Origin of the sequence: Rhizobium sp. 16-488-2b, assembly GCF_017741815.1 — a bacterium.
In the GTDB taxonomy this organism is placed as follows: domain Bacteria; phylum Pseudomonadota; class Alphaproteobacteria; order Rhizobiales; family Rhizobiaceae; genus Rhizobium.
Map to the genome: position 1 here is coordinate 114854 of NZ_JAGHMF010000036.1, position 56274 is coordinate 171127.

The 56274-nt window shown below is 62.3% G+C and carries 58 protein-coding genes, 1 pseudogene and 1 riboswitch (2 of these 60 only partly in view); of the genes and pseudogenes, 22 read left to right on the forward strand and 37 right to left on the reverse strand.

All coding sequences use genetic code 11. The features are described from left to right. The 8 genes in view from J5286_RS27070 to pxpB are tightly spaced (at most 34 nt apart) and all read right to left on the reverse strand, a layout consistent with a single transcriptional unit that may run on beyond the window. Positions 1–273: the 5' portion of a VOC family protein gene (locus tag J5286_RS27070; RefSeq protein ID WP_209193098.1), read on the reverse strand. 141 nt of this gene lie to the left of the window's left edge; only the first 273 of its 414 coding nucleotides appear in the window; the start codon lies at positions 271–273; the stop codon falls past the left edge of the window. 34 nt (positions 274–307) lie between these two features. Beyond that, a complete protein-coding gene (locus tag J5286_RS27075) occupies positions 308–1492 on the reverse strand; it encodes a M24 family metallopeptidase (protein WP_245206589.1) in 1185 nt (394 codons plus the stop codon). 10 nt (positions 1493–1502) lie between these two features. After that, a complete protein-coding gene (locus tag J5286_RS27080) occupies positions 1503–2141 on the reverse strand; it encodes a GntR family transcriptional regulator (protein WP_209193099.1) in 639 nt (212 codons plus the stop codon). Beyond that, positions 2138–3391, reverse strand: a complete 1254-nt coding sequence (locus J5286_RS27085) for a hydantoinase/carbamoylase family amidase (RefSeq protein WP_209193100.1) — start codon at positions 3389–3391, stop codon at positions 2138–2140. Before J5286_RS27085 ends, J5286_RS27080 begins: the two co-directional genes overlap by 4 nt. Beyond that, positions 3388–4335 (reverse strand): NAD(P)-dependent oxidoreductase, encoded by a 948-nt coding sequence (locus J5286_RS27090; protein ID WP_209193101.1) that lies wholly within the window; start codon positions 4333–4335, stop codon positions 3388–3390. The genes J5286_RS27085 and J5286_RS27090 overlap by 4 nt, the downstream gene beginning before the upstream one ends. Continuing rightward, positions 4332–4976 (reverse strand): GntR family transcriptional regulator, encoded by a 645-nt coding sequence (locus tag J5286_RS27095; protein ID WP_209215395.1) that lies wholly within the window; start codon positions 4974–4976, stop codon positions 4332–4334. The genes J5286_RS27090 and J5286_RS27095 overlap by 4 nt, the downstream gene beginning before the upstream one ends. Beyond that, positions 4973–5944 carry a 5-oxoprolinase subunit C family protein gene (locus J5286_RS27100; RefSeq protein ID WP_209193103.1) on the reverse strand — a complete coding sequence of 324 codons (972 nt, stop codon included), beginning with the start codon at positions 5942–5944 and terminating at the stop codon, positions 4973–4975. Before J5286_RS27100 ends, J5286_RS27095 begins: the two co-directional genes overlap by 4 nt. After that, positions 5941–6684 (reverse strand): 5-oxoprolinase subunit PxpB, encoded by a 744-nt coding sequence (pxpB, locus tag J5286_RS27105; protein ID WP_209193104.1) that lies wholly within the window; start codon positions 6682–6684, stop codon positions 5941–5943. The genes J5286_RS27100 and pxpB overlap by 4 nt, the downstream gene beginning before the upstream one ends. A gap of 248 nt (positions 6685–6932) precedes the next feature. Between pxpB and J5286_RS27110 the strand changes: the two genes are divergently transcribed. The 3 genes and pseudogenes from J5286_RS27110 to J5286_RS27120 all read left to right on the forward strand — a co-directional run. Then, positions 6933–7706 carry a LamB/YcsF family protein gene (locus J5286_RS27110; RefSeq protein ID WP_209193105.1) on the forward strand — a complete coding sequence of 258 codons (774 nt, stop codon included), beginning with the start codon at positions 6933–6935 and terminating at the stop codon, positions 7704–7706. A 7-nt stretch (positions 7707–7713) separates the two neighbouring features. Then, on the forward strand, positions 7714–8574 hold the full coding sequence (locus J5286_RS27115; RefSeq protein WP_209193106.1) for a D-amino-acid transaminase: 861 nt from the start codon (positions 7714–7716) through the stop codon (positions 8572–8574). A gap of 211 nt (positions 8575–8785) precedes the next feature. Next, positions 8786–9304: pseudogene (locus J5286_RS27120) on the forward strand (transposase); the annotation flags it as partial. A gap of 94 nt (positions 9305–9398) precedes the next feature. Here J5286_RS27120 and J5286_RS27125 read toward each other — a convergent pair. Then, positions 9399–9608: a hypothetical protein gene (locus tag J5286_RS27125; RefSeq protein ID WP_209193107.1), complete on the reverse strand. Its 210-nt coding sequence runs from the start codon at positions 9606–9608 to the stop codon at positions 9399–9401. Between the two features lie 131 nt (positions 9609–9739). Here J5286_RS27125 and J5286_RS27130 point away from each other — a divergent pair, with 131 nt between their 5' ends. Both J5286_RS27130 and J5286_RS27135 read left to right on the forward strand, forming a co-directional pair. Further along, positions 9740–10363, forward strand: a complete 624-nt coding sequence (locus J5286_RS27130) for a TetR/AcrR family transcriptional regulator (RefSeq protein WP_026282638.1) — start codon at positions 9740–9742, stop codon at positions 10361–10363. 78 nt (positions 10364–10441) lie between these two features. Continuing rightward, positions 10442–10630, forward strand: coding sequence for a hypothetical protein (locus tag J5286_RS27135; RefSeq protein WP_209193365.1), 189 nt, complete (start codon positions 10442–10444; stop codon positions 10628–10630). 6 nt (positions 10631–10636) lie between these two features. On the opposite strand, the gene J5286_RS27140 is transcribed toward J5286_RS27135, so the two are convergent. Both J5286_RS27140 and J5286_RS27145 read right to left on the reverse strand, forming a co-directional pair. Beyond that, positions 10637–11074 carry a DUF1810 domain-containing protein gene (locus J5286_RS27140; RefSeq protein ID WP_209193108.1) on the reverse strand — a complete coding sequence of 146 codons (438 nt, stop codon included), beginning with the start codon at positions 11072–11074 and terminating at the stop codon, positions 10637–10639. A gap of 62 nt (positions 11075–11136) precedes the next feature. Next, the gene (locus tag J5286_RS27145) at positions 11137–11448 is read right to left on the reverse strand and encodes a hypothetical protein (RefSeq protein WP_018896541.1); all 312 of its coding nucleotides are present in this window, start codon (positions 11446–11448) and stop codon (positions 11137–11139) included. A 223-nt stretch (positions 11449–11671) separates the two neighbouring features. Between J5286_RS27145 and J5286_RS27150 the strand changes: the two genes are divergently transcribed. Genes J5286_RS27150 through J5286_RS27160 form a run of 3 tightly spaced genes read left to right on the forward strand, consistent with a single transcriptional unit; the run spans position 11672 to position 14775 of the window. Then, positions 11672–13045, forward strand: coding sequence for an amidase (locus J5286_RS27150; protein ID WP_209193109.1), 1374 nt, complete (start codon positions 11672–11674; stop codon positions 13043–13045). Positions 13046–13097: 52 nt separating this feature from the next. After that, entirely contained in the window at positions 13098–13958 is an 861-nt protein-coding gene (locus J5286_RS27155) for a sugar phosphate isomerase/epimerase family protein (protein ID WP_245206590.1), read from the forward strand. Between the two features lie 19 nt (positions 13959–13977). Continuing rightward, positions 13978–14775, forward strand: a complete 798-nt coding sequence (locus J5286_RS27160; RefSeq protein ID WP_209193110.1) for an HpcH/HpaI aldolase family protein — start codon at positions 13978–13980, stop codon at positions 14773–14775. A gap of 1 nt (position 14776) precedes the next feature. Here J5286_RS27160 and J5286_RS27165 read toward each other — a convergent pair whose 3' ends face one another. The 5 genes from J5286_RS27165 to J5286_RS27185 all read right to left on the reverse strand — a co-directional run bounded on the left by J5286_RS27165 (position 14777) and on the right by J5286_RS27185 (position 18916). Then, positions 14777–15451, reverse strand: coding sequence for a spermidine synthase (locus tag J5286_RS27165; protein ID WP_209193111.1), 675 nt, complete (start codon positions 15449–15451; stop codon positions 14777–14779). A 92-nt stretch (positions 15452–15543) separates the two neighbouring features. Then, positions 15544–15831, reverse strand: a complete 288-nt coding sequence (locus J5286_RS27170; protein WP_209193112.1) for a hypothetical protein — start codon at positions 15829–15831, stop codon at positions 15544–15546. A 90-nt stretch (positions 15832–15921) separates the two neighbouring features. Continuing rightward, positions 15922–16563, reverse strand: coding sequence for a ThuA domain-containing protein (locus tag J5286_RS27175; protein ID WP_209193113.1), 642 nt, complete (start codon positions 16561–16563; stop codon positions 15922–15924). Positions 16564–16582: 19 nt separating this feature from the next. Then, the gene (locus J5286_RS27180) at positions 16583–17683 is read right to left on the reverse strand and encodes a Gfo/Idh/MocA family protein (RefSeq protein WP_209193114.1); all 1101 of its coding nucleotides are present in this window, start codon (positions 17681–17683) and stop codon (positions 16583–16585) included. Between the two features lie 33 nt (positions 17684–17716). Next, positions 17717–18916: an ROK family transcriptional regulator gene (locus tag J5286_RS27185; protein WP_047504979.1), complete on the reverse strand. Its 1200-nt coding sequence runs from the start codon at positions 18914–18916 to the stop codon at positions 17717–17719. A gap of 210 nt (positions 18917–19126) precedes the next feature. Between J5286_RS27185 and J5286_RS27190 the strand changes: the two genes are divergently transcribed. From J5286_RS27190 to J5286_RS27200, 3 genes are all read left to right on the forward strand, one after another. Beyond that, positions 19127–20437 (forward strand): extracellular solute-binding protein, encoded by a 1311-nt coding sequence (locus J5286_RS27190; RefSeq protein WP_209193115.1) that lies wholly within the window; start codon positions 19127–19129, stop codon positions 20435–20437. 66 nt (positions 20438–20503) lie between these two features. Beyond that, positions 20504–21445: a carbohydrate ABC transporter permease gene (locus J5286_RS27195; RefSeq protein WP_047504975.1), complete on the forward strand. Its 942-nt coding sequence runs from the start codon at positions 20504–20506 to the stop codon at positions 21443–21445. Beyond that, entirely contained in the window at positions 21438–22286 is an 849-nt protein-coding gene (locus tag J5286_RS27200; RefSeq protein WP_113177448.1) for a carbohydrate ABC transporter permease, read from the forward strand. Before J5286_RS27195 ends, J5286_RS27200 begins: the two co-directional genes overlap by 8 nt. A 17-nt stretch (positions 22287–22303) precedes the next feature. On the opposite strand, the gene J5286_RS27205 is transcribed toward J5286_RS27200, so the two are convergent. From J5286_RS27205 to J5286_RS27225, 5 genes are all read right to left on the reverse strand, one after another. Beyond that, complete coding sequence (locus J5286_RS27205; RefSeq protein ID WP_209193116.1) at positions 22304–23068, reverse strand: 3-oxoacyl-ACP reductase; 765 nt, start codon at positions 23066–23068, stop codon at positions 22304–22306. Continuing rightward, positions 23065–23886 carry a bifunctional hydroxymethylpyrimidine kinase/phosphomethylpyrimidine kinase gene (thiD, locus tag J5286_RS27210; RefSeq protein ID WP_209193117.1) on the reverse strand — a complete coding sequence of 274 codons (822 nt, stop codon included), beginning with the start codon at positions 23884–23886 and terminating at the stop codon, positions 23065–23067. Before thiD ends, J5286_RS27205 begins: the two co-directional genes overlap by 4 nt. After that, complete coding sequence (thiE, locus tag J5286_RS27215; RefSeq protein ID WP_209193118.1) at positions 23883–24518, reverse strand: thiamine phosphate synthase; 636 nt, start codon at positions 24516–24518, stop codon at positions 23883–23885. Before thiE ends, thiD begins: the two co-directional genes overlap by 4 nt. Beyond that, positions 24515–25318, reverse strand: a complete 804-nt coding sequence (gene thiM, locus J5286_RS27220) for a hydroxyethylthiazole kinase (protein WP_245206591.1) — start codon at positions 25316–25318, stop codon at positions 24515–24517. Before thiM ends, thiE begins: the two co-directional genes overlap by 4 nt. A gap of 48 nt (positions 25319–25366) precedes the next feature. Beyond that, a riboswitch (TPP riboswitch) is annotated at positions 25367–25462 on the reverse strand. Between the two features lie 77 nt (positions 25463–25539). Continuing rightward, positions 25540–26010, reverse strand: a complete 471-nt coding sequence (locus J5286_RS27225) for an Lrp/AsnC family transcriptional regulator (protein ID WP_209193119.1) — start codon at positions 26008–26010, stop codon at positions 25540–25542. A gap of 120 nt (positions 26011–26130) precedes the next feature. Between J5286_RS27225 and putA the strand changes: the two genes are divergently transcribed. Beyond that, positions 26131–29841: a trifunctional transcriptional regulator/proline dehydrogenase/L-glutamate gamma-semialdehyde dehydrogenase gene (gene putA, locus J5286_RS27230; protein ID WP_245206593.1), complete on the forward strand. Its 3711-nt coding sequence runs from the start codon at positions 26131–26133 to the stop codon at positions 29839–29841. A 27-nt stretch (positions 29842–29868) separates the two neighbouring features. On the opposite strand, the gene J5286_RS27235 is transcribed toward putA, so the two are convergent. The 4 genes from J5286_RS27235 to hutC all read right to left on the reverse strand — a co-directional run bounded on the left by J5286_RS27235 (position 29869) and on the right by hutC (position 33517). After that, a complete protein-coding gene (locus tag J5286_RS27235) occupies positions 29869–30387 on the reverse strand; it encodes a flavin reductase family protein (protein WP_209193120.1) in 519 nt (172 codons plus the stop codon). A gap of 16 nt (positions 30388–30403) precedes the next feature. After that, positions 30404–31744 carry an LLM class flavin-dependent oxidoreductase gene (locus tag J5286_RS27240; protein ID WP_209193121.1) on the reverse strand — a complete coding sequence of 447 codons (1341 nt, stop codon included), beginning with the start codon at positions 31742–31744 and terminating at the stop codon, positions 30404–30406. Between the two features lie 97 nt (positions 31745–31841). After that, a complete protein-coding gene (locus J5286_RS27245; protein ID WP_209193122.1) occupies positions 31842–32780 on the reverse strand; it encodes a LysR family transcriptional regulator in 939 nt (312 codons plus the stop codon). Positions 32781–32791: 11 nt separating this feature from the next. After that, positions 32792–33517: a histidine utilization transcriptional repressor HutC gene (hutC, locus tag J5286_RS27250; protein ID WP_209193123.1), complete on the reverse strand. Its 726-nt coding sequence runs from the start codon at positions 33515–33517 to the stop codon at positions 32792–32794. Positions 33518–33758: 241 nt separating this feature from the next. On the opposite strand from hutC, the gene J5286_RS27255 reads away from it, so the two are divergent. The 5 genes from J5286_RS27255 to J5286_RS27275 all read left to right on the forward strand — a co-directional run bounded on the left by J5286_RS27255 (position 33759) and on the right by J5286_RS27275 (position 38717). Further along, complete coding sequence (locus J5286_RS27255) at positions 33759–34586, forward strand: transporter substrate-binding domain-containing protein (protein WP_209193124.1); 828 nt, start codon at positions 33759–33761, stop codon at positions 34584–34586. A gap of 84 nt (positions 34587–34670) precedes the next feature. Beyond that, positions 34671–35312 carry an amino acid ABC transporter permease gene (locus tag J5286_RS27260; protein WP_209193125.1) on the forward strand — a complete coding sequence of 214 codons (642 nt, stop codon included), beginning with the start codon at positions 34671–34673 and terminating at the stop codon, positions 35310–35312. Beyond that, positions 35309–35977, forward strand: a complete 669-nt coding sequence (locus J5286_RS27265) for an amino acid ABC transporter permease (protein WP_113238675.1) — start codon at positions 35309–35311, stop codon at positions 35975–35977. The genes J5286_RS27260 and J5286_RS27265 overlap by 4 nt, the downstream gene beginning before the upstream one ends. After that, the gene (locus J5286_RS27270) at positions 35974–36765 is read left to right on the forward strand and encodes an amino acid ABC transporter ATP-binding protein (protein WP_209193126.1); all 792 of its coding nucleotides are present in this window, start codon (positions 35974–35976) and stop codon (positions 36763–36765) included. The genes J5286_RS27265 and J5286_RS27270 overlap by 4 nt, the downstream gene beginning before the upstream one ends. A gap of 224 nt (positions 36766–36989) precedes the next feature. After that, positions 36990–38717 (forward strand): peptidoglycan D,D-transpeptidase FtsI family protein, encoded by a 1728-nt coding sequence (locus tag J5286_RS27275; protein ID WP_209193127.1) that lies wholly within the window; start codon positions 36990–36992, stop codon positions 38715–38717. A gap of 59 nt (positions 38718–38776) precedes the next feature. Here the strand turns inward: J5286_RS27275 and yghX are convergent, their stop codons facing one another. From yghX to J5286_RS27310, 7 genes are all read right to left on the reverse strand, one after another. Next, complete coding sequence (gene yghX, locus J5286_RS27280) at positions 38777–39664, reverse strand: YghX family hydrolase (protein ID WP_209193128.1); 888 nt, start codon at positions 39662–39664, stop codon at positions 38777–38779. 85 nt (positions 39665–39749) lie between these two features. Beyond that, complete coding sequence (locus tag J5286_RS27285) at positions 39750–40949, reverse strand: MFS transporter (RefSeq protein WP_209193129.1); 1200 nt, start codon at positions 40947–40949, stop codon at positions 39750–39752. Between the two features lie 101 nt (positions 40950–41050). After that, positions 41051–42487 (reverse strand): M81 family metallopeptidase, encoded by a 1437-nt coding sequence (locus J5286_RS27290; protein ID WP_209193130.1) that lies wholly within the window; start codon positions 42485–42487, stop codon positions 41051–41053. Between the two features lie 10 nt (positions 42488–42497). Next, positions 42498–44417 (reverse strand): beta-N-acetylhexosaminidase, encoded by a 1920-nt coding sequence (locus J5286_RS27295; protein ID WP_209193131.1) that lies wholly within the window; start codon positions 44415–44417, stop codon positions 42498–42500. Positions 44418–44446: 29 nt separating this feature from the next. After that, complete coding sequence (locus J5286_RS27300) at positions 44447–45223, reverse strand: SDR family oxidoreductase (protein WP_209215396.1); 777 nt, start codon at positions 45221–45223, stop codon at positions 44447–44449. Positions 45224–45250: 27 nt separating this feature from the next. Then, positions 45251–46111, reverse strand: a complete 861-nt coding sequence (locus J5286_RS27305; protein WP_018896574.1) for a MurR/RpiR family transcriptional regulator — start codon at positions 46109–46111, stop codon at positions 45251–45253. A gap of 25 nt (positions 46112–46136) precedes the next feature. Next, the gene (locus J5286_RS27310) at positions 46137–46526 is read right to left on the reverse strand and encodes a RidA family protein (protein ID WP_112424839.1); all 390 of its coding nucleotides are present in this window, start codon (positions 46524–46526) and stop codon (positions 46137–46139) included. A 110-nt stretch (positions 46527–46636) separates the two neighbouring features. Between J5286_RS27310 and J5286_RS27315 the strand changes: the two genes are divergently transcribed. The 4 genes from J5286_RS27315 (at position 46637) to J5286_RS27330 (ending at position 50151) form a co-directional block, all read left to right on the forward strand. Further along, positions 46637–47122: a hypothetical protein gene (locus tag J5286_RS27315; protein WP_209193370.1), complete on the forward strand. Its 486-nt coding sequence runs from the start codon at positions 46637–46639 to the stop codon at positions 47120–47122. A gap of 20 nt (positions 47123–47142) precedes the next feature. After that, positions 47143–48618: a M81 family metallopeptidase gene (locus J5286_RS27320; RefSeq protein ID WP_209215398.1), complete on the forward strand. Its 1476-nt coding sequence runs from the start codon at positions 47143–47145 to the stop codon at positions 48616–48618. 2 nt (positions 48619–48620) lie between these two features. Then, the gene (locus tag J5286_RS27325) at positions 48621–49721 is read left to right on the forward strand and encodes a D-TA family PLP-dependent enzyme (protein WP_209193133.1); all 1101 of its coding nucleotides are present in this window, start codon (positions 48621–48623) and stop codon (positions 49719–49721) included. A gap of 127 nt (positions 49722–49848) precedes the next feature. Beyond that, on the forward strand, positions 49849–50151 hold the full coding sequence (locus J5286_RS27330) for a hypothetical protein (protein ID WP_209193134.1): 303 nt from the start codon (positions 49849–49851) through the stop codon (positions 50149–50151). A gap of 21 nt (positions 50152–50172) precedes the next feature. Here J5286_RS27330 and J5286_RS27335 read toward each other — a convergent pair whose 3' ends face one another. The 5 genes from J5286_RS27335 to J5286_RS27355 all read right to left on the reverse strand — a co-directional run bounded on the left by J5286_RS27335 (position 50173) and on the right by J5286_RS27355 (position 55574). Continuing rightward, positions 50173–51309: an ABC transporter ATP-binding protein gene (locus J5286_RS27335; protein ID WP_209215397.1), complete on the reverse strand. Its 1137-nt coding sequence runs from the start codon at positions 51307–51309 to the stop codon at positions 50173–50175. Between the two features lie 90 nt (positions 51310–51399). Beyond that, the gene (locus J5286_RS27340; RefSeq protein ID WP_209193371.1) at positions 51400–52605 is read right to left on the reverse strand and encodes an ABC transporter substrate-binding protein; all 1206 of its coding nucleotides are present in this window, start codon (positions 52603–52605) and stop codon (positions 51400–51402) included. A gap of 59 nt (positions 52606–52664) precedes the next feature. After that, positions 52665–53522, reverse strand: a complete 858-nt coding sequence (locus J5286_RS27345) for a carbohydrate ABC transporter permease (RefSeq protein WP_018896582.1) — start codon at positions 53520–53522, stop codon at positions 52665–52667. Continuing rightward, positions 53519–54403: a carbohydrate ABC transporter permease gene (locus J5286_RS27350; protein ID WP_018896583.1), complete on the reverse strand. Its 885-nt coding sequence runs from the start codon at positions 54401–54403 to the stop codon at positions 53519–53521. The genes J5286_RS27345 and J5286_RS27350 overlap by 4 nt, the downstream gene beginning before the upstream one ends. Before the next feature lie 13 nt (positions 54404–54416). Further along, positions 54417–55574, reverse strand: coding sequence for a Gfo/Idh/MocA family protein (locus J5286_RS27355; protein WP_209193136.1), 1158 nt, complete (start codon positions 55572–55574; stop codon positions 54417–54419). Between the two features lie 329 nt (positions 55575–55903). Here J5286_RS27355 and J5286_RS27360 point away from each other — a divergent pair, with 329 nt between their 5' ends. Then, on the forward strand, positions 55904–56274 hold the 5' portion of the coding sequence (locus J5286_RS27360; RefSeq protein WP_026282647.1) for an Lrp/AsnC family transcriptional regulator. It continues 112 nt past the right edge of the window; the window shows 371 of its 483 coding nt (coding positions 1–371); it begins with the start codon at positions 55904–55906; its stop codon lies off the right edge, out of view.

Here is a 56274-nt window from a genome sequence, read left to right on the forward strand (position 1 = left end):
GCCTTTCTGCAGACGCTCGGCGAGCGCAAACCAATCTTCAAGGGGCAACACGACGCCGAGATGCGGCATCATTACCATGTGGTCCCCGACCTTGCCGGTGCGCGTGACTTCGAACGGCTTGCCGAGGTGCAACGATATCTGGTGGCCGAAGAAGTCGAAATCGACCCAGGTATCGGTCGAGCGTCCTTCGGCGCAGCCGAGGACGTCGCCGTAGAAGCGTCTCGACGCGTCGAGATCGGTGACGTGGTAGGCGAGATGGAAGAGTGAGCGCACGGTGGCCTCCTTTGTGAGAGCGAAATGGTCTTGATCAGCGAATGGTGAGTGTTCTGGGCAGGCTCGATAGCGGCTCGGCGCCGTGTTCGGTAACGATCACCGTCTCCGACGCCCCGACCGTCCAGTGGCCATAACTGCGTAGCGTCGCCGGCAGGTGAAACACCATGCCCGGCTCGATTACGCACGAGACGCCTGTAAACAGGCTGAGGATACCCCCCTCGCCCCAATCGGGCGCGAAGGCGACGCCCATCGAGTAGCCGATGCGCTTGCGAAACGCGGCGGTGTAGCCGGCCTCGTCGATGATGCTCTGTGCGGCCTCATGCGGCGCCGAACACGGCGCGCCCGGCTGGATCGCCGCAAGCGCGGCGTCGAGGGCGCGCAGCGAGCAATCCATCATCCGCTGCGCCTCATCAGGCGGGCCGCCGATCCAGACGCTGCGCATGAGCGCGGAATGATAGCGGGCGTGGCTTCCCGCGAGTTCGAGGAACACGGGATCGCCCGCTTCCAACAGGCGCCGGCGCCAGGTCATGTGCGGCAGGCCGCTGCGCGGCCCGGATGACACAAGCGGCTCCATCGCCATGGCCTCGGAACCGGCTTGTGTTGCCGCCTGCAGCATCGCTGCCGCGATATCGTTTTCGCTGGCACCGTCCCGGCAGGCGTCGATGGCCGCGATCATGCCCGCTTCGGCATAGCCAGCGGCGGCGCGGATGGCGGAAAGTTCGTCGGCGGATTTGACCATGCGCAGCGGCGGCAAGATGTCAGAGCCGTCGGCAAGACGCCTCTGTCCCAGCTCGCTGGCGATCTCCTCGGCCACACGTGGCGGCAGGAACCAACCGCCGAGTTCGATCGCAGGCCGTGCGATCTTGCGGTCTCGCAGCAGTGCCACCAGCGCCGGGACAGGGCTCTCGCCATCCTGGTAGACGACGATGTCGGAAAGCCAGGTATTGGCCACCGTACCGTAGAGTTCCAGCTGTCGCACCAGCAGCGTGAGCTCACCCGATGCCGTCAGGATCAGCGCCTGAAACGCGAAGTATCCGGCGGTCTGGCGCCCTGTCAGCCAATAGATCGTCTCCGGCCCGGTGACGACGAGCGCCTCATGGCCGCTGGCCACCAACGCCGACACTGCCCGCCCCTGGCGCCGGGCGAACTCGTCGCGCGAAAACGATGCCTCGCTTCCGCGGAGCGTGTCCATGTTTTCGTTCAGTATCTTCGGCTGCATGTTCAATGTCTCAGCTCCGTGCCAGCCAGCCGAGGAAGCGGGCACGCACGCTGTCGAAATGGGTCTCCATCGCCACCCGCGCAGCGGCGCCGTCCCCGGCTTCGATGGCGTCGATGACGGCGATGTGCTCGAGCGCCTGCTGGTCGAAGCGATCGTGCGTGCGTGTGATTGTGCAGCGGCGAGCGATGCCGCGCATTTCGGTCAGCATGGTCGCGAGCAGAGGAAGCTCAGCGGCATAGGCGACAGCATTGTGAAACGCATCGTCGTCGAGCCAGAAGTGATCGAAAGCGATGTCGCCGCCATTGGCGTAGGCACGCATGCGTTCGCGCGACTGGATGAGATCGGCTGTCAGCGGTCGCGTGGCCGCCGTCTCGGCTGCTGCTCCTTCAAGCAAGCGTCTGAGCTGGACGATCTCCAGCAGCTGCTCCACGGTGACCTGGCGCACCATGAGCGCGCCGTTCGGCAGCCTCGATATCACGTCCTCTTTCTCAAGGCGCGAGATCGCCGCGCGCAGCGGCGTCCGGGAAATGCCCGAGTCCTGCGCGAGCGAACGTTCCGTCAGCATATCGCCGGAGGAAAATTGTCCTTCCAGGATACGCTGCTTCAGATCGCGATAGACCTGTTGTGTCAGGTTTTCCTTTTCACTCATCGTGAACCGCCCGTCTCGCCGGCAATCGCGGCGTACAAGGTTTCGACTGCCGCGGCCAAATCCGCATTGTCCATGGCTTCATCGGGATTGTGGCTGCCGTTCCAGTTGCGCAGGAACACCATGACGGAGTCCCAGCCCGCCTGCGCGAAGGCTGCCGCATCATGGCCGCCCCCCGACAGCATCCGGCGCGGCGAGTGGCCGAGCCGTTTCGCCGCATCGGCAATCATGTCGCCGAGATCAGCCGACAGCCGGGTCGGCTGGCTACGCGACTGCTCACCGAAATCGAAGCGCACGCCACGCGACGCGGCGATCGATGCCGCCTCGGCCTGCAGCAGCGCGTCGGCGCGTTCGAGAACCGCGACATCGTCACTACGCAGATCGACGCAGAAATCGACCCGGCCCGGCACTTTGGCGAAAGCGTGTTCCGAGCTTGCCGCATCGACCCGACCGAAGGTGACGGCGAGATCGTCGCCACCATCGAGAATGTCAGCCCAGTGCTTGTCCATGGCAACGATCAGATCGGCCAGCGCGAAGACCGCGTCCGAGCGCGCCGCGCGCGGCGCTCCGCCCGAATGCGCCCATGTTCCGTCGATGCGCGCCTCGCGATATCGCAAACCACCGCGTACGCCATCGACGATGCCGAACGCTTCCTTCGCATCGTCCAGCACAGGCCCCTGCTCGATATGCAGCTCGATGAAGCGCGCCGGCGAAAGGCCCGGACCGCCCAATATGGCATCGGGATCCCCACCTTCCGCGCGGATGTGGTCGCTGAGGGTGTGGCCATTATCGGCCCGCTTCGCCTGCAATTCAGGCGCAGTCAGGCGCCCGAGCGCAGCCCGCGAGCCGGCATAGGAGACGGGGAACCACACGCTCTCTTCAGCGCGCGTGACAATGACGACAAGATCGACCGGCGGCGTCTGCCCGCTGTCCACGAAGGCCGCCGCAAGGGCAACAGCGCCGGCGACACCGGCTGCGCCGTCATAGGCGCCGCCCATGGCAACCGTATCCACGTGCGAGCCGACATAGATAGGCGGCGCATCGCGATCACGTCCCGGCAGGCGCGCGAAGAGATTGAGCGCGGCGTCCCGCGTCACTGTCATTCCCAGGCGCTCTACTTCCTCTGCCACCACATCATGCGCGCGGCTTTCGAGCGGGCTGTAGGATGGGCGGGTGAAGCCCGGGCCGGGATCGGAAATGGCGTTGATGCGATCGAGCAGGCGATCGATCGTGTCCCTGATGATTGCGCTCACGCGGGTACCTCCGGCAGAAATTCAATGGTTGTGGCCGGCTTCTCGCCGGAGAGCGCCAGGAGCGCATTGCGGGCGGCGCCGACTGCGACCCGCTGCAACGCCTCCGGCGTCGTGCCGCCGAGATGCGGGGTGAAGATAACCCGCTCGGTGGCGCCTAGCGGACCGCTCGGCGCTTCCGGCGAATAGACGTCCAGTGCGGCCGCAGCGACAATCCCGCCTGCAAGTGCCTCGGCAAGCGCCGGTTCGTCGATCAGACCTGCGCGCGCGGTGTTGACGAGAATGGTGCCCGGCTTCATGGCCGCAAAAGCGCTGGCGCCGATCATGCCTCGCGTTTCATCGCGCATGGGGGTGTGGAGCGAGACGACATCGGCCTGTGCGAGGCCCTCAGCAAGCGTGGTCACCCTCTGAAAGGTGCCGACATCGGCACTTCTCGGCGAAAAAACGAGAACCCGCATGCCGAGCGCTGCGTGAAGCATCCGCCCCAATCCGGCGCCCGTCGCGCCCCAGCCGACGACGAGCGCGGTCTTGCCGGACAATTCATGAAACGTATGGGCCTCGCGAAAGCCGCGCTCGCCGGAGCGAACCGCACGATCGGCAGCGGGAACAAGCCGAGCCGCCGCGAGCGTGAGCCCCAAGGCGAGTTCCGAAACCGATTGCGCGTTCGCGCCGGGTGTGTTGCACACCAGCACGCCTTTTTGATGCGCCGCGCGCTTGTCGACGGCATCGTGGCCAGCGCCGTGAACGACAACAACCTTCAGGCGATCGCTTGCGAGGATGGGCGCAGCCGAGAGGCCCGCATCGCGGGTGATGGCGGCGTCGCAGCCGATGATCATCGTCGATACGGTCTCAGCGTCCGGCGATGGGCACAGCACGGGTTCCACGCCCGCCTGCCGCAGGAGATCAAGGCCATCCTTGTGAATGGGTTGAACGATCAGGCACTTCATCGCATTGCTTTCCGCTCGTTGCTTTCAAGCCGACCGACAATCGCGTCGCGGGCATTGAGGACATGTCGGCTCATCAGCTTTCCAGCCTGTTCTCCATCCTTGGCGCGCAGCGCCGCAATGATCTCAAGGTGCTCCTCGCAACCCTTCAGATAGCGTGCGGGAACGAGGCTGTGGTCGAACATGCAGGGCCGGCGCCTGAGATCGCTGATGGTGCGCACCACCATCTGGTTGGACGTGGAACGCGCCAGCGTCAGATGGAAATCATCATCGACCCGGCGCTGCTCGTCTTCCTCGCCCGGTCCTTCGGTCATCAGGGCGGTCACGCGCCTCTCGAAACCGTCGAGGATAGCGGGAGCGACCGCCGTCGCATGGCGGGCGCAATAGCCTTCGATGACACTTCGGAGAAAGAAGATCTCGTTCACCTCGCCTGAGGTCAGCGTGCGAACCTTGAGAAAGCGCCCCTCCTGGACGGCAAGTCCTTCGGCCTCGATGCGCTTGATCGCTTCGCGAACCGGCGTGCGCGACATGGCAAGTTCCTCGCCGAGCCTCGCTTCCTGCAAGACGTCGCCGGGCTTGAGTCCGCCGGCGAGGATCATCTCGATGATTTTCGCATAGGCCTGCTTGGCAAGCGGTTGGCTCATATTTGTCGGTCCTCCACCTTTGCCACGTCCTCTGGTTTTTCTTCGAGAGACGCCAGGATATCCGCGAGCGCGTCATTGCGCGCGATCAGCAGCTCCTCCGCCTCTTTCTGGGATATGGATTTGAAGCGAATGGTGCTGCCGGTCGCCGTCTGCGCCAATCTTGGCAGGTCGACCGAGGCAACGGTCGCGATCTTCGGGTAGCCGCCCGTGGTCTGGCGCTCCGCCATCAGCACGATCGGCCGGCCGGACGAAGGCACTTGGATCGAGCCTGCCACTGTGCCATCGGAAACAATATCGTGACCGTCAAAGGCATGGATCTCCGGCCCATCGAGGACCTGCGCCATGCGGTCCCGGCTCGGGGTTATACGAAATGGCTCCAGCAGAAAATTCTTCCAGGCCTCCGCGTCGAAATGATCCGCCTGCGGTCCCGGAACGACGCGCACCGGACCGTTCGAGCGGGAGAAGGGCTTGCGAAGCGCCAAGAGCGCTGCCGGTTTTGTCTCGCCGAGCGGCAGATGGTCGCCGATCGCAAGCCGCCGACCCTCGATGCCACCGAGACCGGAGCGAAGATGCGTCGAGCGCGCGCCCAGCACCTTCGGCGTCTCGATCCCGCCCGAGATGGCGAGATAACCCCAGACGGTCTGTCGCAATGCGCCGATCTTCAGGACCTCTCCCGGCATCAGCCAATGGCTTTCCCAACCGTGCCTGATCTCACCGTCGACGGTGATGTCGACGGCGCCACCGGTCACCGCGAAGCGGACCGGCTTTTCGGCCACGAACGCCCCGCCGACATGCGCGAACTCCAGCACCGCGTCACTGTCCGCGTTGCCGACCAGCCGGTTGCCGATCAGCATCGACATCCGGTCCATGGCACCGGCGCCGGAGACGCCGAGGTGCATAAGGCCGGTGCGTCCGAGATCCTGGACCGTCAGCATCGGGCCGGCCTGTTTGATATGGAGCATGGTCATGGCGTCTCCCATTCCTCCACCGGCTCGCCCTGCCTGACGGCAGCATCGAGGCTCTCGGCCTCGTCGGTATCGACAGGGCGAAAGCGCACGCGATCGCCGGCGCGCAACAGGAATGGCTGAGGTCGCGAGGGATCGAATAGCCTGAGCGGCGTGCGGCCGATGAAGCGCCAACCGCTTGGTCCGGGAACGGAATTGATGCTGGCCTGCTTGCCGCCAATGCCGATCGCACTGGCCTCGATCCGCTGGCGCGGAACGGCAAGGCGCGGTGTATGCAATTGCTGCGGCAGGCCGCCGAGATAGGAAAAGCCCGGCGCGAAGCCGATCATATAGACGCGATAATCGGCGGACGCATGCAACGCGATCAGCTCCTCGCGCGACATCTGCTTCATATCCGCGAGTTCATCGAGATCGATCCCGACCTCCTCGCCATAAAGAACGGGTACGGTAATCCGGCGCGCGGTTGCGCCGCCCACCGACAGCTGGCCGAGCAATGTTTCAAGCGAAGAGGAAAGGGTCTTCCCGCGTATGATGACGGGATCATAAGCGACGAGGAGCGAACGATAGGTCGGAACGGTTTCGATGACGCCTGTTATCGGCCGCGTCGCCAGCATGTCCGCCAAGGCGATGACACGCTCATTCGTCTCCTCATCGATGTGGTCGGAGAATTCGACCACGAGCGCACTGTCGCCGGACGCGATAATGCGCGGATAGTTGGGATGGACCGACTGCATCATGGCCATGGGCGCGACTTTACCTGTAAGAGGGCCGCGGGCGCAGTAGAATACCGCTCAAGAGGCCCAAGTGCCGAGCGCAAACGGAAAGCGAGAGATATTTCCACCATCACCATCAAACACGTCTCGACAAGCGAGATTCTCAATCGACAATGCCCTTGTCATTTCAGTACACCAACTGTATGTCAAGCATTATCCTACGCCCAGCGGCAATTGACGAATGGCCGGCGGCGCCCTCGCAAACAAGGAGTTCAGCCATGGTATCAGTAGATTTGAACTGCGACATGGGCGAGAGCTTCGGCGCCTACAAGATCGGCGACGATGCGGCCATGATGGAGATCATTACCACGGCCAACGTCGCCTGCGGTTTCCATGCCGGCGATCCCGTTGTCATGCGCGACACGATCCTGAGCGCCAAGAAGCATGGCGTCGCCGTGGGCGCCCACCCGTCCTTCATGGACCTCTATGGTTTCGGCCGACGCAGAATTTCGGGCGAGCGGCCTGAGGATATAGAGGCGCAGATCATCTATCAGATCGCCGCGATCCAGGGGATGGCGTCGGCGCTCGGCTGGCCGATCACCCACGTGAAGACGCACGGCTCGCTCGGAAACATGGCGGCCGAGGATGCGGAACTGGCGGCCGTCTGCGTGCGCGCCATCCGCACCGTCGATCAGAACCTCGTCTTCATCACCCTCCCCTATTCGCAGACCATGCGGGCCGCCGAGGCCGCCGGCCTCAGCGTCGCCTGCGAGGTCTATGCCGATCGCCGTTATCTCGACAATGGCATGCTGGCGCCACGGCAAATGGAGGGTGCCGTCATTCATGATGTCGACCAAAGCGTCGATCAGGTTCTCTCGATGGTCTGCAACAACAAGATCCCGACGGTCGGCGGCAAAAGCCTCGACGTTGATGCTGCCACGGTCTGCATTCACGGCGACACGCCGGGCGCTGCGGTGACGGCGCATGCGTTGCGTGACAAACTCATCGCCGCCGGAATCGACATAGCCCCCTTTTCCAAACCTGAAATCTGAACGAGGAATGATTTTGACCCGTACCGTATATCTGAACGGCAGCTGGCTCGCCGAAGCTGACGCAAAAGTCTCCGTCTTCGACCGTGGCTTCCTGTTCGCCGACGCGATCTACGAAGTCACCGGCGTTGTGGGCGGCAAACTGCTTGAATATGCCGGCCATTCGGCGCGCCTTCAGCGCTCCATGGCCGAACTCGGGATTACCTGCCCGCTGACGGAACAGGAACTGCTGGCCGTTCATCGCGAGATCGTCCGCAGGAACGATCTTCAGGAGGGACTGATCTATCTGCAGATTTCCCGCGGCGCGGCCGACCGCGACTTCGCCTTCCCGACGGACGCGACGCCGACCCTCGTCTTGTTCACCCAGGCAAAGTCTGTCCTCGACAATCCGAAGGTGAAGACCGGGATTTCCGTGGCACTCGTTCCCGATCAACGCTGGGCACGCCGCGACATCAAGACTGTTCAGCTGCTTTATCCCTCGATGGCAAAGATGCAGGCCGCATCCGTGGGTGCTGACGATGCCTGGCTGGTTGAGAACGGCTTCGTCACGGAGGCGAGCTCGGCGACTGCGCACATCATCAGCAAGGATGGGAAGTTGATCACGCGCGGCCTGTCCAACGCGATCCTGCATGGCATTACCCGCCTCAGCGTTCTCGACATCGCCCGCGATGCCGGCCTCGCCGTCGAGGAACGCGCCTTCACGCCTGATGAAGCTCAAAATGCCGCCGAGGCATTCATTACCTCGGCCACCAACTTCGTTCTACCGGTGACCTCGATCGACGGACAACCGGTCGGCGATGGCAAACCGGGGCTACAGACCCTAAAGCTCCGCCAGCTCTATATCGAAAACAAGCTGGCGAACGCCATCTAACCCCTCGTTGTCGCCCGTTGCGGGCGACAACAGCTATCTCGGTGCGGTGGGCTCACCAGCCAAATGCCCGGCGCGATACCGGGCTTCAGCCTAGCCCTTCGTCGTCACCAAATTACTGGTGCAGCCACGACATCAAACGCGGTTCAAATATCCCGAGTTCAGTGAGCAAATCGCGCACTTTCAGATAACCGTTAGTCTTCAGGTCTCATCAATGAAGACCAACATGTCGCCGATCAGGGGCTGGGGTCCCAAAGACAAGCGACTGCGGGCATTTGCACCGCATGGCCACTGGCGCACGCTGACATTCCTAGCCGCCTTGAGAAACGATCGACTTACAGCACCCTGTGTCTTCGACGGACCGATGAACGGCCAATGCTTCCGCGCCTATTTCAAGCAGCAGTTGGTGCCGGTGCTCAAGCCAGGCGGCATCGTCGTCATGGACAATCTCGGCAGCCACAAGTCGATAGCCATCCGTCAGTTGATCAACGCCGCCGGTGCGCGGTTTTGGCTCCTGCCACTCGTCGGGCCTCAATCCGATAGAACAAGCCTTCTCCAAGCGCGAGCATTGGATGAAAATGCACAAAAGCGCACCATCGATGACACATGGCGTCATATCGGCCGGAGGCTCAAGCCTCTCAAGGCCTCACATCCTATGAGTTTATTTTCAAGGCATGGGCTTCACAGCCCGAACGCTTCACCCTTAATCCGCTCCATCAAATGCCAGAACTAGACATCTGGGCACAACGCACCGCATTGATCACCAAAAACAAAAAAGCCGCCGCCAATGTGGCGACGGCTTTCGGGGGGCAGGGAAGCCCAAGGCGTTAGCAATAGCTGCAGACAGCAGCCGGATTGCCTTTGATCACATCGATGAATTTCTTGACCGGGTTGGTACGCTGTTCGCGCTTCACAGCCGCAGTCTCCAGGAGCCGCTTGAAATCTTCAAGCTTCACGCCGTCGGCGCGCATCACCATGGCGATCAGGGGGTCGCGAAGGGCTTCGGATATCGTCAGGTCGTCTCTGGTCTTTCTCATGGCTCAGTCCTCCTTTCGTGGGCGGTCGCCCGTGTTCCACTTCGGCCGCGCTGCCCTCTCGGCAATTGACTTCCGCGAAAAGTGGTGTTACCGGTAAGTAACAATGCATTTGTTACCGATCGGTCACATGGATGTCAAGGACATTGTCCGCAGAAAAATCAAAAACTTCGACAGCTCTTCTGCCTGCAGGAACCGATGAAAAGATCCCTCCCCGGGAACGTATCGTCTCGACCGCGGCAGAGCTTTTCCGTGAGCACGGAATCCGCGGCATCGGCGTCGATGCCATCGCCGAAGGCGCTCTCACCAACAAGATGACGCTCTACCGCCACTTCGGATCGAAGGATGAGTTGGTGTGCGAAACACTGCGCCGTGCCTCCGAAAAGGCCGAAGCGATCTGGCGAGAGCTGGAAGCCACGCATCCCGACGATGCCCGCGCCCAGCTGCTTGCCTGGATCGAGCTCAGGACGCAGAGCCTTTGCGGCGATCAGGTCGGCTGCGATCTGGCAAACGCCGCGATCGAGCTGAAGGGTGAGGGGCACCCCGCCTATAGCGTCATCGAACGCCATAAGGCGGAGCAACGCGACAGGCTTGAGGCGCTCTGTCTCGCCGCCGGCGCGCGCGAACCGCAGCTGCTGGCAGACACACTGACCCTGCTTCTGGAAGGCGCCCGCGTCACCCGTCAATCGATGGGCAAGGACAACTGTTGCGGCCACTTTTCCAAGGCGTGCAACGCCGCTGTCGCGGCGTTTGCCTGAGCGCTGGTCTCTACGCTTGGAACTTTCGTGAGGGCAACTCGTTTTCAACCAGATGTGGAAACACGGTTGAGCGAGAAGATGAACTACATTTATCTCCATCGCCTGTATGCCAAACGGGCGGAGCTTGAGGCCAGGCTAGAACTCTATGAAGCGCGCGATTGCTTCGGTGACGAGGATGTCAACGACGGCACTGATCGTGAGTTGCGTGCTCGGATCGAGGAAATCTCGGCGGAGATCGATACGCTCGAACATTCCCGCGTCGGATAACGCCCACTAGCGGGCGGCATCAAGCAGTTCGATCGTGCGATGGTCGAACGCTCCATCGTAGAAATGATCTATCACTTGATGGAAAGGTGATCCGTGGTCGCTGACCGCCGCGAACAGCGTCATCGACGATCGCAGCTTGTGGTCATCGGGAGATCCGAAGACCTCATGCGCGGATTTTCCATCGATCGATAATACGGCGTCGACACAGCGCAAAAGGCGGGCGCCGAGAATGGGATCGGCCAGATAGGTCGAGGCTTCGCCGGCCGAGCGGATGGCATATTTCTCGGCCATTGACGACGTGCCGAGACCTGCCATCTGCGGAAAGATGAACCACATCCAATGCGAGCGCTTGCGGCCATTCCTGAGCTCCGCAAGCGCGCGATCGTAGACACCGTTTTGAGCGTCGATGAAGCGATCGAGATCGTAGTCGATATTACCGGACATGATGCCCTCCCCCGACTAGAACTAAGTCACGATCACCGTTTCTCCAGTCTAGCTGGAAGTCCTCAGCAGGACTTGTCTGGATACGGGCTATGCTCTCGGCAATAATCCAGCGACGGGCCGGAATCCGAGATCGCTCCTACAGGGGCGAGATCGACAGCCGATGCCGTCGAGGTGTTCATATGCGCGACATACCCCGCCGCGCCAAGAACCAGCAGGGCTCCAACGATCATAAACCGCTCCGACACTGATGGCCGGCTGGTTGCCTTGATGTGTTCCACGTATTCGCGCTCGCCCATACCGTCCAACTCTTCGTCCGTTGCATGATGATGGACCGTGTCGCCGCGAGGGGCGCTCCAGCTGTCTACATCTCTCATTGTCTCGCTCCTGAAATCCGCGCGAGGTGCCTACAACATCCCTCGACCCGTGGCGTCTTTCGCGCATTCCCGATATGTGGTGGCAACCGCCACGGTTGAAGGCCGGATACACAAACTCAGTGTTCATAAAATCGAACCAATCGGTTTGATCTGGCTTCAAGGGCTTGGCACTTCGAGGAATTTCGGCTTAGGTCGCGTATTCATCCAGACCACGGACACTGACATGACGAAATCATTTGGTGCGATGTCGATCGCGCAACTTTCCGTTCTCATCCAGAATGGCGCCGCCGATCCGGTTGAGGTCACTGAGGCAGTTCTCGAAGGCATCAAGGCGCACCCCGATCAGTCGATCTTCACCGAACTGCTGGCCGAGCGCGCGCTTGAAGAGGCCAAGGCGTCCTCGGCACGGCTGAAGGCCGGCCGGTCGCGTGGGTTGCTCGAGGGCATCCCCGTTGCCTGGAAGGATCTGTTCGACATCAAGGGGCGCGCGACGACGGCCGGCTCCAAGGTCCTGCGGGACGCCCCCGTGGCAGAAGACGATGCTGCTGTCGTGACCGCGCTCGCCCAGGCCGGCATGGTCGCCGTTGGCTGCACCAACATGAGCGAGTTCGCCTTCTCGGGTCTCGGCATAAACCCGCATTACGGCACGCCGCACAATCCGCGCGGCAAGGATGAGCCACGTATTCCCGGCGGCTCCTCCTCGGGCGCCGGTGCCGCGGTGGCCGCAGGCCTCGTTCCGGTCGCGATCGGCACTGACACAGGCGGATCGGTTCGCATCCCCGCCGCCTTCAATGGCCTCGTCGGCTACAAAGCAACGCGCGGACGCTACCCGATGGGCGGTGTCTTTCCGCTGGCGCGAAGCCTGGATTCACTCGGCCCCCTTTGCCGCACCGTTCAGGACACGGTCTGGGTGGACGCAGCCATGCGCGGCCTCACCGCCGCGCCCACCATCACCCCGAGCTCGCTTCGGGAGTTGGATCTGGTCATTCCAGATAATGTCGTGTTCGATGGCGCGGAGGCCGGCGTCGTCGCTGCCTTCGAGCAAAGCGTGGAGTGGCTGATCGCGGAAGGTGCTTCGGTCACCCGCGTCACTATCCCGGCCTTCGACGAGATCCTCGCCCTCATGGGCAAATACGGCAGCTTGGTTACGGCAGAAGCGTTCGCGCTTCATCGCGAACGTCTCGCCGGGCCGGAAGCGGATCAAATGGACCACCGCGTCGTGCAGCGCACCCGCCTTGGCCAGACGATCACCATGCCTGACTACATCGCCATTATCGAAGCCCGCGAGCGGTTGATCGCGGAGGTCAACCGGATGGTCGGCGATAGCATTATTGCCTACCCGTCCGTCGCCCATGTCGCGCCACCGATCGCCGCGCTGGAGGCAAACGACGATCTTTTCTTCGCGACCAATGGCAAGACCTTGCGCAACACCATGCTCGGCAACTTCCTCGATTGGTGTGGTGTGTCGATCCCCTGCGGGACGGGCGACGCGGATATGCCGGTCGGCCTGCTGCTTTCGGCAACCGCCGGCCGCGACGAGGCGCTGCTTGCCGCCAGCCTTTCGGCGGAAGCTGTGATCACGGGAGATTCCGTTTGAAACTCCAAGGCGTAGCTGCCTAGATAGGGCGGGAACGAGGAGGAGGAATGGAATGATCGAGGATATCGAGAACGGACGGTTCGCCGTCTCCACGTGGTCGCTGCATCGGGCGCTGGGGGCCGTCTATCCCTATAGCCCCGATCCGGCCAAAAGCGCGGCGCCGCAGGAGCCTTACGGCCCCGGCAGCGTCGAGCTGATCGACGTTCCGCGCCAGCTTGCCGATCGCGGCATCCACAGGCTGGAGATCTGCTCCTTCCATCTGCCGAGCCTCGACGCGGACTATCTGCGGCGGCTGCGCGCAGCCCTCGATCAGTCCGGCGTCATGCTTCAGACCTTGCTGGTCGAGGACGGCGACCCGAGCAACCCCGCGACGGCCGGGCGCGACATCCGCTGGATCGCCGGCTGGATCGAGATCGCAACGGCGCTTGGCGCGAAGAACATGCGCGTCATCGCGGGAAAGCAGCAGCCGAGCGACGCGAACCTCGCCCGCTCATCGGGTCACCTCTCATGGCTCGTGGAGCAGGCCGAGGAGAGTGACATCCGTGTCGTTACCGAAAACTGGTTTGATCTCCTGCCGTCGCCGCGAGAAATGAACTGGCTGCTTGACGATCTCGCCGGCAAGGTCGGCCTCAACGGCGATCTCGGCAATTGGTCAGCGCCGGACAAATATACCGGCCTTTCGGACATCATGCGCCGCGCCGAGATCTGCCACGCGAAGGCCAACTATACCGCATCGGGCATGGACACCGTGGACTACGGCAAGTGCCTGGAGGCCTGCCGACAGGCCGGATATGCCGGTCCTTACACGCTGATCTACGATTCGCCGTTCTTCGCCGACGAATGGGACGGCATCCTTCTTCAGAAGGGCTTTATCGAACAATTCCATCAAGATGAGCAGCGCGCCACGGGCTGAGCTGCGGAAGGAGACTGGCATGCCTGGTTCAACTGCGATCAACGACTTTTCGAAACGCCTTCGGTCGGGTGAAAGCGGTGGTCTGATTTCGGCCTGGATCGGCATTCCCGATCCGCTCTTCGTCAATCACCTCTCGCAGGAAGCCTTCGATGCCGTCGTGCTCGATATGCAGCACGGCGTCTGGGACATGGTGTCGGCCGCAAACGGCATTGGCCAGGGCAGGCTGGCCGGAAAGCCGGTGATGGCACGTATTCCCGTCGGCGACTTCTCGACGGCCTCGCGGCTGCTCGATGGCGGCGCGTCTGGGATCATCGCGCCGATGATCAATTCGGTTGCGGATGCGCATGCCCTGGTCAAGGCGACGAAATACCCGCCGCTCGGCGAGCGCAGCTGGGGACCGACGCTGGCGATGAACCATACCGGCCTCGCCGCCGCGACCTATCTGGCAACGGCGAATACGGAGACCGTCGCGATCGCCATGATCGAGACCCGGGAAGCACTCGATGCCGCTGACGGCATTCTCGGCGTTGACGGCATCGACGGTATCTTCATCGGCCCATCGGACCTTTCCATCGCGCTCTCGAACGGCGCGCAGCTGGCGCCCGATACGGCGGAGATGGATGTTGTGCTGAAACAGCTGCTTGACCGCTGCCGCGCGCATGGCAAGTTCGCCTGTATCTTCGGCAGCAATGGCGAGCGCGCCGGGCAACTGCTGAAGATGGGCTTCGATCTCGTTATCGCGGGCGCGGACACGCAACAGCTTCGCGCTGGCGCCGCAAGTGCCATCGCCGCAGCGCGCAAAGGCCAGGCCGGCTGAGCTACTTCTTCTGCGCCAGCCAGATGACGTGGCGCGCGCCGCCACGTTTTCCATTGGCGCGCGAATTGACGGCCTCGACCGCAAAGCCACTGTCGCGCACCCGGCGCGTGAAGCTGGCGTCGGGGCCGGATGACCAGACGGCGAGCACGCCACCGGGACGCAGGGCCTCGCGTGCGGCCTTCAGCCCGGCGAAGTCGTAAAGCCCATCGTTCGATTGGCGGGTCAGCCCATCCGGCCCGTTATCGACATCAAGCAGAATGGCGTCGAATTTTGCCCGGCTCGAACGAATAAGTTCGGACACATCCCCCTGATGAATGCCGACGCGGGGATCATCGAGGCATCCCTTGAAGACTTCCGCCATTGGCCCCCTCGCCCAGCTGACGACAGCAGGCACCAGTTCGGCGACGACAACGATCGCGTCCTTGGGCACGACGGCCAAGGCCGCGCGCAATGTGAAGCCCATGCCGAGGCCGCCGATCAGGATGCTCGGGCGCGGCCGGCCCTTGAGCTTGTCGTAGGACAGCGTCGCGAGCGCCTCTTCGGAGCCGGAGAGGCGGCTGTTCATCAGCTCGTTCGATCCGAGCATGATGGAGAATTCGCTGCCGCGCTGCTTCAGGCGCAGCTCGCCGGCCTCGCCGGGAATTTGAGCGGAATCGAGCTGGATCCAGGGCAGCATGTCTTAGGCCTCGCGTTGAGCCGCCCCACTAGCACAAAAGATCGCGCCGATGAAACGCAAACACGAGGCTGCAGACCAAGCATCCGATCGGATCACTGTCCGTTGATGCAGGCCGGATTGGTGGACTTGCGGTTGGTCGCATTGCGCTGATTGGGCGGGCAGCGTGTCCACTGGACTGGGGCGGTGCCTGCCGTGCTTCCAGTCTCGAAGGAATCGAGAGGAATGGAAAGGCCGCTCGATTGTTCGTCCTGCGGGCCGGTTCCGAGTGGAGGCGAGCCATCAAACCGACCGCTGCTGTCCATGCCCATGTTCATCTGCGCCAATGCGCCGCCGGCAAAGCCCATGATGACGATCGAGGTAACTGCGAGAAGCTTGCGCATGCTGGAAACTCCTTCACGTTGAACACCATGAAGAAATAGCGCGCGGCCGGTAATGTTCCAACCGCGTGCTAATACCTATTTTGCGCGAGTTCAGCGCGCCGCCCAGTTGGCGCCCCGGCGGAAGATGGTGCGCATTTCCGGCACGGAAAACTCCTTGGCCTGATGGCCGAGCGAGGAGTAAAAGACGCGTCCCTTTCCGTATTTCCGCTTCCAGGCGACCGGCATCACCACGCCATCGATCCAATAGGCGTGGTCGCCGGTAAAGGTCGTCGTCGCCAGCACCTCGTTGGAGGGGTCGACATGCATGTAATATTGCTCCGACGTGTAGTCGAAATCGGCAATGCCTTCCATGACAGGGTCATCGGGCCGGGCAATATTGACCCTGTAGTCGATGATGTTGCCGGGATGCGCGACCCACTGGCCGCCGACAATGAACTGGTATTCCACGCATTCGCGGAAACTGTCACCGGCCCCGCCATGATAGCCGGCCAGACCGACACCGCCTTCGATCGCGGCAGCAAGGTTCTTGATCTCTTCCTTCTCGATCTTCGACATGGTCACGATCGGCACGACCAGCGAAAGGTCGTGAACGGAAGGGTCGGCGAAAGCCTCGGTGGTATGCTCGACATAGACCTTGAAGCCGTCTTCCTCGAGTATGTCCTTGACGATGGCGGCGCATTCCTGCGGCTCATGGCCGCTCCATCCGCCCCAAACGATCAGTGCTTCACGCATTAAATTTCCTCCTCAATAATTACTTGCCCAGACGTCCGTCGACGAGGGATTCCGAGATCGGCGCCGGTCTTTCCGTCTGCGTTGATATCGCCACGGTGCGGCCGGTGTCCGATGCGGTCTGGAACGCTTCCATGACCTCCAGCACGTGCAGCGCCAGGCTGCCATTTGCGCGATGCGGCCGGTTTTCACGGATCGCATAGGCGAGATCGGCGACACCGATCGATCGGTAATTTCCATCCGCGTAAGGTGCGGTCAGCGCCTGGCTCTCGAACGAGCCGCCCTTTCTGAGAAGCTCGACCTCACCGCCGAAGTGATTGGGATCGGGCACGATCAGCGTTCCCTCGGTCCCGTAGACCTCAAGCGGCACGTGCTTGTGGCCGGCGACATCGAAGCTCATGCCGATCTGCACCACGGCACCGTTGGCAAAGGCCATCAGGCCGGACACATGGGTCGGCACATGCACGGGGATATGCTCGCCGTTTCGTGGCTCGCTGGTGATCACGCGCTCCTTGCGCGGCGTAACCGCGAAGCCTGCCACCTGCGCCACCGGCCCGAACAGATTGACGAGATCGGTGATGTAATACGGCCCCATATCCAGCATCGGCCCGCCGCCGACTTCGTAGTAGAAGGCTGGATTGGGGTGCCAGCGCTCGTGGCCGGGGCACATGAAGGTGGCCGTGCCGCCCACGGGCTGGCCGATCACGCCCTGATCGATCAACGCCCGCGCCGTCTGGTGGCCGCCGCCGAGGAAGGTGTCGGGTGCGGCACCGATGCGCAGGCCCTTCGCCTTGGCGGCTTCGGCGAGCTGCTTGCCTTCGGCGAAATTGATGCCGAGCGGCTTTTCCGAATAAGTGTGCTTGCCGGCGGCGAGCGCCTGCAGGCCGACGGCCACGTGCGCCTTCGGAATGGTCAGATTGACGATGATCTCGATCGAGCGATCGGCGAAGAGTTCGTCGACGCTTCTGGCCGGCACGTTGAACTCGGCCGCCTTTGCCTGCGCGAGCTCACTATTCAAATCCGCCACGCCCCTGATGTCGAGAATGGGGAAAGACGCCATGGCCTTCAGGTACGCGCCCGATATGTTGCCGCATCCGATGATGCCTATGCCGACTTTATCCATGATTTCCTCCCATAGATTTTGGTTCTGAAAGCGTCAGAGCGCCGGGCCCGTGGTGTTCCACGGCGACTCGTAAAGTTCGTAGAGGGCGACGGCCGCAGCCCCCTGTGCCCAGAAGTCGTCGCTGGAATCGTCGAAGACGAGTTCCGCGACGCCCTTGAGCGAGGGTGGAATGGCCAGCGCGTAGGCATTGCGCAGGCTCTCCAGAAACGGTTCGCCAAGCGCTAGGCTGGAGCCCACGAGGATCACGCGCGGCGGCGCGAAGATGGTCACGATATTGGCAACCGCAACACCGACGGCCTCCCCCGCCCGGATCGCCGCGCTGATCAGCGCGTTGTCTTCAGCCTTAATCAGCGCCTGCGCATGCGCCATGCCGCGCCCGAGCCGTATCGCCTCGGCAAAGCGCCCGCCCGCCGGCTGCTCACCCAGAATTTCGCTTTCGCCAGCCTGGCTGGACAACCGCACGATGCCGCGCGGGCCCATGCCAAGCACGAGATCACCAAGATTGTGGCTGAGGCCGCCGGCGCCGCGAAACAGCTGGTTGCCGTGTAGCACGCCAAGCCCGAGCGTCTGCTCAAGCGATATCAGCACCATGTCTTCCAGATCACGCGCCTTGCCGAACCAGTGATGCGCCAGCGTGATGGCATGTGCATCACTTTCGACGATCGTCGAGGTGTTCAGCCGCGCGGTCATCTCGGCGGCGAAATCGACATTGACGTCCCGAAAGATCGGGCTGCTGCGGATGTGGCCTGTCCGATGCTCGATGACACCCGGCAGACTGAGGCAGACGGTATCGACATCTTCAAGCGACAGGCCAGCATCGACGACGCAGCGCCGCACGCCATCTTCGACGAGATCAGCGATGACCGCGATCGGCTGGCGATCGATCCGGATCGGCAGGGTGAGATTCGAGAGCACATCGCCGCGAAAATCGGTGACGACGAAGACCATGCGACTGGCCGCGATCTTGGCGCCCACGACACGCGCCGCATCCGGATTGAGCTCCAGCATGACGCGTGGGCGACCGCGCGCCGCTTCGTTGCGGATATCGCCTTCGTGGCGCGGCAGGATCAGCCCATCATCCAGCAGCGAGGCGGTGATGGCCGATACCGTGGTGGTCGACAGCTGCGTGCGCTCGCTGATCTCGACACGCGCGATCGGCCCATGGCGACGAACCGTGTCGAGCACGTTCAGGCGATTGATCGCGCGCATCAATTCCGGGTCTGCGGTCTTCATCTATTCTTGCACGGCTCTTCTGGCGACCGCCGAAGCAGGTCGCTATTTTTGTCGGAATACGAATTAAATAACGTGGAGATTCAGCCCTCTGTCAAGGCTAATCTGCCAAAATCAACCTAGGGAGTTGACATTCCGGCAAAGCTGCCGATCATTTAATCCGCATAAGGGACAAAATTGTAGAGGACGATTTTCCCTTGAGGAGGAGACCTTATGTTCAATCATCAAAGGGCGAAAGCCCTGTTCAATAGTCGTGCCTTTGTCCGCTCGACCGCGACCGCTCTGGCGCTTCTGATCGCCGCCGGCACTGCCGCTGCCGACACGACCATCAAGTGGATGCATCTCGAAATCGACCCGACCTATCTCGGCGTCTGGCAGCAGATCGTCAAGAATTACGAGGCCGAGCATCCGGGCACGAAGGTGGAGATGCAGTTCCTCGAAAACGAGGCCTTCAAGGCGAAGCTGCCGACGCTTCTGCAGTCCAGCGATGCGCCTGATCTTTTCTACAGCTGGGGCGGCGGCGTTTTGAAACAACAGCTGGCGACAGGCGCCCTGCTCGATCTCAGCGAAGCGATGAACGCCAAGGATGGCGCGTGGGTGAAGACCTACAACCCGGCCTCCGTCAAGGGCCTGAGCTATGACGGCAAGATCGGCGCTGTCCCCTATGCCGTCGGCACCGTATCCTTCTTCTACAACAAGGAATTGTTCGCCAAGGCCGGCGTCGATGCGACCACGATCAAGACCTGGGACGACTATCTGGCCGCGGTCAAGAAGATCAAGGACGCAGGCATCGTGCCGATCGCCGGCGGTGGCGGCGAGAAGTGGCCGATCCACTTCTACTGGAGCTATCTGGTTATGCGCAACGGCGGCCAGAAGGTTTTCGATGCCGCCAAGAATGGCCAAGGCGAAGGCTTCAACGACCCGGCGATGATCAAGGCTGGCGAACAACTCGCCGAACTCGGCAAGCTTGAGCCATTCCAGCCCGGCTACCTCGGGGCCACATGGCCGCAGACACTCGGCGTCTTTGGCGACGGCAAGGCGGCGATGATCCTCGGCTTCCAGAACACCGAGGCCAACCAGCGCACCAATGCCGGTGACAAGAAGGGTCTGAACCCCGACAATATCGGCCGCTTCGCCTTCCCGGCTGTTACAGGCGGCGCCGGTGCCGTTACCGACACGCTGGGCGGCCTGAACGGTTGGGCCGTCACCAAGAAGGCGCCGCCGGAAACGCTGGACTTCCTCGCCTATCTCACCAATGCCGAGAACGAGCGGACCATGGCCAAGGCCGGCATGATCATCCCGGTAGCGGTCGGCGCCGAGGATGGCGTGACCAACCCGCTGCTGCATGAATCGGCCGAACAGCTGGCGCATTCCACATGGCACCAGAACTTCTTCGACCAAGATCTCGGCCCCTCGGTCGGCCGCGTCGTCAACGACGTGTCGGTCGCCATCGTCTCCGGACAGATGACGCCTGCCGATGGCGCACAGCAGATCCAGGATGCCTTCGAGCAGGATCAGTTCTGATCAAGACCATTGCGGCGCGGGACATACTCTCGCGCCGCCATTTGATGTCTGGAATGTGAGGTCCCCATGGCCAATGTCAGCGCCGCCGCCGCAATCAGACCCGCGCGCATACCGGCCACCCAGTCCGCCCGGCGCAAACATCCGGCCGTTGCCGGCCGCCTGCCCGTGCTGCTGCTCTTCCTGCCGCCGGCGCTTCTGCTGTTCTCGATCTTCGTGATCCTGCCGATGGGCGAGGCCGCCTGGTACAGCCTTTACAAATGGGACGGCTATGGTCTGCCGACGCAATATGTCGGCATGCGCAACTTCGAGCTCCTGTTCAAGAACGGCGCCTTCCTCACCGCGCTGAAAAACAACGCGATGATCATGGTGATCTCGATCGCGATCCAGATTCCGCTTGCCATCTGGCTGGCGATGATGCTGGCGCACCGCATCGCCGGCGTGGTTGTCTTCCGGCTGATCTTTTTCCTGCCCTACGTGCTCGCCGATGTCGCGGCCGGCCTGATCTGGCGCTTCGTCTATGACGGTGACTACGGGCTCTTCGCTTCGATCGCCCACCTGCTTGGCGTCGAGACGCCCTATGTGCTGGCCGACAAGGATCTGGCGATGTACGCGGTGCTCGGCGTCATCGTCTGGAAATACTTCGGTTTCCACATGATGCTGTTCATCGCCGGGCTGCAATCGCTGGACAAGAGCGTTCTGGAAGCTGCCGAGATCGATGGCGCCAGCGGCTGGCAGCGGTTCCGCTATATCACCCTGCCGCTACTTGGATCGACCGTTCGTCTCTCCGTCTTCTTCGCTGTCGTCGGCTCGCTGCAGCTGTTCGACCTCATCATGCCTCTGACGGGCGGCGGTCCGTTCAATGCCACGCAGACGATGGTGACCTTCCTGTTCAATTTCGGCGTTGCCCGCATGCAGGTCGGGCTCGGAAGCGCCGTCGGCGTCGTGCTTTTCCTGATCTGCGTCACGCTCGCCTTCAGCTACAAACGGATATTCATGCGCCATGACTGACGTCGTTTCATCCGATCGGCTCAATGCCGGCACCAAAGCCTATCTCTACACGTCGCTGGTCATCATATCGGCCATCGTCCTGATCCCGCTGGTTACCACAGCGCTTGGCGGCTTCAAGGATCTGGGCGACCTGCGCACCAATCCGTTCGGCCTGCCGGTCGAATGGCATGCCGAAAATTACACCGATATCCTGTTCGGCGATCGCTACTGGCGGCAGATGGTCAACTCGCTGCTCATCGCGGCGCTCACCGTCTTCCTCACCGTATCGGTATCGGCCATGGCGGCCTTCACCTTCGCGCATGTCCGCTTCTTCGGCGCCGATTTCCTGCTGAACTATTTCCTGATCGGGCTGATGTTCCCCGCCGCGACTGCTATTCTGCCGCTGTTCATCCGCATCCGCGATCTAGGGCTGCTCAACACATACTGGGGCGTGGTGCTGCCGCAGGTGGCCTTCGGGCTTGGCATGAGCATACTCTTGTTCCGGAACTATTTTCGCAACCTTCCGGAAGAATTGTTCCAGGCGGCGGTGGTCGATGGCTGCGGCTACATGCGCTTCTTCTGGCATATCTGCCTGCCGCTCTCGCGACCAATCATCGCCACAGTCAGCATCATCTCCTTCGTCGGCAGCTGGAACAGCTACATCCTGCCGCTGATTATGCTGAACTCGGAGAAGATGTACCCCTGGCCGCTCGGCATCATGGTCTACCGCGGCGAATTCGGCACCGCCTGGCAGCTGGTGCTCGCCTTCATCACGCTGACAATCATGCCGACCGTCATCGTCTTCTTCCTGGCGCAGAAGCACATCATCGCCGGCTTGACCGCAGGCGCGGTCAAGTCGTGATGATATCACGATGACGTTCAGCCAAACACGAGGCCGCCATCGACGATCAGGTTCTGGCCGGTAACCGCCCGCGCCCATGGGCTGGCAAAAAACAGCACGGCGTCGGCCGCTTCCTCCGGCGTCGTCACGCGGCGCAAAGGCGTGCTACCGGCGATGAGATCGAACACCGCCTCCGGCGTCCCGGCGCTGGCATCGGTGGTCCGCAACAATCCGCCTGAAACCATGTTCACGGTGATCCCATCAGGCCCGAGTTCGGCGGCGGCCGTGCGAGTGAGCGACAATAGCGCACCCTTCGCCGCCGTATAGTCGTGATAGGGCACAACGGGATTCTGGAAGAGATTGGTCCCGATCGTCACGATCCGCCCGAAACCGGCCGCAGCCATGGCCGGGCGCGTTGCCTGGATGAGGTTCAAAGCACCCTTCACCGCCGTATCAAGTTGCGCCGTCATCTCCTCCCAGCTGAGCTCGCCGAGTTTCGGGCGGGCGTCGCCGTTGAAGCTGAAATCGGCGAGCGCATTGTGCACGACTGTCGTCGGCGATCCGAGCCTGCGGGTAACATCGGCTACCAATTCGGTCACCGCCACGCCGTCGCGGATATCGGCCTGAAACGCGTGTGCCCTTTCGCCGAGGCTCTTAGCCAGCGCCTCGGCCTGCTCGCGGCTGTTGCGATAGTTGATCGCCACCTTCGCGCCCTCGCGGGCGAAAGCGCTTGCGATCGCCGCCCCGAGCCCGCGCGCGGCGCCGGTTACGATCACCGTCTGCTCACTGATCGGCAATGTCATTTCGCGTCTCCTTCCTCTGTCGTCCAAAGTTCGTGAAAGTGCTGGACCGGGCCATGTCCCGAGCCGACGTCGAGCGTGTCGGCCGCAGCCACCGCGCCGGCGAGATAGATCTTTGCGGCGGCTACCGCCTGTGGCAGCGGCGCGCCCTTCGCGAGCTCGGCCGCCAACGCGCTCGATAGCGTGCAGCCAGTGCCGTGCGTGTTTGCGGTCGGGATCCTGACGGCCTCGAACCAGACGAGGCCGTCTTCCGTTGCCAGCACATCGGGGCTCTGGTCACCCTCGAGATGGCCGCCTTTGACGAGCACGGCAGCAGGCCCCAAAGCGCGCAGCGCCTCCGCCTGCTCGCCCATTTCCCGGCGGCTCTCGGCCACATCGGTGCGCAGCAACGCGGCTGCCTCAGGCAGGTTGGGCGTCAGCAGCGTCGCAAGCGGCAGCAGCCGGCGCAGAAGCACGTCGACGGCGTCGGGATCGAGAAGCTTCGCCCCACCCTTGGCCACCATGACGGGATCGAGCACGATCGGGATGCCGGGATGAAGCTTGAGAACGTCGGCGACCGCATCGGCGATTTCGGCATTGGCGATCATGCCGATCTTGACGGCATCGACGCGGACATCCGCGAACACGGCCTTGATCTGATCGGCGACGAAACCTGCTGGGACGAGGTGAACGCCGGATACGCCCTGCGTGTTCTGCGCGGTCAACGCGGTGAGCGCCGCCATGCCATAGACGCCACGCGCGGCAAACGCCTTGAGGTCCGCCTGGATGCCGGCGCCGCCCGATGGGTCGGATCCGGCGATGGAGAGAACGTTGCGGATCATCGGGATCTCCCTTGAATAGCCTCTGAAAGCTCGCGGGCGGCAGCGCGAGGATCGGCCGTGCCGCAAATTGCCGAGACGACAGCGATGCCATCGGCGCCGGCGGCAAAAACACCGCTGACATGCGCCAGCTTCAGCCCGCCGATGGCAACGGAGGGAACCGGGCAGGCGGCGACGAAACGTGCGAGGCCGTCGAGCCCGATCGGCTGCTTGTGGTCCGACTTGGTCGGCGTCGCGAAGACCGGCCCGATACCGGCATAGTCGACCAACGCTGGATCGACCGCAGCCGCCAGCGCCTCTGTCTCCACCGACAGGCCGAGGATCATGTCGCGTCCGATCCGCCCGCGCGCGGCACGCACGACCATATCGTCCTGGCCGACATGCAGCCCATCGGCGCCGATCGCGATTGCCGCCTCGACATCATCGTTGATGACAAGCAGCGCGCCCGTCCCGGCAAGCGCTTCCTTCAGGGCAAGGCCGGTGTCTATCATGCGCGCCGTGGAGGCATGCTTGTCGCGGAGTTGCACGACGGTGGCGCCACCGGCAACGGCGCGCCGTGCTGTTTCGACCATGCCGATGCCAGCACAGAGCTCGGGGTCGAGGACGAGATAGAGCGAGAGATCGATCTTCGTCATAGCATCCGCACCCGCGCCTTGTTGTTGATCGCGGCACCGTCCATCGCCGCGAGGGCGTCGAGGAACCGCCAGGAAAATGACCCCGGCCCCTCCGCCCCGCGCGCCGCGTCTTCGCCGGCGACGGCGAACATGGCGAGTGCCGATATCGTCGCTTCGAACGGCGCATCGGGCCTTGTGGCGGCGAAGGTGCCGACGAGGCATGTCAGCGAGCAGCCGAGCGCCGTCACCTGTGGCATCAGCGAGGAGCCGCCCTCGATGCGGCAGGCGCGCGCGCCGTCGGTGACGAAATCGACCTCGCCGGTCACCGCCACCACGGCTTGGTGCGTGTTTGCGATATGGCAGGCGGCAGCCTCCGCCTGCCCCACGGGGTCACGGCTGTCGACGCCCTGCCCCCGGCTTTCGCCGCCGGCGAGCGCGATGATCTCGGACGCGTTGCCGCGAATGATGGTCGGGCGAAGCGCCAGCAGCCCCGCGACGGCCTGTCTGCGAAAGGCGGTCGCATAATGGGCGACTGGGTCGAGGACCCATGGCCTGGCGTTTTCGCCCGCCGATCGTGCGGCGGCGCGCATGCCGTTCATCCAACTCGGCGAGAGCGTGCCGATGTTAACAGTCAGCGCACCGGAGATAGCCGCGAACTCGCCGGCCTCTTCCTCGGCATGCACCATGGCAGGCGAAGCGCCGGCCGCGAGCAGCACGTTTGCGGCGATGTTCATCGCAACGAAATTGGTGATGCACTGAACGAGCGGCTTTTGTGCGCGTATGGCATCAAGCATCGAACCGGGAGATCTGTCGTCTTTCATCATGCCCCTTTCGGGCGGGGCAAGACGCGGGGACCCAAATAGCAATGCCGGAGGGTCCGAGCGACTCCCTCCGCCAGCATTATCTGGTTCAGGTTCAAAGGGTACTTCTCAGTCTGCCGTCGGCAAACGCCCCTGTCTCTCAATGGGTCTGTTCTGTCAGAGAAGCCGACCGCTGTCACGCGCAAAATAACAGCGGCCCGGAGCTGGCAATCGGCCGCCGATCAGGCGCCGTTCTCCTTGATCGCTTCCATCGCAACGAAGGTCGACGTGTTGGCGACGAAGGGAAGGCTGGAAATCTTTTCGCCCAGCACGAGGCGATAATTGGCGATATCGGACGTGCGTATCTTTAAGAGATAGTCGAAGGCGCCCGCGATCATGTGGCACTCCTCGACTTCCTGCAGCTTGCGAACCGCGACGTTGAAAGCGTTCAGCGCGTTCTCCCTGGTGTCGGAGAGTTTCACCTCGGTAAACGCCACATGGTTGCGGCCGAGCTTGTTGACGTCGATGATGGCGCGAAAGCCGAGAATGTAGCCGTCCTCGATCAGTCGCTTGAGCCTGACCTGGCAGGGCGTGTTGGACAGGCCCACGCGTTTGGCGAGGTCCGTCACCGACATACGGCCATCGGCGACGAGCGCGTCGAGTATGCGTTGATCGAATTGGTCGATTTCCCTGTTATTTCCCGCGCCCGCCACAATAATTTCCTTCAATATGAATATTGATTAGCGAACTAAAGACTAGAACGCTCGAAATCAAGTGAAATTGACCTTTTGAAATCTGCTAGCTTTCCGACATCAGCGGATCAGGAGCCCAGCATGGCAATCACCACCGACGCGGCAGCAGTCGAAGTCACAGTAGAGCAGGCCAACGGCTCTGCAAATCCCTTTGACGGATTTGCCCCTCCGATCCGAGAACAGAGCGATCTGCGCCGCGCCATCACGGCTGCCTACCGCACGCCGGAGACGATCTGCGTGCCACGCCTGGTTGAAGCAGCCGCCCTCCCCGATCACGTCAGGAAAGCCGCCGCCGATACCGCCCGCAAGCTGATCGAAGCGCTGCGCGCCAAGCACAAGGGAACCGGCGTCGAGGGGCTGGTGCACGAATACTCGCTCTCCAGCCAGGAGGGCATCGCGCTGATGTGTCTGGCCGAGGCGCTGCTGCGCATTCCCGATACGGCCACGCGAGACGCTCTTATCCGCGACAAGATTTCCGAGGGCGACTGGAAGGCACATCTCGGCGGCGGTCGCTCGCTCTTCGTCAACGCCGCGACCTGGGGTCTCGTCGTCACCGGCAAGCTGACGTCGACGGTCGCCGACCGCAGCCTTTCGGCTGCTCTGACCCGTCTGATCGCCCGCTGCGGCGAGCCGGTGATCCGCCGCGGTGTCGACATGGCGATGCGAATGATGGGCGAGCAGTTCGTCACCGGCGAGACCATCGACGAAGCGCTGCAGCGCGCAAAGCCGCTGGAGCAGCGCGGCTTTCGCTATTCCTACGACATGCTGGGCGAAGCCGCGACCACGGGCGCAGACGCGAAGCGCTATTACAAGGATTACGAGACCGCGATCCACGCGATCGGAAAGGCGTCTGATCGGCGCGGCATCTACGAAGGCCCGGGTATCTCGATCAAGCTTTCGGCGCTGCATCCGCGCTACGCCCGCGCGCAGAGCGCCCGCGTCATGGACGAACTGCTGCCGAAGGTGAAGGCGCTGGCGCTGATCGCCAAGTCCTACGACATCGGCCTCAACATCGACGCTGAAGAGGCCGACCGCCTCGAACTGTCGCTCGACCTTCTGGAAGCGCTCTGCCTCGATCCCGATCTGGAGGGCTGGAACGGCATGGGCTTCGTCGTCCAGGCATACGGCAAGCGCTGCCCCTTCGTGCTCGATTTCATCATCGACCTGGCGCGCCGCGCCGGCCGCCGCATCATGGTGCGCCTCGTCAAGGGCGCTTACTGGGATGCGGAGATCAAGCGCGCACAGGTCGATGGCCTCGCGGACTTCCCCGTTTTCACCCGCAAGATCTACACCGACGTTTCCTATATCGCCTGCGCCAGGAAGCTTCTGGCGGCGACCGATGCCGTCTTCCCGCAGTTCGCGACCCACAACGCCCAGACGCTGGCGACCATCTACCAGATGGCGGGCTCGGACTATTATGTCGGCAAGTACGAGTTCCAGTGCCTCCATGGCATGGGCGAGCCGCTTTACGACGAGGTGGTCGGCCGACAGAACCTGAACCGCCCCTGCCGCATCTACGCCCCCGTCGGCACGCACGAAACGCTGCTTGCCTATCTCGTGCGCCGCCTGCTGGAGAACGGCGCCAACTCCTCCTTCGTCAACCGGATCGCGGATCCAAACGTCTCCATCGACGAACTGATCGCCGACCCGGCCGAGATCGTCTCGAAGATGCCGATCATCGGCCAGAAGCACGACAAGATCTCGCTCCCCGGCGAGCTCTACGGAAGCCGCGTCAACTCCGCCGGCCTCGATCTCTCCAGCGAAACGGTGCTCAACCACCTGTCGCATCTGCTGGGCGAAAGCGCCACGAAGGGCTGGCGCGCCCTGCCCAGCCAGGCGACCGACATCAACGGCGCCCGCGACGTGCTCAACCCCGCCGACCACCGAGACGCCGTAGGCCAGGTTCGTGAGGCAACGCCATCCGACGTCGCGGCCGCAATGCAGGCGGCGCAAGCGGCAGCAGCGTCCTGGGCCGGCGTCTCGCCCGCCGATCGTGCCGCATTGCTCGACACCGCCGCCGACATCATGCAGACCCGCATGGAAACGCTGCTCGGCCTCATCATTCGCGAAGCCGGCAAGTCGGTGCAGAACGCCATTGCCGAAGTGCGCGAGGCGATCGACTTCCTGCGCTACTACGCCGAACAGGCGCGCCGCACGCTGGGGCCGTCACACGCGCCTCTGGGCCCTGTCGTCTGCATCAGCCCGTGGAACTTCCCGCTGGCGATCTTCAGCGGTCAGGTCGCGGCCGCACTCGTCGCCGGCAACCCGGTTCTGGCAAAGCCCGCCGAGGAAACGCCGCTGATTGCCGCCGAGGCAGTCAGGATCCTGCATGAGGCGGGCATTCCGAAGGATGTCATGCAGCTCGTTCCGGGCGAAGGTAGCGTTGGTGCGGCCCTTGTCGCGGCGCCGGAGACGGCGGCCGTGATGTTCACCGGCTCGACCGAGGTTGCCCGGCTGATCCAGGCCGAACTCGCCAAGCGGCTCTCCGCCGACGGCAAGCCGATCCCGCTCATCGCCGAAACCGGCGGCCAGAATGCGATGATCGTCGATTCCTCGGCGCTTGCAGAACAGGTCGTGGGCGATGTCATCGCATCCGCCTTCGACAGCGCGGGCCAGCGCTGCTCGGCGCTGCGTATTCTCTGCCTGCAGGACGATGTCGCCGACCGCACGCTGACGATGCTGAAGGGCGCACTGCGCGAACTGACGATCGCCAACACCAATCGCCTCTCCGCCGATATCGGCCCCGTCATCACGGCCGACGCGAAGGAGATCATCGAGACCCACGTGAAGTCGATGCAGGCGCTTGGCCGCCAGGTCGAGCGCATCGAGCTGCCCACGGAGACACAGCATGGCACATTCGTCGCTCCGACGATCGTGGAACTCAACAACATCGCCGAACTGAAGCGCGAAGTGTTCGGCCCGGTGCTGCATGTCATCCGCTGGCGCAGGCAGGATCTGGACCGCCTGGTCGATGAGATCAACGCCACTGGCTATGGCCTGACCTTCGGCCTGCACACGCGCCTCGACGAGACGATCGCCCGCGTGACCTCGCGCATCGAGGTGGGCAACGTCTACGTCAACCGCAACGTCATCGGCGCCGTGGTCGGCGTTCAGCCTTTCGGCGGGCGCGGGCTATCCGGCACCGGCCCCAAGGCCGGCGGACCGCTCTATCTCGGCCGCCTGGTGAAGACGCCGCCGATCCCGCCGCAGCACAGCTCGGTCTATAGCGATCCGGCGCTTTCGGATTTCGCCAAGTGGCTCGACGAGCGAGAACTGCATGACGAGGCCGAGATGGCCCGCAACCTCGGCAGCCAATCCGCGCTTGGTCTGGAAAGCGAGCTCACTGGCCCCGTCGGCGAACGCAACATCTACGCGCTGCACGCACGCGGCACCATCTTCTGCGCACCAGTCTCGGAAGTCGGCCTGCATCGCCAGATCTCGTCGGTTCTGGCAACCGGCAACAAGGCATTCGTCGAATGCAGCGACAGCCTTCGCAGCAGCCTGAAGGATCTTCCCGTCAGCGTTTCCCAGCGTATCCACTTTGGCAACGGCAGGAGCACGAGCGAGATCCTCTCGGGCGCTCTCATCGAAGGCGACAGCGCGCGCATCGCCTCAATGCAGCAGGAGATCGCCGCCATGTCCGGCCCGCTGCTCCTGACGCAGGCTGCCTCGACGGCGGAGCTGGAGCGCAATCCAGAAGCCTATTGCCTCAACTGGTTGCTGGAAGAGGTATCCACCTCCATCAACACCGCCGCCGCCGGCGGCAATGCGAGCCTCATGTCGATCGGCTGATCGCCTGGGCGCTCTGCCCAAATGGGTTCAGGTCACCGCAGACGTCTCTATGGACAGTCTGCGGTAGCCGCCGCGCCAATAGAGCAGCGGCTCCACGTCCTCGCGCGTCTCGATCGCGCGCACGCGGCCGATCAGGATGGCGTGCGAATGGTGGTTGAGAACCGTGTCCAGCTCGCAGTCGAGCACCGTGAGCGCATTGGCGAGTGCCGGCGTGCTAGTTGCAAGCTCATACCATTGCGCGCCCTCATACCGCTCGGCGCCACGACGACCATCGAAGCCGGCGAAAGATTGCGCGCCGTGCTGTTGGTCGGCGGCGAGAACATTGACGCAGAAGCGGCGATATTTATCGACAGTGGGCCACGAGGACGACGACCGGTTGACGCTGACGATCACCGAGGGCACGTCGGCGGAGAGCGAGGACACCGATGTCGCGGTAAAGCCCGTCCGCTCGTCTCCTTCTCCGACCGTGATCACGCTGACGGCGCCGGCTAGGTGCCGCATCGAGAGCTTGAACGCGGCTTGATCGACGACAGGTTTGTCCAGCATCGCCCACTCCTCTCTCTCAGCTCTTCGCGAAACGATTGGCGGGCATAGAGAGGCCGAGATTTTCGCGCAGCGTCGCGCCCTCGTACTCCTCGCGGAACAGGCCGCGGCGACGCAATTCCGGAAGCACGAGCTTGACGAAGTCGTCGAGGCTCGCCGGCAGCGTCGGGAACATCAGGATGAAGCCATCCGCCGCGCGGGTCTCGAACCACTCTTCCATGAAATCGGCTATCTGCTTCGGCGTGCCGGTGATGCCGTTTCCGGTGTGCTTTTCGGCATAATGCCGTACCAGTTCACCGACCGTGCGGCCGCTCTTGACGAAATCGACGAGCTCGTCGAACAGGGCGCGCGAGCCCTTTGGTGCTTCAGGCAGCCGGTCCATGGGGAACGGCTTGTCGAGCGGTACGCCGGTCAAATCAGCCTCCAGGAATTCCGACAGCATCAAGCGACCAACATCCGGGTGCATCTTGTCGATCAGATAATCGACCTTCGCTTTCGCCTCGGCTTCCGTCTCGCCGACATTCAGGACGACGCCGGGCATGATCTTCAGATCATCGGGGTTGCGGCCATAGGCCGGCATCCGCGCCTTGACGTTCTGGTAGAAGGCGCGGTTGCGGTCGATGTTGGACGCCAAGCTGAAGACGATCTCGGCTGTGCGCGCCGCCATGTCCATGCCCGGTTCGGAACCACCCGCCTGTGCAATCACAGGCCGGCCCTGCGGGGAGCGGGCGATATTGAGCGGACCGCGCACCTGGAAATGCTTGCCTTTGTGATTGAGCGTGTGGTGCTTGGTCTTGTCGTAATAGACGCCGCTTTCGCGATCGAGCAACAGCGCGCCTTCCTCGAAGCTGTCCCACAGGCCGAACACGACATCCACGAATTCGTTGCCACGCTCGTAGCGCAGCGCATGCGGATCGAGACCTTCGCGGTTAAAGTTATAGCCGGTCTCGTCGTGGTCCGAAGTCACGACATTCCAGCAGGCACGACCGCCGCTGAGGTGATCGATCGAGGCGAACAGGCGCGCGACGTTGAACGGCTCATAGTAGCTGGTCGATACCGTGGCCACCAGCCCGAGCTTCTCCGTCGAAACCGCCAGCGCCGATAGCAGCGACAACGGCTCGAAGCGGTTCATCTTGGTCGGAATGCGCGAGAGGGCGTTTGGATCGCCAACGGCGGCGGCCGGGGAATCCGCCAGGAACATGAAATCGAGCTTTGCCGCTTCCGATCGCTTGGCGACGTCGAGAAGATGGCTGAAGTCGTTGGCGCCGTTGACGTTGCTATCAGGATGCAGCCACGCGGCCGGATGAAAGCCGAACGTGTAGACAAACGTGCCCAGTTTCATCTTGTCGCTGCGCGCCATCGTCGTCTCCCCAAAGTTGACAGCTATCAATTGCGCAAGCTAACGCCACGCGACTTTTTTCATCAATATCGCGCAGCTATCTTCCGTTTTAGTTTTTCTAAAGAGTGGGCTGTGCCGAGACTTGCCCCTGCTGCCGTGAGATCGCAACCACCCAATCGCGGAACTCCGGCCCGTAGGCTTTCTGTAGGGCCGATCGATCCCAGGCCAGAAAATAGCTCTCGCGCAAAGGGATCCTGATATCGACGGGAATGACCAGCGTCTGCGCCTCGAGTTCGTCTGATATCATCGACATCTGCGCGAGCACCACGCCGCGCTTGTTGACCGCGGCATCGATGGCGCTGCTCGACAGCGTGAAGGACAATCCCGGCGCCGTCTCCTTGAGATCGACGCCGACCTTTGCGGCGAATTCCGACCAGCGCGGATAGGGCGTGAAATGCCGCTCCCATTCGACATGGAGCAGCGGATAGCGCAACAACTCCGCCGCCGTCGGTTTGCCTGCCGCGATCAAAGCCGGCGAGCAGGCGGGAACGACCCAGTCGCGGAAGAGCTCGGCATAATGATCGTGCTGCAGCACGTCTGAGCCATAGCTGACGCGGAAATCGACCTCGTCGAAGCCCATGCGCGGCTCCCGGTCGCGGCCGATGACGCGGATGTGGGCAGCGGGATGCAACGCTTGCCAGTCGAAGATGCGCCGGCCGATCCACTTGTTCACCACCGAGGACAGGGCGCTCAGGACCAGTGCATTCTCGTTGCGCGCACGCTCCAGCACCTGCTGCGCGATCGCGAACTGCTCGAAGCCCTTGGTGATCTCGCGGTGATAAAGCCGGCCCCAGACCGTCAGCTCCGCGGTTCGCCCACTGCGCTCCAGAAGCGTGACGCCGAGAAAGCTCTCAATCTTCCTGATCTGCTGGCTGATGGCGCCCGGCGACACATTGAGCTCGATCGCTGCCGCCGTGACGCTGCCGCAACGCCCGGCCGCCTCGAAAGCCTGCAGCGCCTTCAGCGGGAGCGCCCTCAACTGTTGCTCGTCGGTCAAGTCGGGCCTCGTCAGGGTTGGCGCCGCGAGCGCTTTTCAGCCGGCTGGAAGACGCTCGCGAACTGGAATCGATCGCCGGGATGCATGATCTCGACATGGGTCACCATACGCTCGTTCTGCCACGTCTGGCGAATGAGATTGAGACAGGGCTCGCCGCGCTCCATCAGGAGCACCCGCGCTGTCGAGGCGTCGGCCGAGACCGCCCGGATGACATGCCTCGCCTTCGACCACGGCACCTGCGACAGCAGCCACTTCGCCGGCGGGGCGCCAGCAAAGCTCTCCTCTCTTGCAAGCGGCACCGTGTCGAGCAGGATCAGCCGGCGCTCTATCGCGATCGGTTTCCCATCGACGATGTGCAGGCATTGAAGCCTCAGAACCTCCGACCCCTCGGGCGCCTGTAGCTGCGCGGCCTCGGCCGTATGTAGCCTTTCGATCTTGCGCGACAGGATCTCGTGCCGGTGCTCGTAGCCCGCAAGCGCCGCCTCGGTGCTAATGTCCTGGATATCCATCACCGTGCGATCTATCTGCGGCGAGGCCACGAACGAGCCAGCCTTGCGCCGGCGCACGATCAACCCACGCTCTACGAGGATGGAGAGCGCCTTGCTGACAGTCATCCGCGAGCACTGATATTGCTCCACGAGATCGTGCTCGATGGGGATGCGATCTCCTGGCCGCCATTCGCCGCTCAGGATCCTCGTCTCGATGTCCTTGAAAATTCTTTGATGAATCGGGTCCAATACGTCACCTTTTCTCCGGCGCGAGACGGAAATCGCTAACGCCGATCCGGGGTTGCTTCAAAGCTGACGCACCTGCCCGGCACAAAAATTGCTTTCCTGGAGTTTGACATTGACACACTAGGCCAGCCTATATCTATTTGTATAGTCAAAAGCGGACCAGAGAAGTTCGCTTAAGGGACTAAAAAGTTCGGGAACTCGTGCTCCTCCAACAGGGGAGCAGACACTGGAGAGATTGAAGATCATGATCGCAAACTCATTGCTCAAGGGCCTGGTCGGCGCCGCATTCCTGTTCGGCGCGACGCTTTCCGCGCACGCCGCTGACACGCTTGCCGCCGTCAAGGCAGCCGGCACGCTGAAGGTCGGCACCGAGACCGCCTTCGCGCCGTTCGACTTTATCGATGCCGGCGAGCACGCGGGCCTCAACGTTGATCTCTTCGCCGAAATCGGCAAGGAACTCGGCGTCAAGATCGAGTGGGTCGCCCTTCCCTGGGACGGCGTCTTCCCGGCGCTCGAAGCCGGCAAGTTCGACGTGGTTGCCGGCCCGGCAACCATCACCAAGAAGCGTATGGAACGCTACCGCTTCACGCCGCCGATCGCCGAAGCGACGATCGCGATCCTGAAGAAGGCCGGCGACAGCTCGATCAGCAAGCCAGAAGACATTTCCGGCAAGAAGATCGGCGTCGGCAAGGCAACTTCGCAGCTCGATCAGCTGAAGGAGTTCTCCGATACGCTGGCGACCAAGGCCGATATCCGCGAATATCCTGCCTTCACCGAATCCTACGCCGACCTCGCAGCCGGCCGTATCGCCGGCGTTGCAAACTCGCTGCCGAACATCGCTTTCGTCGCCAAGCAGCGCGAGGGAACCTTCGAAGTCGTGCAGCCGCCTTTCGGCAAGAAGTCCTACTTCGGCTTCATCGGCCTGAAGGATGCCGATCATGCGCCGCTTATGGACGCGATCGACGGCGCGCTCCTGAAGATCAAGGCTGACGGCCGCATGGCGGAGCTGCAGAAGAAGTGGTTCGGCGCCACTTTCGATACCCCTGACGCGGTCAAGGACCCGGCGTTCTGATTTCATGAATCAGTGATCGGTCGCGCTCCGGCGATACCGGAGCGCGATCAGGTTTTGTGAGCGCCAGACAGGCTAAAGCCGCATATGTCCCTAAAACTCTTCGAATTGCTTCTGCAGGCGTCGATCTACACGGTGACGATCAGCGTCGTTTCGATCCTGATCGGCTTCGCGATCGCCATCGGCCTATCGGGCATGCTTCTGTCGAAGAAGACGCTTTTCGTTCTTCCTGCCCAAGTTTTCATCAGCTTCTTCCGCGGCGTGCCTCTGCTCGTCCAGCTGCTGTTGATCTACAATCTGCTTCCCGCGATCGGGCTCAACGTTCCGAGCATCGTCGCGGCGATCGCCGGCATGTCGCTCTGCACCGCCGCCTACCAGGCCGAAAACCTTCGCGGCGGTTTCGCCAGCGTGCCCGTCGGCCTGATTGAATCGGCCGAGATGGTGGGCATGACACCGGGCCAGATCTTCCGCCGCATCAAGGCGCCAATCGCGCTGCGCCTGACATTCCCAGCCCTCGTCAACGAAGCGATCCTCATTCTCAAGGCATCGTCTCTCGTCTCGGTCGTCGGCATCATCGAACTGACCCGCATGGCGCAGGACCTCGCCGGCAGCACGTTTCTGCCGCTGCAGATCTTTGCGGCCGCCGGCCTCATCTATCTCGTCATCAACTGGATCGTGGCGCTTGCGGGCGGCGTGATCGAGCGCTCCCTACCGGGAGTTCCAAGATGACATTCGATATCAACGTCATTCTCGACCAGATGCCGGCCATTGTGAGCGGCGCCGGCGTCACGCTTATGACCTGGATTGTCGGTACCATCGCCGCCGCCGTCCTCGGCTTCTTCGTCGCCGTCGGCCGGCGCTTCGGCGGCATGCTGCTCGACAAGGTGCTCGGCCTTGCTGTCGCCGTGCTGCGCGGCACGCCGTTCCTCATCCAGATCTTCCTTGTCTATTACGGCGGCCCCTTCATCGGCCTCTCGCTCGATCCGATCCCCGCAGGCCTGATCGGCATCTCGATATACGGCGCGGCCTATTACAGCGAGATCTTCCGCTCCGGTTTTCTCGCCGTTCCGAAGGGCCATATCGAGGCCGGCGAATGCGTGGGCATGACGCAGGGGCAGATCATTCGACGCATCCTTCTACCCGAAATGACGATGCTGGTGCTGCCGCCGTCGCTCAACATGGCGGTTCTCCTGATGAAGGAGACGGCGGTTCTTTCGATCATCACCGTGCCCGAGCTGACGGCCACGCTCAGCGCCATTGGCGCACAGCAATATGCGTTCGTTGAAGCGCTATCGGTGCTGGCACTGTTTTATTGGGTCCTTGTCGAGATCACCGGCAGGCTTGGCCATCTCGTCGAAACGAAACTCACACGATTCAGGTTTTTCAACGCATGAGCCTACCCGCGATCGCAGTCAAAAGTCTCGTCAAGACATTCGGCGACACCACCGTTCTTCACGGCATCGACCTCGAGATCCCGCAGGGACAGGTGTCTTGCCTGATCGGCCCGTCGGGCTCCGGCAAGAGCACGCTGTTGCGCTGCATGGCCTTTCTCGAGGAGGCAACATCGGGAACGATCGCCATCAACGGCGAAACGCTCGGATTCACGGAAAATGTGCGTGGCGTGCGGGAGCGCGTTCCCGCCGCCGCGAACCGCGCGATCCGCGCGCAGATCGGCATGGTATTCCAGCAGTTCAACCTGTGGCCCCATATGACCGCACTCGGCAATGTCAGCGAGGCGCTGAAGCTGGTGCAGAAGATGAACAGGAAGGAAGCCGAGGAACTGGCGATGGCGCAACTCGTCAAGGTCGGCCTCGAAAGCCGGGCCGGGCACTATCCATCACAGCTGTCCGGCGGACAACAGCAGCGCGTAGCGATCGCCCGGGCGTTGGCGCTGAAGCCGAAGATCATGCTCTTCGACGAGCCGACCTCGTCGCTCGATCCCGAACTGACCGGCGAAGTGTTGAACGTCATGCGCGATCTGGCCGCCGAGGGGATGACCATGGTGGTCGTCTCCCACGAGATCGGCTTTGCGGCCACCGTCGGCCAGCAGATCACCTTCCTCGACCATGGCAAGGTGCAGTTTTCCGGTCCGCCGCAAGAAGTGTTCAAGAAACCGCGCAATCCACGTCTCGAGCAGTTCCTCGATACGTATCTCGACCGCGGCGCATCGATGCTGATGTAGGGCTGTTCCTGTCGGCTACGTGCTTCTTTCACGTGCCGGCAAACGCTGCCGTTGAGGGCCGAAATGGGCGTTCGCCACCTTCAGTAGCACGGTACCGTCGTTGGAATGACTTCTTTGTGAAATGAGCCAAGCCGAGGCAATTCGTTAACACCCCATTAACGATCTCGGCGCTAGCTGATGCGCACTAACAATACGTATGCGCGCTATCGAGCAAGCTGGATCCGATGTCCATTCTCCAAACACTAGCATCCAGAAGCGGGCGTCTCGTCAGCCTGGAATTCGGCTCTCGCGACAGCAGCAAGCGCTTGGTCAAACCACGCCGCAAGTCGCCCACGCCAAGATCGCGTCTGGCGATATTAGGCACCGTGCTTGTGCTTGCCTACGGCGTCATCGGCGGCAAGCTCATCTATTATGGTTTGCACGGCGACCCCTCCACCTCCGCCATCCTGCCCAAGCCTTCGTCGGTCGCATCGCGCCCCGATATCGTCGATCGCAACGGCGAGTTGCTCGCGACCGACATCCGCACAGTGTCGATGTTCGCCGAGCCGATCAAGATCGTCGATGTCGATGACGCGGTCGAGAAGCTCGCCACCGTATTTCCCGATCTCGACAAGCGTTCGACCTACCAGAAGCTTTCCAACCGTCGTTCACACTTCGCCTGGCTGAAGCGCCAGCTGAGCCCGAAGCAGCAGAGCGAAGTACTGAAGCTCGGGATTCCTGCCATCGGCTTCCGCCCCGAAGTAAAGCGCTTCTACCCCGGCGGCCGCACTGCCGCGCATATCCTCGGATATGTCGACATCGACAATCACGGTGTAAGCGGCATGGAGAAATATCTCGACGAGCAAGGCCTCTCCGCGCTTGCCTCGACCGGCCTGACCGTCGCCGGCAGCCTGGAGCCCGTGAAGCTGTCCGTGGACCTTCGCGCCCAGAACGTCGTGCACGACGTGGTCGTCGACGCTCTCAGTCGATACGACAGCAAGGCCGCCGGCGCGGTCATTCTCGACATTCACACCGGCGAAGTGCTTGCCATGGCGTCGGCGCCGGATTTCGACCCGAATGACCCTAACGCAGGCGGTAGCGATGGCTGGCTGAACCGGATGTCCAACGGCACCTTCGAGATGGGATCGACCTTCAAGACCTTCTCCATGGCGATGGCGCTGGACACTGGCATGGTCAAGCTGACCGACACCTTCGATGCCACACAACCGATCCATATGGGCGGCTTCACCATTCACGACGATGCCTATGTGCCGCGCCGCTGGCTAACGGTGCCGGAGATTTTCCGCTATTCCTCGAATATCGGCACTGCCCGCATGGTCGATATCATCGGCATGGATAAGCAGCGCGAGTATCTCCAGCGCTTCGGTCTTCTCACCAGAATGCATACCGAGTTGCCGGAAGTGAAGACGCCGAGCCAGCCGAGGGTCTGGAAGAAGATTAACTCCATCACCGTGTCCTTCGGTCACGGCGTCGCCACGACCCCGCTTCAAACAGCGGTCGCCGGCGCGGCCTTGGTCGACGGCGGAACACTGATCGAGCCCACTTTCCTGCCGCGAACGGCCGAGCAGGCCAATATGGATGCCGAGGTCGTGGTCAAGCCAAGCACCAGCGATACGATCCGTGCGCTGTTCAAGCTCAACGGCGAGGAAGGCTCCGGACGCAGCGCCGACGTGCCTGGCTTCCATGTCGGCGGAAAGACGGGAACGGCGAACAAGGTGATCAACGGTCGATATTCACACGTTCTGAGCTTCAACGCCTATCTGGCGGCATTCCCAATCCAGGCGCCGAAATACGTCGTGCTTTCGTTCTGCGACGAGCCGAAGAAAGGCGACCGCGGCATGACCTTCGCAACCAACAATGCAGCGCCGATGGTGGCCGATATCGTCAAGCGGGTCGCGCCAATGCTCGGCGTTCAGCCCGATTTCGGACAGAACCTGTTGGTCGGCTACTGATCCGCGGTTCAAGGCTCCCAACGGCCAGCATGTGCGGTTGGAGGCCTCGCCGGCAGCACCTAGAGCAGGTATTTCTTGAACCAGGCCACAGTCCGCTCCCACGCAAGCTTGGCGGCAGCTTCGTCGTAGCGCGGCGTCGAGTCGTTGTGAAAGCCGTGGTTCACGCCCGGATAGACGTAGGCTTCATAGACCTTCTTGTCCGCCTTGAGCGCCGCCTCATAGGCCGGCCAGCCGTCAGTGATGCCCTTGTCGAGTTCGGCGTAGTGCAGAAGCAGCGGCGCCTTGATGCGCGCGACCCTGTCGGCAGTTGGCTGACGCCCGTAAAACGGCACGGCGGCGCCAAGTTCCGGATAGGCGACGGCCGCGGCATTGGCAACACCGCCGCCGTAGCAGAAGCCGGTAATACCGACCTTGCCCGTAGTGAGGTCGCTCTTCATCAGAAATTCGATCGCGGCGAAGAAGTCGTTCATCAGCTTCTGCGGATCGACCTTCTGCTGCAACTCGCGGCCCTTCTCGTCATTCCCGGGATAGCCGCCGACGGACGTCAGGCCATCGGGCGCCAGCGCGATGAAGCCGGCCTTGGCAACGCGCCGCGCGACGTCTTCGATATAAGGGTTGAGCCCCCGGTTCTCATGAACGACAACCACGCCCGGCACCTTCCCCTCGGCCTTCGCCGGGCGAACGAGGTAGCCGCGCACCTCCCCATTTCCCTCAGGCGAGGGATAGGTGATGTATTCGGCGATGATATCGGGGTCGGTGAACTCCACCTGCGTCGCCAGCGCATAGTTCGGGCTCATCGAGGATAGAATTGCAACGGCGGTCAGACCGCCGACGGCGAACTTGCTCGCCCGGTCGAGGAATTCACGCTTGGTGATCCTGCCGTGCGCGTAATAATCGTAGAGTTCAAGCAGTTCCTGGGGGAAGTCCTTCGCGGTCAGCCGATTCATGATTGATCCTCCATCCATCCGTTTCGGCGGCAATACTACACGACCGTTTCCGCTCGTCAGTTCAACATTGCGCTACCAGCGGGGCTCAGCGACGCCCCAGCCGATCGAAATACAAGAGCATCGCCAGCCCGATCACGCCGGCAAGCGCGCCGATGAAGGCCGTGCCGGAGTAGCTGCTGACTGCGGTGCCGATGGCAAAGAGCAATGCGCTGAGGCCGGCGCTGATGAAGATGTTGACGGAGATGAGCGCGCTGCCCAATCCCGGACGCTCGGCGATCAGGTCCTGCAGATAGGTGATCGGGATGCTGATCAGCGCAGCCGCGCCAATGCCGCTGATCAAGGTGAGCGCGTAGACATGCCAGGGTGCGGACGCGAAGCCGAGCAGCGTGAGATAGACGATATAGATGCTCGCGCCGATCGCGAGCGCCGTCACATGGCTCACGATCCTTTGCGCCCGCCCCCAGACGATGATGAAGACGACTTCCAGGAAGGCGACGATGCCGATGAGGATGCCGAGATCGGCGACCGTCCCATGCGCGGCGCCGGTGACGATCAGCGGCAGGATGGCGCCGTTTATATGCAGCGTAGAGCTGATGAGCGCGATGGCGATGACCCGGACAAGCACCGGCGGCGAAACGACCTCGCCGAGCGCCGCGAGATAAGAGAGATGGCGGCTTGCGGCCTTGTCGGTCCCCGTCTGGCGCGGCAGGAAGATGGCGATGAGGCCAAAACAGGCGGCGCAGGCGATGCCGGCAAACAGATAGGCCGGCAGCATGCTTGGCGACCGGGCGAGCAACACGCCGGTCAGGCCGGGCACCAGAACCCAGGAGAGCGACATCATCGCGCGGACACCGGAATTGACCCTGGCGACGTCATCGCGCGACATGCCGGTTGTCCTTCGGCGGACATTGCCGAAGAGCAGCGAATTCAGCGAGCCATAGACCGGCAGGAGCAGCAGTGCGCTGACCACGAAGGTCGCCTGATGCGGCAGAATGTAGATCGCACCATAGCCGAGCACGCCGAAAAGCGCGGTCGCCAGCATCATGGTGCGATATTCGCCAAGCCGGTCCGCCAGATTGCCGAGCAGGATGCTGACGGTAACGTTGACGGCAGCGGCGGAAAAAATCAGCGCGGAGTAGAGCCCGTTGCTCAAGCCCAGTTCGCGGATGCCGACGACGGATTGATAGGGAGAGGTGGCGGCGCTTGCGACACCGAACATAAAGAGGGCAAGCATGCTCACCCGGATGGTCGGGTCGCGGAAGACGGCGGGAAGGAAGCGGGTCATGTTCGAATTCGTGGCGGTGGCGGCGGACGCCCGTCCTGGGCGAGCGCAGCCTGGCGGGTTTGGCATAAAACCTAAACCGCCAGGCTGTCAGTTATTTTCTATCAGTCGGTCCAGCGCGCAGAGAAGCGCGCTTGCGGGATGTAACTGAAATCGCGATCGAAGGGGAATGCAGGCCGCGCGCGGCGGTTGCTGGTAAGCCCCTCGATATCCTGGTTCACCACGCCCTGTGTCAGCGCCATCAGGTTCGGATTGGCGATCGGCGCGAGTTCCGGCGAGAGGTAGCCGGATTTGACGACCAGGAGGCGGACGGCCTTCGGATCAAGCCCGAGCAGGGTGAAATCGGCGATGTTGTGATACGGCCGGCGGCGCGCGGCGAGCACGACGGTGATCCCGCCAATGCGCACGACCGCCTGACGTTCGGCGGGCACGCCGGTGTCGGACAGCAGCACGACCTCCGCCTCCACCTTGGCCGGCGTGCTCGATCCATCGAGGCTGCCACCGATGGTCAGCGCCAGCGTAGCGCCCTTGCCGACAGCAAAGCAGGCCTCGACGGCGGGACGATCGGTAATCCCAGCAATCAGCGCGCCGTCAAAGCCACGCGCGATCAGCGCGTTCAGTACGTCGGCGCGATCGCCGACGCCGCCGCCCGTCGGGTTGTCGGCGGAATCGGCGAGGATGACGGGCGACGTCTCGGCCTTCTCGGCGATGTCGAGCATCTCCGACAGCGGCCCGGTGACAGGACCGAAGCGGAATTCCTCGCGTGCGTTCCAATAAGAGAGCGCGATCTCTTCAGCAGCCTTGGCCGCCGCACCTTTGCTGGTCGCGGTGATGACCGCACAGGCGGTCGCGCGCGGCTCGTCGGCCCAGACATAGCCGACCATCAGGTTGGCATCGAGAACGCCGGCGCGCTGGTCGAAGACCGGCAGTGCCTCATAGAGCGCCTTCGCGGGCTGATCTTCCGTCGATGTGCGCTCGCCGGGCCAGAGAACCGGCACCGGAGCCCAGACAACGCCGGGGCGTGTGCCGCTCTTCAGGGCATCGACCAGCATCGACCACGCCCGCACCATGGTTTCACGCACATCGATATGCGGCGCGGTCCTGTAGCCGGCGAAGATGTCGAGTTGATCGATGATCTTCTGGCTGACATTGCCATGCAGGTCGTAGCTCGCCGCAACGACGACATCGGGCCCGACAACCGCGCGAGCGGCCGAGATCCAATCGCCCTCGGCGTCGTCCATACCCTCGACATTCATCGCGCCATGCATGGCGAGATAGAGCCCGTCGAGCGGCAAGGCCGCCTTCAGGAGGGCGAGGAACTCGGTTTTGAAGGTCTCGTAGGCAATGCGGGAGACCGGGCCTCCAGGCACGGCGCGGGCATGCAGCAGCGGCAGATGCTCGATGCCATCGGCCTTCAGAAAGTTGAAATACTCGGCCCCCAGAAGGTCCGCACCCTTGAGCACGCGAAAATCCTCGACGGCCATCAGCACCGGCGAATAGGTACTGCACTCCGTGTGAATTCCGCCAACAGCGATCCGCATCGTCAGCTCCTTAAAGTTTCGGGCTCAGCGGCACGATGGCCGAGAACCGATCCCAGTTCTTCTTCGCCTTCGGTGTCCACGCAGCCTCGGCGATAGCCGGCAGGCGCGGGAAGACGAGACGATTGAAATAGCCGCGCGACAGGAAGTGCTCCGACCAGATGCAGGCCTGCACGCCCTTCATCCTGTCCTTCAGCTCTTCAGGGAAGTCCCCTTCGGCCTCATAGCCATAGGTGTGGGCCGGCGGTACCGTGCCCGCCCAGCTGGCGCCGGGCTCCTGGAAGGCCTCGGCCTGCACCATGTCGAGATAATAGGCCTGGCCGGGGGTCATGACCACCTCGTAGCCTTCCCTGGCGAGCTCGATGCCGACCTGCGGGTTTTCCCAGGCCATCAGCAGCGTATCCTTGGCCGCGACGCCGCCGCCGTGGGCGACCTCGTTCCAGCCGGCGAGCTTGCGCCCACGCGCCGTCAACATGTCCTTGATGCGCTTCAGGAAGTAGGACTGCAGCGCGAAGGTGCCCTCGATGCCTTCCTGCTCCATCAGCTTCTTGGCGAGCGGCGACGCCAGCCAGGAACCGTTCGCCACCTCGTCGCCACCGATATGCAGATACTTCGACGGGAAGAGCTCGACCATTTCATCGAGCACCTTCTCGAGGAAGGTGTAGGTCAGCGGAATGGCCGGGTTCAGCGCATTGTTCGGATAGCCCTGGACAGAATGATAGCTGTCTGGTGCTTCCTGGCCATCGGTCAGCTCCGGCAGCGCCACGAGCGTCGCCGTGCTGTGGCCGGGGATGTCGATCTCGGGAACGACCTCGACGCTCAGCGTCAGTGCATGCGCGACGATCTCGCGGACATCGTCTTGCGAATAGAAACCGCCGACCGGCTCCGCGCCATTGCCGAGCTGCGGCAGAAGCGGTGCGTCCGGTCCGCGCAGCACGCCAGTGGTCGTGAGCTCCGGATAGCCCTTGATCTCCAGCCGCCAGGCTTCGTCGTCGGTCAGGTGCCAATGGAAGATATTGAGCTTCAGCCAGGCCTGAATGTCGACCAGCCGCTTGATATCGGCCGCCGGGTAGAACTGACGCGAGACATCGAGATGGCAGCCGCGCCAGCCGTAGCGTGGCTTGTCGGAAATGGTGCCGGAGATCGGGAAACGGAAGGTGCCGGGGCGGCTGCGCGCGCCCTCGAGCAGCTGCGCCAGCGACGTCAGGCCATACTGGCGACCGGCGGCATCGGCATAGGCGAGCCTGATTTCATCGGCCGAGAAGGTGAGCTTGTAGCCCTCGGCCGAAATCGCGGCATCGGCGATGAAACGCAGCGCGCGGCCCTGCGGCGACGGCTGCAGATTGAACGGCGCATGCGCGCTTTCGAACAGGCGACGCACCAGCGAGGTGACCGTCGACATGGCGCGCAGATCGTCCGACGAGGCACCGGCCGCAGGATAGAGCACCACTGGAAAGCCATCGCCCGGCTTGGCGTCGATTTCGGCCGGCCAAGGCTGCAGGGCGAAGGGCAGGTCGAGCTTTCCCTCCGGCAACAGCACCGGCGGCGGCTCGCTGACGCGGCCCTCGAGCAGGAGATCGGAAACAGCGACCGCGACGTGACTGCCATCGGCAAGCGTCACATAGGCCGACTTGGCGCCATCGGTGCAGTGCTTGGCCGGGCGATGCAGACCGCTGACGGTAAAGGTCCAGCCTTCACCCGGCGCGATGGAAAGGCCCGTTAGTGGCGCGAACTCGTGAAAATTGGCGTTGCGGCGCAGGAAGGTCGCGTTCTCGCAAGCCTTCTTGTCGATCACCCGTGTCAGCGACGTATAAACGATCTTGAAATCCGCAAGCGGCGCATCCGACAGGTTGAAAAGAGTAAAGGTGAAGCGACCATTCGGGCCGCCGTCCGGCTGCCAGGAGCTCTCCAGACGATAAGGGGCCGTGTCCATAACTGTTCCTCTCAGTATTCTTTTTTTGATCAGTAATCAGCGGATTGGGAGAAGGTGCGGGCGAGTTCCGCTTGGCCCGCGGTAAGGCCGCAATCGACGGGAAGGCAGACGCCGGTAATGCCATTGGCCTGCGCGCTTGCCAGGAAGCCGACCGCATTGGCGACGTCCTTCGGATCGACGACGCGCTGCAGCGGATACCAGCGGCGAGCTTCCTCGAAGACATTGGGATTGGCGGCGGCGCGGGCTTCCCAGGCCTGCGTGCGCACCGTGCCCGGCGCAATCGCGTTCGAGCGGATACCGAACTTGCCGCATTCGACGGCGACCAGCTTGGTGAAATGCAGGAGGCCAGCCTTGGCAGCGCTGTAGGCCGGATGACCGAAGACCTGCATGCCGTTGACCGACGCGATGTTGACCACCGAGCCCTGCGTCGCCTTCAGGAGATCCGCGACAGCGCTGAAGCAGAGGAACGGCGCTTCTAGGTTGAGCGCATTGTCGGCGCGCCAATCCTCGGGGTTCGTCGACTGCAGGCTGACGGCGCGCGCGGCACCCGCATTGTTGACCAGCGTCTTCAGCGCGCCGAGCGACGCGGCGGTCTTCGCCATTTCGGCAACGCTGTACTCGCTCGTGACGTCGCAGCTGACGGCGACGAAGCGCTCAGCCGAACCCAGCGCACGCGCGGCCTTTTCGGCGGCAACGCCGTCGATATCGACAAGCAGGACGACGTCGTGGTCATCCGCGAGCCGGCTGGCGATGGCACGGCCGATATCGCCCGCAGCGCCGGTCACGATCGCTACCGATTTTGTCATTCTCAGTCCTTTCCTGACATGAAATCCTTAGTCCCCGAGCAGCTGACGGTCATCGCCGTCACGGTGGGCAACGAGTTGTTGTTTGATGCGTCGAAGAGTGACTGCCGCCTGCGGGATGTTATAGGCGACGAGGCTGGCCAGGATGTCGACAGCGGCCAGATAGGCGATGCGCGTCGAGGTCGGCCGGAAGATGTTGTTGCCTTCGGCAAGATCGATCGGGATGACGATGTCTGCGGCCTTGGCGACGAGGCTGTCGGCCTGCGTCAGCGCGATGGTCGTGACGCCGGTCTCGCGGGCGAGCGTGAAGGAACGGACGAGCTCGGTGTTGCGGCCCGAAAACGACGAGCCGACGATGACATGCGTCGACTTCGCCGCCGCCGCCAGCATCAGCTGCATGCCGTGATCGGAACTCGCGGTCACATGCAGGCCGAAGCGGAAGAGCCGGTTCTGCAGCTCGCTGGCGATCATCGAGGAATTGCCACCCGAGCCGAAGGCATAGATCATCTCCGCCTTGGCGATCTTCTCGGCGGCCTGCTCGATGGCGGCAAGGTCAAGCGAGCGGTGCAGCAGGAACAGCGCGTTCTGCGCCTTGGTGATGATGTCCTGGGCGACATCACCGGGATCGCGGCTCTTCGGCTCAGGCCTGAGATAGCGCATGCCGACATAGGCCGTGCGGGCGAGCTGAACCTTGAAATCGGAAAAGCTCTCGCAGCCGACACGGCGACAGAAGCGGGTGACCGTCGGCGGCGAGACGTCGGCCTTCTCCGCCAGCTCGATGATCGAGGCATTGACGGCGAATTCGAAATCGTTGAGCAGAATATCCGCGATACGGGTTTCCGACGGCGAAAGCCGGGCCTTCTCTTCCTGCAATGTCGAGAAAATATCCACGCCCGGCTCCCCTTGGTCTATCGCGCTATTTGTCTTTCGCTTTATACGCGACGCAATCGATTTCGACCTTGCAATCGACCATCATCGACGATTGCACACAGGCGCGTGCCGGCGGATGCTCGCCGAAATACTGCTGATAGATGCCGTTGAAGGTCCAGAAATCGCGGGGATCGTCGAGCCACACGCCGCAGCGCACGACATGCTCGAGGCCATAGCCGGCCTCTTCAAGAATCGCGATCACGTTCTGGATCGTCTTGTGCGTCTGCGCGACGATATTGCCGTCGATGATCTCGCCATTTTCCATGGCGACCTGACCCGACACATAGAGCCAGCCGTCGGCTTCGACCGCACGGGCAAACGGCAGCGGCTTTCCGCCTGCGCCGGTCTGAACGGTGCCATAACGCTTGATGGACATTGACCGATCCTTGCAAATTATTTTCGTGATAAGTTGACAAGTGACCATATTAAGCGGAATTTGACCAGAGAAAAACGTCATTCATGAAAAGAATTTCAATCGGGAACACCATGCGCGATCCTTTCAAGAACCCCTTCCCCGCCTCAGACGCTGCCCGGCATTCGATCTGGGAGATGCTCGTTCACCGCGATATCGACGCCTTCCTGGCCGCCGATTGGTCGATGGTTGAGCACGATTTCGTCGAGGACGGTTTCATCGGTATCGACGGGCGCAAGGAAGTGAGCCCCGACAAGTGGCGGCTGGCCTTCCCGACGCTTGCTGCTTATCGCGATGAGTGGGTTCGCCAGGCCAAGGATTTCGCGACGCAGTCCTTTGCCGAAGACACGCGCAAGGCCATTTTCACCACGACCACACTTGAGGATATCGAGATCGAAGGCGACATGGCGCTGGTGCGCAAGAAGTTCGATGGCGGCATCGCCAAGGCCGATGGCAGCCGCGACATCATGCAGTGGCAGACCCTTTATTATTGCCGCCTGCACGAGGGGCGTTGGAAGATCTCCGGTTTCACCGGCTATCTTCCGAACCCGATGGGTTGATCAACACAAAGGCCGAGACATTGCGGATTTTCACGGCGGCTCTCGCAACCGAGACCAATACCTTCTCCCCCATCTGCGTCGATCGGCGCGCTTTCGAGGCGTCGCTCTATGCGCCGCCTGGCGAACATCCCGAAACGCCGACGCTCTGCTCCGCGCCGATCACCGTCGGCCGGCGCGTCTGCGCGGAGAAGGGCTGGACACTGATCGAGGGCACCGCGACCTGGGCGGACCCGGCCGGCCTCGTCAATCGCGCGACCTATGAAGGCCTGCGCGACGAGATCCTCGGACAGCTTCGCTCGGCGATGCCCGTCGACGCCGTCGTGCTCGGCCTGCATGGCGCCATGGTCGCCGCCGGCTATGAGGACACCGAAGGCGATACGCTGGCGCGCATTCGCGAGCTCGTCGGCCCCGATGTTCCCGTTTTCGCCGAGCTCGATCCGCATAGCCATCTGACGGCCAAGCGTTTCGCCGCCGCCAATGGTTTCGTCTACTTCAAGGAGGTCCCGCACACGGACTTCGTTGATCGCGCCGAGGACCTGTGGCGTATCGCCGTCGACACGCTGGAGGGCCGTGTAAAACCGGTCATGTCCGTCTTCGACTGCCGGATGATCGACGTGTTTCCGACCTCGCGCGATCCCATGCGCTCCTTCGTCGACAAGATCATGCAGATCGAGAAGGACGATCCGGATGTTCTATCCATCTCCGTGGTCCACGGCTTCATGGCCGGCGACGTGCCGGAGATGGGCACCAAGCTTCTCGTCGTCACCAACGACCGCAAGGACAAGGGTGATGTGCTGGCGCAGGAACTCGGCATGGAGCTCTTTTCGAAACGCGGCACCTTCATGATGCCGCAGATCGACGAGAAAGAAGCGGTGTCGCAGGCGCTGGCGGCAACGGCGTGGCCTGTCGTGATTGCCGATATGTGGGACAACCCCGGCGGTGGAACGGCTGGTGACGCGACCGTGGTTCTAGGCGAACTCCTGGCGCGCGGCGTCACCGATGCGGCGATCGGCACGATCTGGGACCCCATGGCGGTGCAGATCTGCATGGCGGCCGGCGAAGGCGCTGAAATCCCTCTGCGCTTCGGCGCCAAGTCCGCGCCCGGCACGGGCAACCCGATCGACGGCCTGGTCAAGGTCATCAAGATCGTGCCGAATGCCGAGATGCGCTTCGGCGAAAGCTTCGCGCCCTTCGGCGATGCGGCGCATATCGTGCTCGATGGCATCGACATTATCTTGAACTCGACGCGTGCCCAGAGCTTCGACCCGAGCCTATTCTCGGTCATGGGCATCGATCCGACGCAGAAGAAGATCCTGGTCATCAAGTCCACGAACCACTTCTACGCCTCGTTCTCGAAGATTGCGTCCGAAATCATCTATTGCGCGGCCGGCACGCCTTATCCTAACAATCCGGCGAAGACGCCGTATCGGCGGGCGCGCAAGGATATCTGGCCCATGATCGCCGATCCCCACGGCGCCTCACATGGAGTAGCCTGAAGATGCACAACAGCCCATTTGCCGTCGTCGCCAAGCCCGGCGACAAGGTCGCGGACCTTTCGACACCTCGGCCGATCATCGACGAAGACCGGATGGCGGCCAATATCGCCCGCACGCAGGCCTACATGGACGCGCACGGCATCGACTTCCGTCCGCACATCAAGACGCACAAGATCCCGGCTCTGGCCGCCCAGCAGGTAGCGGCGGGCGCCAAGGGCATCAATTGCCAGAAGGTCACCGAGGCCGAAGTTTTCGCCGACGCGGGCTTCGAGGACATCCTCATCACCTTCAACATCATCGGCACCGCGAAGCTCGAACGCCTGGCGGCGCTGAACGAGCGCATATCCGGGCTCAAGGTGGTCGCGGACAGCGCCTACACCGTCGACGGGCTGTCTAACTATTTCGCTGCGCGCAAGCCGCTTGTGGTTCTGGTCGAGTGCGATACCGGTGCCGGACGCTGCGGCGTGCAGAAGCCCGCGCAAGCCGTGACGCTCGCCAAGCACATTGACGCTGCCGCAGGCCTGAGCTTTGGCGGACTGCTGAACTATCCGAAGCCGGGCGCAGCCACCGAGGTTCAGGCGTTTCTCGCGCAAACGCTGGCCTTGCTCGACGCCGAAGGCATCGCCTGCCCTATCGTCAGCAACGGCGGATCGCCGAGCCTGTTCGATGCCCATCTGGTTCCCGCCGCCACCGAACACCGGGCCGGCACCTATATCTATAATGACCGTTCTATGGTCCGCGCCGGACATTGCACAGTGGACGACTGCGCCATGCATATTCTCGTCACTGTCGTTTCCCGCCCGACCGGGGACCGCGCCGTAATCGATGCTGGCTCGAAAGCGCTGACATCCGACCTGCTCGGCTTCACGGATTATGGCCAGGTGGTCGGCTATCCGCAGGCTTCGATCACCGGCCTGTCCGAAGAGCACGGCGTGATCGACCTCTCGAAATGCGAGGGCGCGCGGCCGCAGATCGGCGACAAGCTCCTGATCATCCCGAACCATACCTGCGTGGTCTCGAACCTCTTCGACACCATGGTTTTCCATCGCGATGGCGTCGTCACCCGCGTCGAGGACGTGGCCGCCCGCGGGCTCGTCTGGTAGCCACAGCATCGGATCGGCGGCCGTTCACCGGCTGCTAACGCCATTGGATAGTCCTCCTTGAAGTTTGCCGTATCCGGCGCATCTTATTGATGCGCCAATATTCCGGCGACGTCACGGGAGATCATTCATGAGAGCGTTGATTGCATTGGGAATTGCGGGAAGCCTTGCGTGCATTTCAGCCGCGCAGGCACCGTCGCAATGGCAGACCTATTCCGGTGTCCGCGTCGATTCCGACCCGACCATTCTGGCCCGCTTCGACCACACCTATCCCTATTGCGAGCAGGAAGCGTTTCGCCGCGGCTCGACCGACGTCAACAGCCTGTGGCACGTGACGGCACTGCGCAATTGCATGTACCGCCACGGTATCGTCGACCGGGGCTCCTATTCGTACCCGGCCAACACCTTGTTCTATCACTTCCTCAATCGCTGATAGCGCGACCGGCGCTCGCGATCAGGCGAGCGCGGTCGGGTTCAGCAGGTTGAGATCGATATCGGTCAGCGCCACATGGCGTTCGAACGCGATGCCGGCTTCGTCGAAGAGGTGGCAATCCACCGCGTTGATGCCGACGAGCATCGGCTGTTCCGGCCGCACGCCGACGCTGCCGGACAGTGTGGCGCAGAAGTTTTCGCCCTCGCCATTCAGCGCTGCATAAGCGACAGTCTGCGCGCCGAGACGCTCGATGACGCTTGGCGTGATCGTGAGCGAGATATCGCCGGATGCAAGCTGGATATGTTCAGGGCGTACGCCAAGCGTCAGCATCTTGCCGACGACGCCCGCGCGCGGCGTGACCGGGACGGTCAGCGACTGGCCCTTGTATTCGACGGTCACGCTCTTGTCGCCGACGGCGGTGCAGGTGACCGGCAGGAAATTCATCTTCGGATTGCCGATGAACCCGGCCACCAAGATGTTGGCGGGCTTGTGGTAGAGCTCGAGCGGCGCGCCCGTCTGGGCGATCTCGCCGGCGTTGAGCACGACAATGCGGTCCGCCATCGTCATCGCCTCGACTTGGTCGTGGGTGACGTAGATCATCGTCGCCTTAAGCTGACGGTGCAGTTTCGCGAGCTCGATGCGCATGTCGGAGCGCAGCGCGGCGTCGAGGTTGGAGAGCGGCTCGTCGAACAGGAAGATCTTCGGCTCGCGCACGATCGCGCGGCCGATCGCCACGCGTTGGCGCTGACCGCCGGAAAGCATGCCCGGCTTTTGCTGCAAGCGCTGGTCGAGATGCAGGATGCGAGCGGCGTTTTCGACCCTGGCCTTGAGCTTCTGCTCTTCCATCTTTTCGACGCGCAGTGGAAAGGCGATGTTTTCGAAAACGCTCATGTGCGGATAGAGCGCGTAGGACTGGAACACCATGGCGATGCCGCGCTTGACCGGCGGCAGATCGTTGACGCGGACGCCGTCGATCACGATGTCACCCGCCGACGTCGCGTCCAGGCCGGCGATCATGCGAAGCAATGTGGATTTGCCGCAGCCGGAGGGGCCGACGAACACGACGAACTCGCCATTGTTCACCTCGAGCTGAACGCCCTTCAGAACCTCGAAGTCGCCGTAAAATTTCTGAACCTTGTTGAGAAATAACTGTCCCAAAACCTGTCTCCGGTCACCGCCACGCGCGGCGCTTACTCTCGATAGCGAAGGGATCGCGGGTGTTGCGCGCCCGCGATCCCCAACAAAGGCTTACTTGAACGCTTCGATCTCGCCAGCGGCCTTCTTGATGGCGTCAGCCGGCTCGGCCTTGCCTGTCACGACGGACTGGACCATTTCGATCATAGAGTTCTGGAAACCCTTGTAATCGGTAAAGAGCGGCTCGGGACCACCATAGGCGATACCGTCGATGAACGGCTTCCAGGAAGCATCGGCTTTGATGAATTCATCGACCTTTGCCGACGGACGCAGAGGTGTCAGGCCAGCGCCGCCCTGGAGTTCGTATTCGCCCTGCGGCTCGGGAGAGGTGATGTACTTGGCGAACTCGATCGCCTTGTCCTCGACACCAGAACCCTTGAAGATCGCCAGGCTGTCGGTGATGAGCAGCGTGCCCGGGCCCTTGGCATCCGGTCCGAGCGGCAGCGTCGTCACACCCCAGTTGATCTTGGTGTCCTTGAGGCGGGCGGCAGCGCCGGAGCCGGCCTGGATCATGCCCACCTTGCCGTCGAGGAAGATCGCACGAACTTCGTTCTGCTCGTAAGCGGTCGGGCCTTCTTCGGAGTAAGGCGTGATGTCCTTGTAGGCCTGCAGAGCGGCGAGAACACCGGGGCTATCCAGCGTGACCTTGCCATCGGCGTCGATGACTGTCGCGTTGTTGGTGTAAACCCAATGCATGAACTGGTGCATGGTGTTGTCGAAGGTCTTGGCGGACAGGCCGTAGCCCGGGATGCCCGTCTTTTCCTTGATGGTCTTGGCGGCAGCGATTTCTTCAGCCCAGGTTGTCGGCGGCTTCTCGGGGTCGAGGCCGGCCTGCTTGAACAGATCCTTGTTCCAGTAGAGCGCCTTGGTGGAGAACGCGATCGGCACGCCCCACTGGTTGCCCTCGAAGGTGACCGTGTCGACGATGTGAGGATAGTAGGCCTTCTTCTCGTCATCGGTCATCGGAACAGGAACGATCAGGTCGTTCTGAGCGAATTCCTTGAGCGTGCGCGAGCCGACGTAAGCCATCGCGACGGGCGTGCCGGCGGCGGCGAGCGTAGTTGCCTTGTCCTGGCACTGTGCCCAGCCAACGACTTCAGGCGCAACCTTCCAGCCCGGATTCTTGCCTTCCCATTCCTTGATGTACTTCTCGTGGATCGGGTCGATCTTGTCGCCGCAATAGATCCAGCTGATTTCCTTGTCGGCAGCTTCGGCCGTCATGGCGCCAAGCGCCGTCGAGCCGAGCAAGGCCAGTGCCATAAGGCTAGTTTTGAAAGCGATGCTCACGTCAATACTCCCGTTAGTTAGCTGTTCACTTGTTATTGTTTTACCGCACCGGCAGTCAGACCGCCGACGAGATATCGTTGCAGGAAGAAGATGATGACCATCGCGGGCAAGATGCCGACGAAGGAGGCTGCCATCAGCTCATTCCAGATAACCTCCTGCTTACCGAAGTAAGCAAAGAGCCCCACCGGCAACGGCATGTATTCGGTCTTCGAGTTGAAAGTCAGCGCGAAGATGAATTGCTGCGCGTAGGCGCCGATGAAAGTGGTGATGGCGACGACGATGATCCCCGGCATGGCAATCGGCAGAATCACGCGGCGCAACGTGTAGAAGTGGCTGGCTCCATCCATGTAGGCGGCCTCGTTCAGCTCCTGCGGGATGCGGATCATGTAGGTCCGCAGCAGCCAGATCGCCGAAGGAATGAGGAATGCCACGCCAGGCACGATCATCGCGAAATAGGTGTTGAGCACGCCGAGCGTGCGCATCAGCCGGAACAGCGGAATAAGCAGCACGGCGCCCGAGAACATGTTGACGGTCAAAAACGCGCCAAGCAGCAGGCCCATGCCGCGAAACTCGAACTTCGCGAAGGCATAGGAAGCCGGGATGACGAGCGCCAGCACGATTACTGTGACGATGATCGAGATGAAGAAGGAGTTGAAGATATAGCGCCCGAAGCCTGGAACGCTGATCCACATGGTGCGATAGGCCTCGAACGAGCCGTTTTCCGGCCAGAAGCGGTAGGGCGACGAAAACAGCTGGCTCAACGGCTTCAGCGACACCAGGAAGCCTTCGACGAACGGCGCCAGCACGAAGGTGAGGAACACCAGGACGCCAAGGTAGATCAGCAGGATTTCCCACCAGCTGTAGCGATCGATCATGGCCGCGTTCTTCATGCGCGCTTCTCCGGGTTGAGCCGACGGGTGACACGGAAATAGGCAAAGCAGAATGCCGATAGGAAGATGCAGATCAGCACCGCGCGGGCCGCACCCTCACCATATTTCTTCGAGCCGATGGCCGTCTGGTAGGTATCGATGATCATCGTCGTGGTCTGTCCGCTGGGGCCGCCTTGCGTCAAGATCCAGATGATATCGAAGGAGTTGAACGTGGCAATGAGGGATAGCATCGACATGGTGATGATCGACGGCACCATCAGCGGCAGGGTGATGCGGCGGAAGCGATAGAAACGCCCCGCGCCATCCGTCCAGGCCGCCTCGTATAGATCCTTCGGGATCGACTGGATCGCCGCCAGGAAATAGATGGTGACCATCGGCACGCCAATCCACACGTCGGTGATGATCGTTGCCCAGAAAGCCGTGTTGCCATAGGCGAGGAAGGCCACCGGGCCATCCACGAAGCCGATGCGCTGCAGCATGCCCGAGATCATCCCGAACTGGCCGTTATACATCCAGCCCCACATGAAGATTCCGATCGCCATCGGCACCACCCATGGCGGCATGGTCAGCAGACGAAACAGCGAGCGACCGGGGACCGCGCTGTTCAGCAGCGACGCGCCGAAGGTACCGATGATCATCTTCAGCGAGACCGAGAAGAAGGTCCAGATGAAGGTGCGGACGATGACGTCGGCGAAGGTCGCGTTGAAGATCTTCTCATAGTTCGCCCAGCCCACCCAATTGGTCACTTTTCTGAGCGACGCATCGGTGAAGGACAGAATGAACGTATCGACGAGCGGGTAAGCGACGATTACCGCGACATAGAGGACTGCCGGAAGGAGAAGGATCCAGGCGAAGATGAGGTTGCTTCTTTGAACGTTCATCCTGCCGCCCTCCTCAAGCCGCTCTGGCGTGGAGCGCCTCGTCGAACTTGTCCCATACGGGACGCAGGTCGACAACCGTCTTCTTCATGCGGGCCTCGTCCATGGAGAGTGCCAGAATGCCGGCTTCAAGGGCATTCAGGGTCGAGACGGGCAGCACCGTGCCAGTGCGGACGCTGTCGAGGATGTCGGCCGCCATCTGCTCGTCGGCACCATAGTGCTGTGAGAGTTCGGTGGCCGCATACTTGTTCTCGACGACCTTCTTGCCGGTCAGCTGCTCATGCACATCGAGATAGCCGCGCACGAAATCGCCCTCGGCCATCCCGCGCGAGCCCATGATCGCAAAGCGACGGAACTGGTCGGGAACGTTGAGGTTGGTGTGGAAATTCATGCCCACGCCATTAGCGTATTCGACGATCGCGACCTGATAGTCGATAATGTCGGCATCGCTGTCGAACACCTTGTCGGTGCCCTTCCAGCCGCTCGGCTTGCGATGGAACAGCTCAAGATCATTGATGCCTTCGCGAGCGGGATCGTTTGCCGGCGTAAAGCTCTTGCGACCGCCGAAACTTGCGACCCGCTCGGGCCGCGCGCCGGCGATGCCATTATAGAGGTCGAGATCGTGGCAGCACTTCTCCAGCATGAAGCTGCCGGAATAACGCTCGTAGCGGCGCCAGTCGCGCATGAAGAATGCGCCGTGATAGGGTTCGATATGCTCGGATGCCTCGATCGAGACGATCTGGCCGAGATTGCCGGCGGCCTGAACCGCCTGCAGGTCGCGATAAAGCGGCGAATACCGCAGCACCAGACCGACCATCAGCCGCTCATGACCGAACTTGGCCATGAGACGCGCGAGCTCGATGCTTTCGGCGATCGTGGTGACGATCGGCTTTTCGCAGAAGACCTTCAGACCGGCTTCGAGACCGATGCGGATATGCTCGAGATGGAAGAGATTGGGCGAGCCGATCATGAGGAGATCGAGCTTTTCGTTGGCGATCAGCTCCTGCGGCGTGGCATAGGATTTGCCAACGGAAACGCCCTTTTCGACGAGACCCGGCAGACCAGCGGGCTCGGGATCGACATAGCCGACGATCTCGAAGCTTTCATCAATCGACTTGAAGACGTAGCCCAGATAGCCGAGCCGGAAACCTAGCCCGATAATTCCCACTTTCATGCTGCTCTCGTTCCCATTTACGTAATTTATTTTCGTCAAGTTGAGACAAAAATTCGATCTCGTCAACACGAAACACGGAAAAAGTTGGAACTGTGAAATTAATTTTCATGACGCTTGTTTGACAGGCATTTTGATTTTCATCACGGATGCGCCTGCCGTCAGCCACAAGGCGGGACGATAGGATCGCCTGTACCCACATCATCATGTGGGTAAGTGGCAAGATGCGCATGCCCATCTCGATCGAGCGCGGCGTGAGCATTGACACAAATCGCGTCGCCTCACACTATTTCGCGGAAACCATACCAACACTGATTGCCGGACCGTGTCAAATGAACGATTCTACCGCAAAAATCGATGCGTTTGACATGAAGATCCTCAGCGCCATGCAGAATGATGCGACCCTGTCGCAGCGCGATCTGGCCGAAAAGATCGGCTTGTCGCAGAACGCCTGCTGGCGCCGACTGCAACGGCTGCATTCCCTCGGCCTGATCCGGGGATCGCACAGCGACATCGACCTCAAGGCCCTTGGTTTCGATCTGACGGTCTTCGTCATGATCCGCACGCGCCATCATTCGAAAGAATGGAGCGAGGGATTTCGGGCGCATGTCGAGCGGTTGCCCGAGGTGATCGACTTCTATCGCATCGGCGGCGACTGGGATTATCTCATCAAGGTCGTGACCAAAGGCATGTCCGGTTACGA

Coding starts and splice junctions, on each gene's coding strand:
- J5286_RS27160 (WP_209193110.1), top strand. CDS start 13,978: ATGCCTGGTTCAACTGCGATCAACGACTTTTCGAAACGCCTTCGGTCG.
- thiD (WP_209193117.1), bottom strand. CDS start 23,886: ATGATCCGCAACGTTCTCTCCATCGCCGGATCCGACCCATCGGGCGGC.
- J5286_RS27270 (WP_209193126.1), top strand. CDS start 35,974: ATGAGCCTACCCGCGATCGCAGTCAAAAGTCTCGTCAAGACATTCGGC.
- J5286_RS27315 (WP_209193370.1), top strand. CDS start 46,637: ATGCGCGATCCTTTCAAGAACCCCTTCCCCGCCTCAGACGCTGCCCGG.
- pxpB (WP_209193104.1), bottom strand. CDS start 6,684: ATGGCCATGATGCAGTCGGTCCATCCCAACTATCCGCGCATTATCGCG.
- J5286_RS27355 (WP_209193136.1), bottom strand. CDS start 55,574: ATGAAAGTGGGAATTATCGGGCTAGGTTTCCGGCTCGGCTATCTGGGC.
- J5286_RS27260 (WP_209193125.1), top strand. CDS start 34,671: ATGTCCCTAAAACTCTTCGAATTGCTTCTGCAGGCGTCGATCTACACG.
- J5286_RS27330 (WP_209193134.1), top strand. CDS start 49,849: ATGAGAGCGTTGATTGCATTGGGAATTGCGGGAAGCCTTGCGTGCATT.
- putA (WP_245206593.1), top strand. CDS start 26,131: ATGGCAATCACCACCGACGCGGCAGCAGTCGAAGTCACAGTAGAGCAG.
- J5286_RS27340 (WP_209193371.1), bottom strand. CDS start 52,605: ATGGCACTGGCCTTGCTCGGCTCGACGGCGCTTGGCGCCATGACGGCC.
- J5286_RS27150 (WP_209193109.1), top strand. CDS start 11,672: ATGACGAAATCATTTGGTGCGATGTCGATCGCGCAACTTTCCGTTCTC.
- J5286_RS27140 (WP_209193108.1), bottom strand. CDS start 11,074: ATGTCCGGTAATATCGACTACGATCTCGATCGCTTCATCGACGCTCAA.
- J5286_RS27175 (WP_209193113.1), bottom strand. CDS start 16,563: ATGCGTGAAGCACTGATCGTTTGGGGCGGATGGAGCGGCCATGAGCCG.
- J5286_RS27080 (WP_209193099.1), bottom strand. CDS start 2,141: ATGAGTGAAAAGGAAAACCTGACACAACAGGTCTATCGCGATCTGAAG.
- J5286_RS27090 (WP_209193101.1), bottom strand. CDS start 4,335: ATGAAGTGCCTGATCGTTCAACCCATTCACAAGGATGGCCTTGATCTC.
- J5286_RS27190 (WP_209193115.1), top strand. CDS start 19,127: ATGTTCAATCATCAAAGGGCGAAAGCCCTGTTCAATAGTCGTGCCTTT.
- J5286_RS27180 (WP_209193114.1), bottom strand. CDS start 17,683: ATGGATAAAGTCGGCATAGGCATCATCGGATGCGGCAACATATCGGGC.
- J5286_RS27300 (WP_209215396.1), bottom strand. CDS start 45,223: ATGACAAAATCGGTAGCGATCGTGACCGGCGCTGCGGGCGATATCGGC.
- thiM (WP_245206591.1), bottom strand. CDS start 25,318: ATGAAAGACGACAGATCTCCCGGTTCGATGCTTGATGCCATACGCGCA.
- J5286_RS27290 (WP_209193130.1), bottom strand. CDS start 42,487: ATGCGGATCGCTGTTGGCGGAATTCACACGGAGTGCAGTACCTATTCG.
- J5286_RS27110 (WP_209193105.1), top strand. CDS start 6,933: ATGGTATCAGTAGATTTGAACTGCGACATGGGCGAGAGCTTCGGCGCC.
- J5286_RS27240 (WP_209193121.1), bottom strand. CDS start 31,744: ATGGCGCGCAGCGACAAGATGAAACTGGGCACGTTTGTCTACACGTTC.
- J5286_RS27165 (WP_209193111.1), bottom strand. CDS start 15,451: ATGCTGCCCTGGATCCAGCTCGATTCCGCTCAAATTCCCGGCGAGGCC.
- J5286_RS27145 (WP_018896541.1), bottom strand. CDS start 11,448: ATGAGAGATGTAGACAGCTGGAGCGCCCCTCGCGGCGACACGGTCCAT.
- J5286_RS27310 (WP_112424839.1), bottom strand. CDS start 46,526: ATGTCCATCAAGCGTTATGGCACCGTTCAGACCGGCGCAGGCGGAAAG.
- thiE (WP_209193118.1), bottom strand. CDS start 24,518: ATGACGAAGATCGATCTCTCGCTCTATCTCGTCCTCGACCCCGAGCTC.
- J5286_RS27130 (WP_026282638.1), top strand. CDS start 9,740: ATGTCAAGGACATTGTCCGCAGAAAAATCAAAAACTTCGACAGCTCTT.
- J5286_RS27325 (WP_209193133.1), top strand. CDS start 48,621: ATGCACAACAGCCCATTTGCCGTCGTCGCCAAGCCCGGCGACAAGGTC.
- yghX (WP_209193128.1), bottom strand. CDS start 39,664: ATGAATCGGCTGACCGCGAAGGACTTCCCCCAGGAACTGCTTGAACTC.
- J5286_RS27075 (WP_245206589.1), bottom strand. CDS start 1,492: ATGCAGCCGAAGATACTGAACGAAAACATGGACACGCTCCGCGGAAGC.
- J5286_RS27095 (WP_209215395.1), bottom strand. CDS start 4,976: ATGAGCCAACCGCTTGCCAAGCAGGCCTATGCGAAAATCATCGAGATG.
- J5286_RS27195 (WP_047504975.1), top strand. CDS start 20,504: ATGGCCAATGTCAGCGCCGCCGCCGCAATCAGACCCGCGCGCATACCG.
- J5286_RS27285 (WP_209193129.1), bottom strand. CDS start 40,949: ATGACCCGCTTCCTTCCCGCCGTCTTCCGCGACCCGACCATCCGGGTG.
- J5286_RS27235 (WP_209193120.1), bottom strand. CDS start 30,387: ATGCTGGACAAACCTGTCGTCGATCAAGCCGCGTTCAAGCTCTCGATG.
- J5286_RS27100 (WP_209193103.1), bottom strand. CDS start 5,944: ATGACCATGCTCCATATCAAACAGGCCGGCCCGATGCTGACGGTCCAG.
- J5286_RS27205 (WP_209193116.1), bottom strand. CDS start 23,068: ATGACATTGCCGATCAGTGAGCAGACGGTGATCGTAACCGGCGCCGCG.
- J5286_RS27135 (WP_209193365.1), top strand. CDS start 10,442: ATGAACTACATTTATCTCCATCGCCTGTATGCCAAACGGGCGGAGCTT.
- J5286_RS27295 (WP_209193131.1), bottom strand. CDS start 44,417: ATGGACACGGCCCCTTATCGTCTGGAGAGCTCCTGGCAGCCGGACGGC.
- J5286_RS27125 (WP_209193107.1), bottom strand. CDS start 9,608: ATGAGAAAGACCAGAGACGACCTGACGATATCCGAAGCCCTTCGCGAC.
- J5286_RS27185 (WP_047504979.1), bottom strand. CDS start 18,916: ATGAAGACCGCAGACCCGGAATTGATGCGCGCGATCAATCGCCTGAAC.
- J5286_RS27115 (WP_209193106.1), top strand. CDS start 7,714: ATGATTTTGACCCGTACCGTATATCTGAACGGCAGCTGGCTCGCCGAA.
- J5286_RS27255 (WP_209193124.1), top strand. CDS start 33,759: ATGATCGCAAACTCATTGCTCAAGGGCCTGGTCGGCGCCGCATTCCTG.
- J5286_RS27170 (WP_209193112.1), bottom strand. CDS start 15,831: ATGCGCAAGCTTCTCGCAGTTACCTCGATCGTCATCATGGGCTTTGCC.
- J5286_RS27200 (WP_113177448.1), top strand. CDS start 21,438: ATGACTGACGTCGTTTCATCCGATCGGCTCAATGCCGGCACCAAAGCC.
- J5286_RS27155 (WP_245206590.1), top strand. CDS start 13,098: ATGATCGAGGATATCGAGAACGGACGGTTCGCCGTCTCCACGTGGTCG.
- J5286_RS27265 (WP_113238675.1), top strand. CDS start 35,309: ATGACATTCGATATCAACGTCATTCTCGACCAGATGCCGGCCATTGTG.
- J5286_RS27350 (WP_018896583.1), bottom strand. CDS start 54,403: ATGAACGTTCAAAGAAGCAACCTCATCTTCGCCTGGATCCTTCTCCTT.
- J5286_RS27345 (WP_018896582.1), bottom strand. CDS start 53,522: ATGAAGAACGCGGCCATGATCGATCGCTACAGCTGGTGGGAAATCCTG.
- J5286_RS27275 (WP_209193127.1), top strand. CDS start 36,990: ATGTCCATTCTCCAAACACTAGCATCCAGAAGCGGGCGTCTCGTCAGC.